The sequence below is a fragment of the Mycobacterium sp. genome (assembly GCF_035274705.1).
Classification (GTDB): Bacteria; Actinomycetota; Actinomycetes; order Mycobacteriales; family Mycobacteriaceae; genus Mycobacterium.
Genome location: NZ_DATENY010000018.1, coordinates 1 through 57,671, shown reverse-complemented (window position 1 = coordinate 57,671; position 57,671 = coordinate 1). Strand labels below are relative to the sequence as shown.

54 protein-coding genes and 2 pseudogenes (1 of these 56 running past the window's edge) are annotated in these 57,671 nt (G+C 66.2%); 40 read left to right on the top strand and 16 right to left on the bottom strand.

The window, feature by feature from the left end:
- On the bottom strand, window positions 1-150 hold the 5' end (the start) of the coding sequence (locus VJV41_RS04710; protein ID WP_325331601.1) for an alkaline phosphatase family protein. It extends 1,620 nt beyond the left edge of the window; 150 of the gene's 1,770 nt are visible here — the first part of the coding sequence; its start codon is at window positions 148-150; its stop codon lies off the left edge, out of view.
- Here VJV41_RS04710 and VJV41_RS04705 point away from each other — a divergent pair.
- Window positions 95-772, top strand: a complete 678-nt coding sequence (locus VJV41_RS04705) for a hypothetical protein (protein ID WP_325331599.1) — start codon at window positions 95-97, stop codon at window positions 770-772. The genes VJV41_RS04710 and VJV41_RS04705 overlap by 56 nt on opposite strands.
- A 106-nt stretch (window positions 773-878) precedes the next feature.
- Here the strand turns inward: VJV41_RS04705 and VJV41_RS04700 are convergent, their stop codons facing one another.
- Window positions 879-2,597 (bottom strand): cytochrome c biogenesis protein DipZ, encoded by a 1,719-nt coding sequence (locus VJV41_RS04700; protein WP_325331597.1) that lies wholly within the window; start codon window positions 2,595-2,597, stop codon window positions 879-881.
- A gap of 33 nt (window positions 2,598-2,630) precedes the next feature.
- The gene (locus tag VJV41_RS04695) at window positions 2,631-3,299 is read right to left on the bottom strand and encodes a fasciclin domain-containing protein (RefSeq protein WP_325331595.1); all 669 of its coding nucleotides are present in this window, start codon (window positions 3,297-3,299) and stop codon (window positions 2,631-2,633) included.
- An 83-nt stretch (window positions 3,300-3,382) separates the two neighbouring features.
- Between VJV41_RS04695 and dxr the strand changes: the two genes are divergently transcribed.
- The 7 genes from dxr to VJV41_RS04660 all read left to right on the top strand — a co-directional run bounded on the left by dxr (window position 3,383) and on the right by VJV41_RS04660 (window position 11,158).
- Window positions 3,383-4,648 (top strand): 1-deoxy-D-xylulose-5-phosphate reductoisomerase, encoded by a 1,266-nt coding sequence (gene dxr / locus VJV41_RS04690; protein WP_414684881.1) that lies wholly within the window; start codon window positions 3,383-3,385, stop codon window positions 4,646-4,648.
- Window positions 4,645-5,862, top strand: coding sequence for a M50 family metallopeptidase (locus VJV41_RS04685; RefSeq protein WP_325331592.1), 1,218 nt, complete (start codon window positions 4,645-4,647; stop codon window positions 5,860-5,862). The genes dxr and VJV41_RS04685 overlap by 4 nt, the downstream gene beginning before the upstream one ends.
- An 8-nt stretch (window positions 5,863-5,870) precedes the next feature.
- Window positions 5,871-7,019 (top strand): flavodoxin-dependent (E)-4-hydroxy-3-methylbut-2-enyl-diphosphate synthase, encoded by a 1,149-nt coding sequence (gene ispG, locus VJV41_RS04680; RefSeq protein WP_325331590.1) that lies wholly within the window; start codon window positions 5,871-5,873, stop codon window positions 7,017-7,019.
- A 54-nt stretch (window positions 7,020-7,073) separates the two neighbouring features.
- Window positions 7,074-7,928: a GNAT family N-acetyltransferase gene (locus VJV41_RS04675; protein WP_325331588.1), complete on the top strand. Its 855-nt coding sequence runs from the start codon at window positions 7,074-7,076 to the stop codon at window positions 7,926-7,928.
- A gap of 36 nt (window positions 7,929-7,964) precedes the next feature.
- The gene (locus tag VJV41_RS04670) at window positions 7,965-8,627 is read left to right on the top strand and encodes a GNAT family N-acetyltransferase (protein ID WP_325331586.1); all 663 of its coding nucleotides are present in this window, start codon (window positions 7,965-7,967) and stop codon (window positions 8,625-8,627) included.
- Between the two features lie 107 nt (window positions 8,628-8,734).
- Window positions 8,735-10,552: a penicillin-binding transpeptidase domain-containing protein gene (locus VJV41_RS04665; protein ID WP_325331584.1), complete on the top strand. Its 1,818-nt coding sequence runs from the start codon at window positions 8,735-8,737 to the stop codon at window positions 10,550-10,552.
- 21 nt (window positions 10,553-10,573) lie between these two features.
- Window positions 10,574-11,158, top strand: coding sequence for a DUF1707 domain-containing protein (locus tag VJV41_RS04660; RefSeq protein WP_325331582.1), 585 nt, complete (start codon window positions 10,574-10,576; stop codon window positions 11,156-11,158).
- Here VJV41_RS04660 and VJV41_RS04655 read toward each other — a convergent pair.
- Entirely contained in the window at window positions 11,151-12,314 is a 1,164-nt protein-coding gene (locus VJV41_RS04655; RefSeq protein ID WP_325331580.1) for a sulfotransferase, read from the bottom strand. The two genes, VJV41_RS04660 and VJV41_RS04655, sit on opposite strands and share 8 nt — an antisense overlap.
- On the bottom strand, window positions 12,311-13,426 hold the full coding sequence (locus tag VJV41_RS04650) for a hypothetical protein (protein ID WP_414684880.1): 1,116 nt from the start codon (window positions 13,424-13,426) through the stop codon (window positions 12,311-12,313). Before VJV41_RS04650 ends, VJV41_RS04655 begins: the two co-directional genes overlap by 4 nt.
- On the opposite strand from VJV41_RS04650, the gene VJV41_RS04645 reads away from it, so the two are divergent.
- On the top strand, window positions 13,425-14,027 hold the full coding sequence (locus VJV41_RS04645; RefSeq protein WP_325331578.1) for a TetR family transcriptional regulator: 603 nt from the start codon (window positions 13,425-13,427) through the stop codon (window positions 14,025-14,027). The two genes, VJV41_RS04650 and VJV41_RS04645, sit on opposite strands and share 2 nt — an antisense overlap.
- Here VJV41_RS04645 and VJV41_RS04640 read toward each other — a convergent pair whose 3' ends face one another.
- Both VJV41_RS04640 and VJV41_RS04635 read right to left on the bottom strand, forming a co-directional pair.
- Window positions 14,028-14,474, bottom strand: coding sequence for a nuclear transport factor 2 family protein (locus VJV41_RS04640; RefSeq protein ID WP_325331576.1), 447 nt, complete (start codon window positions 14,472-14,474; stop codon window positions 14,028-14,030).
- 171 nt (window positions 14,475-14,645) lie between these two features.
- A pseudogene (locus VJV41_RS04635) lies at window positions 14,646-14,833 on the bottom strand (phenylacetic acid degradation protein); the annotation flags it as partial.
- An 85-nt stretch (window positions 14,834-14,918) separates the two neighbouring features.
- On the opposite strand from VJV41_RS04635, the gene map reads away from it, so the two are divergent.
- The 5 genes from map to VJV41_RS04610 all read left to right on the top strand — a co-directional run bounded on the left by map (window position 14,919) and on the right by VJV41_RS04610 (window position 20,034).
- Window positions 14,919-15,776 (top strand): type I methionyl aminopeptidase, encoded by an 858-nt coding sequence (map, locus tag VJV41_RS04630; RefSeq protein WP_325331574.1) that lies wholly within the window; start codon window positions 14,919-14,921, stop codon window positions 15,774-15,776.
- A 46-nt stretch (window positions 15,777-15,822) separates the two neighbouring features.
- The gene (locus tag VJV41_RS04625) at window positions 15,823-17,337 is read left to right on the top strand and encodes a cobyric acid synthase (protein ID WP_325331572.1); all 1,515 of its coding nucleotides are present in this window, start codon (window positions 15,823-15,825) and stop codon (window positions 17,335-17,337) included.
- A 371-nt stretch (window positions 17,338-17,708) separates the two neighbouring features.
- Window positions 17,709-18,701, top strand: a complete 993-nt coding sequence (locus tag VJV41_RS04620) for a class I mannose-6-phosphate isomerase (protein ID WP_325331570.1) — start codon at window positions 17,709-17,711, stop codon at window positions 18,699-18,701.
- Between the two features lie 32 nt (window positions 18,702-18,733).
- Window positions 18,734-19,405 (top strand): hypothetical protein, encoded by a 672-nt coding sequence (locus tag VJV41_RS04615; RefSeq protein WP_325331568.1) that lies wholly within the window; start codon window positions 18,734-18,736, stop codon window positions 19,403-19,405.
- Window positions 19,406-19,470: 65 nt separating this feature from the next.
- Window positions 19,471-20,034, top strand: coding sequence for an alpha/beta hydrolase (locus tag VJV41_RS04610; RefSeq protein WP_325331566.1), 564 nt, complete (start codon window positions 19,471-19,473; stop codon window positions 20,032-20,034).
- 3 nt (window positions 20,035-20,037) lie between these two features.
- On the opposite strand, the gene ngg is transcribed toward VJV41_RS04610, so the two are convergent.
- From ngg to VJV41_RS04595, 3 genes are read right to left on the bottom strand one after another with little or no spacing between them, the layout of a single operon-like run.
- Entirely contained in the window at window positions 20,038-21,807 is a 1,770-nt protein-coding gene (ngg, locus tag VJV41_RS04605) for an N-acetylglutaminylglutamine synthetase (RefSeq protein ID WP_325331564.1), read from the bottom strand.
- Entirely contained in the window at window positions 21,804-23,609 is a 1,806-nt protein-coding gene (locus tag VJV41_RS04600; protein WP_325331562.1) for an N-acetylglutaminylglutamine amidotransferase, read from the bottom strand. The genes ngg and VJV41_RS04600 overlap by 4 nt, the downstream gene beginning before the upstream one ends.
- A 44-nt stretch (window positions 23,610-23,653) precedes the next feature.
- Window positions 23,654-25,243 carry an amino acid permease gene (locus VJV41_RS04595; RefSeq protein WP_325331559.1) on the bottom strand — a complete coding sequence of 530 codons (1,590 nt, stop codon included), beginning with the start codon at window positions 25,241-25,243 and terminating at the stop codon, window positions 23,654-23,656.
- Between the two features lie 188 nt (window positions 25,244-25,431).
- On the opposite strand from VJV41_RS04595, the gene VJV41_RS04590 reads away from it, so the two are divergent.
- From VJV41_RS04590 to VJV41_RS04565, 6 genes are all read left to right on the top strand, one after another.
- Window positions 25,432-26,799, top strand: a complete 1,368-nt coding sequence (locus VJV41_RS04590; protein ID WP_325331557.1) for a glutamine synthetase family protein — start codon at window positions 25,432-25,434, stop codon at window positions 26,797-26,799.
- A gap of 85 nt (window positions 26,800-26,884) precedes the next feature.
- Window positions 26,885-27,613 (top strand): gamma-glutamyl-gamma-aminobutyrate hydrolase family protein, encoded by a 729-nt coding sequence (locus tag VJV41_RS04585; RefSeq protein WP_325331792.1) that lies wholly within the window; start codon window positions 26,885-26,887, stop codon window positions 27,611-27,613.
- Window positions 27,610-28,974, top strand: a complete 1,365-nt coding sequence (locus VJV41_RS04580) for an aldehyde dehydrogenase family protein (RefSeq protein WP_325331555.1) — start codon at window positions 27,610-27,612, stop codon at window positions 28,972-28,974. The genes VJV41_RS04585 and VJV41_RS04580 overlap by 4 nt, the downstream gene beginning before the upstream one ends.
- Complete coding sequence (locus tag VJV41_RS04575) at window positions 28,971-29,747, top strand: 3-oxoacyl-ACP reductase (RefSeq protein ID WP_325331790.1); 777 nt, start codon at window positions 28,971-28,973, stop codon at window positions 29,745-29,747. Before VJV41_RS04580 ends, VJV41_RS04575 begins: the two co-directional genes overlap by 4 nt.
- 3 nt (window positions 29,748-29,750) lie before the next feature.
- Entirely contained in the window at window positions 29,751-30,500 is a 750-nt protein-coding gene (locus tag VJV41_RS04570) for a FadR/GntR family transcriptional regulator (RefSeq protein WP_325331553.1), read from the top strand.
- 53 nt (window positions 30,501-30,553) lie between these two features.
- On the top strand, window positions 30,554-30,922 hold the full coding sequence (locus tag VJV41_RS04565) for an STAS/SEC14 domain-containing protein (protein WP_325331551.1): 369 nt from the start codon (window positions 30,554-30,556) through the stop codon (window positions 30,920-30,922).
- A 2-nt stretch (window positions 30,923-30,924) separates the two neighbouring features.
- On the opposite strand, the pseudogene VJV41_RS04560 reads toward VJV41_RS04565, so the two are convergent.
- Window positions 30,925-31,079: pseudogene (locus tag VJV41_RS04560) on the bottom strand (glucosamine-6-phosphate deaminase); the annotation flags it as partial.
- Between the two features lie 67 nt (window positions 31,080-31,146).
- Here VJV41_RS04560 and VJV41_RS04555 point away from each other — a divergent pair.
- Both VJV41_RS04555 and VJV41_RS04550 read left to right on the top strand, forming a co-directional pair.
- Window positions 31,147-31,476: a metalloregulator ArsR/SmtB family transcription factor gene (locus tag VJV41_RS04555; protein WP_325331549.1), complete on the top strand. Its 330-nt coding sequence runs from the start codon at window positions 31,147-31,149 to the stop codon at window positions 31,474-31,476.
- 23 nt (window positions 31,477-31,499) lie between these two features.
- Entirely contained in the window at window positions 31,500-32,288 is a 789-nt protein-coding gene (locus VJV41_RS04550; RefSeq protein ID WP_325331547.1) for a GntR family transcriptional regulator, read from the top strand.
- On the opposite strand, the gene VJV41_RS04545 is transcribed toward VJV41_RS04550, so the two are convergent.
- Entirely contained in the window at window positions 32,239-32,976 is a 738-nt protein-coding gene (locus VJV41_RS04545; RefSeq protein WP_325331545.1) for an HAD family phosphatase, read from the bottom strand. The two genes, VJV41_RS04550 and VJV41_RS04545, sit on opposite strands and share 50 nt — an antisense overlap.
- 46 nt (window positions 32,977-33,022) lie before the next feature.
- Between VJV41_RS04545 and VJV41_RS04540 the strand changes: the two genes are divergently transcribed.
- The 3 genes from VJV41_RS04540 to VJV41_RS04530 all read left to right on the top strand — a co-directional run bounded on the left by VJV41_RS04540 (window position 33,023) and on the right by VJV41_RS04530 (window position 37,592).
- The gene (locus VJV41_RS04540) at window positions 33,023-33,946 is read left to right on the top strand and encodes a choline/ethanolamine kinase family protein (protein WP_325331542.1); all 924 of its coding nucleotides are present in this window, start codon (window positions 33,023-33,025) and stop codon (window positions 33,944-33,946) included.
- Between the two features lie 13 nt (window positions 33,947-33,959).
- Complete coding sequence (locus VJV41_RS04535; protein ID WP_325331540.1) at window positions 33,960-36,419, top strand: FAD-dependent oxidoreductase; 2,460 nt, start codon at window positions 33,960-33,962, stop codon at window positions 36,417-36,419.
- A 72-nt stretch (window positions 36,420-36,491) separates the two neighbouring features.
- Window positions 36,492-37,592, top strand: coding sequence for a HoxN/HupN/NixA family nickel/cobalt transporter (locus tag VJV41_RS04530; protein WP_325331538.1), 1,101 nt, complete (start codon window positions 36,492-36,494; stop codon window positions 37,590-37,592).
- Window positions 37,593-37,684: 92 nt separating this feature from the next.
- On the opposite strand, the gene mtr is transcribed toward VJV41_RS04530, so the two are convergent.
- Complete coding sequence (gene mtr / locus VJV41_RS04525) at window positions 37,685-39,100, bottom strand: mycothione reductase (RefSeq protein ID WP_325331536.1); 1,416 nt, start codon at window positions 39,098-39,100, stop codon at window positions 37,685-37,687.
- A 3-nt stretch (window positions 39,101-39,103) separates the two neighbouring features.
- Window positions 39,104-40,150: an alpha/beta hydrolase gene (locus tag VJV41_RS04520; protein ID WP_325331534.1), complete on the bottom strand. Its 1,047-nt coding sequence runs from the start codon at window positions 40,148-40,150 to the stop codon at window positions 39,104-39,106.
- Window positions 40,151-40,270: 120 nt separating this feature from the next.
- On the opposite strand from VJV41_RS04520, the gene mqo reads away from it, so the two are divergent.
- From mqo to VJV41_RS04465, 11 genes are all read left to right on the top strand, one after another.
- Window positions 40,271-41,845 carry a malate dehydrogenase (quinone) gene (mqo, locus tag VJV41_RS04515; protein WP_325331532.1) on the top strand — a complete coding sequence of 525 codons (1,575 nt, stop codon included), beginning with the start codon at window positions 40,271-40,273 and terminating at the stop codon, window positions 41,843-41,845.
- On the top strand, window positions 41,842-42,315 hold the full coding sequence (locus tag VJV41_RS04510; RefSeq protein WP_325331530.1) for a GNAT family N-acetyltransferase: 474 nt from the start codon (window positions 41,842-41,844) through the stop codon (window positions 42,313-42,315). The genes mqo and VJV41_RS04510 overlap by 4 nt, the downstream gene beginning before the upstream one ends.
- 5 nt (window positions 42,316-42,320) lie before the next feature.
- Window positions 42,321-44,150: a magnesium chelatase subunit D family protein gene (locus tag VJV41_RS04505; protein ID WP_414684883.1), complete on the top strand. Its 1,830-nt coding sequence runs from the start codon at window positions 42,321-42,323 to the stop codon at window positions 44,148-44,150.
- Between the two features lie 11 nt (window positions 44,151-44,161).
- Window positions 44,162-44,776, top strand: a complete 615-nt coding sequence (gene cobO / locus VJV41_RS04500; RefSeq protein WP_325331526.1) for a cob(I)yrinic acid a,c-diamide adenosyltransferase — start codon at window positions 44,162-44,164, stop codon at window positions 44,774-44,776.
- Window positions 44,777-44,860: 84 nt separating this feature from the next.
- Entirely contained in the window at window positions 44,861-46,228 is a 1,368-nt protein-coding gene (locus tag VJV41_RS04495; protein ID WP_325331524.1) for a cobyrinate a,c-diamide synthase, read from the top strand.
- Window positions 46,225-47,424 carry a uroporphyrinogen-III C-methyltransferase gene (gene cobA, locus VJV41_RS04490; protein WP_325331522.1) on the top strand — a complete coding sequence of 400 codons (1,200 nt, stop codon included), beginning with the start codon at window positions 46,225-46,227 and terminating at the stop codon, window positions 47,422-47,424. Before VJV41_RS04495 ends, cobA begins: the two co-directional genes overlap by 4 nt.
- A gap of 33 nt (window positions 47,425-47,457) precedes the next feature.
- On the top strand, window positions 47,458-49,050 hold the full coding sequence (locus tag VJV41_RS04485) for an MFS transporter (RefSeq protein ID WP_325331520.1): 1,593 nt from the start codon (window positions 47,458-47,460) through the stop codon (window positions 49,048-49,050).
- 86 nt (window positions 49,051-49,136) lie between these two features.
- Window positions 49,137-50,642, top strand: coding sequence for an MFS transporter (locus VJV41_RS04480; protein WP_325331518.1), 1,506 nt, complete (start codon window positions 49,137-49,139; stop codon window positions 50,640-50,642).
- On the top strand, window positions 50,643-51,683 hold the full coding sequence (locus tag VJV41_RS04475) for an ABC transporter permease (protein ID WP_325331516.1): 1,041 nt from the start codon (window positions 50,643-50,645) through the stop codon (window positions 51,681-51,683).
- 5 nt (window positions 51,684-51,688) lie between these two features.
- Window positions 51,689-52,357 (top strand): VOC family protein, encoded by a 669-nt coding sequence (locus tag VJV41_RS04470; RefSeq protein WP_325331788.1) that lies wholly within the window; start codon window positions 51,689-51,691, stop codon window positions 52,355-52,357.
- Window positions 52,358-52,381: 24 nt separating this feature from the next.
- Window positions 52,382-54,124 (top strand): proline--tRNA ligase, encoded by a 1,743-nt coding sequence (locus tag VJV41_RS04465; RefSeq protein ID WP_325331514.1) that lies wholly within the window; start codon window positions 52,382-52,384, stop codon window positions 54,122-54,124.
- A 7-nt stretch (window positions 54,125-54,131) separates the two neighbouring features.
- Here the strand turns inward: VJV41_RS04465 and VJV41_RS04460 are convergent, their stop codons facing one another.
- Complete coding sequence (locus tag VJV41_RS04460) at window positions 54,132-54,683, bottom strand: ferritin-like domain-containing protein (protein WP_325331512.1); 552 nt, start codon at window positions 54,681-54,683, stop codon at window positions 54,132-54,134.
- Entirely contained in the window at window positions 54,680-55,189 is a 510-nt protein-coding gene (locus VJV41_RS04455; protein WP_325331510.1) for a hypothetical protein, read from the bottom strand. The genes VJV41_RS04460 and VJV41_RS04455 overlap by 4 nt, the downstream gene beginning before the upstream one ends.
- Window positions 55,190-55,322: 133 nt before the next feature.
- Here VJV41_RS04455 and rimP point away from each other — a divergent pair, with 133 nt between their 5' ends.
- From rimP to VJV41_RS04435, 4 genes are all read left to right on the top strand, one after another.
- Window positions 55,323-55,856 carry a ribosome maturation factor RimP gene (gene rimP, locus VJV41_RS04450; RefSeq protein WP_325331509.1) on the top strand — a complete coding sequence of 178 codons (534 nt, stop codon included), beginning with the start codon at window positions 55,323-55,325 and terminating at the stop codon, window positions 55,854-55,856.
- Window positions 55,853-56,896, top strand: coding sequence for a transcription termination factor NusA (gene nusA, locus VJV41_RS04445; RefSeq protein ID WP_325331508.1), 1,044 nt, complete (start codon window positions 55,853-55,855; stop codon window positions 56,894-56,896). The genes rimP and nusA overlap by 4 nt, the downstream gene beginning before the upstream one ends.
- Window positions 56,897-56,943: 47 nt before the next feature.
- A complete protein-coding gene (locus tag VJV41_RS04440; protein ID WP_325331506.1) occupies window positions 56,944-57,324 on the top strand; it encodes a YlxR family protein in 381 nt (126 codons plus the stop codon).
- A gap of 67 nt (window positions 57,325-57,391) precedes the next feature.
- Window positions 57,392-57,671 (top strand): translation initiation factor IF-2 N-terminal domain-containing protein (locus VJV41_RS04435; RefSeq protein ID WP_325331504.1); only part of this gene is annotated, 280 nt, incomplete at its 3' end.

Below are 57,671 nucleotides of genomic sequence, written 5' to 3'. Positions count from 1 at the left end.
CCACAGCGTGGGCGCCTCGGGCGGAGTCACCGGTCCGGTGCCGGCCTGCGGGTTGAGGCCGATCGCGGACAGCAGCCCGGAAACGAGGTTGACAATGAGGTTGCCCGGGGCCGCGGGGGCACTGACCGTGGACGGCGCGGTTGGGGTCACGATCGCTGAGGTCACCGTTGGAGATGCGGTCGTGGTGGCGATGCGCGCAGCGGCGAGCTGCGGCGCGGACACAGCCGGCGCGGTCGTGCCGGCCGCACTTACCGAAACCGTCGACGCAGTGACTGCGCTTGTCGGCCACTCCGTGGCCGACGGCTCGGCCTGCGTGGATTTCGAGCTGCTGGAGCTTGTGGCAGTGGGAGTCGCTTCCGCGGGCTTCGCTGCTGATTCCGGCGTCGGCTTCTTCGTCGGGGGTGTGGACTCCGTCGTGGTGCTACCGCTTGAGGTGCTTGTGGTGCCGGTGCTGGTCACGGAGGTGTTGGCACCGCCGGATGCCTGCACCAGGCCGGCCTGCGGGTCGCTCGATGATCCTGGCTGCGTGGTGGAATCTGTCGATGTCTGTGTCGTCTGTGAGGACGACGACGTTGCCGTACCGGTGCTCGTGGTGTCGGTGCTCGGCGTGGACGACGCCGACGGCGAACCGCTCGACGCCGAACTGCTCTTGGTATCCGTCGACGACGCACCGGTCGTATCGGCCAGCGCAATCGCCGGGCTGTTGGCGATCGACACGCCCAACCCCAGCGTGACCGCCAACGCGCCGACGCGGCCGATATATCTGGCGTAACCCATCGTGACTCCTTGCGGGATGGGAATTCAGGCGCCAGCAAATTTACGCCGCCGACGATCATCGAGGGCGGAAACGACAGAATGCTTGCCCGGGCGCCGCGCGGCTAGCCGTAGGTGAACGAAAACGCTTGCAGTCCTTGGCTTAACCGCACCTCTACCAGCCCGCGCCGGACGTCGTTGTCGGCGACGATCTGCCGCAGCGTCGGCGGACCGCTGACCGCAATGTCCGTCGACTCGCCGTCTCGGACGACGGTCACCGTGCCCGTCCCGCCGACCACCAGATACACATTGCGGGCGCGGTAGTTCAGCTCGATGCTCGACGAGCGACTGCCCGAGGTTGCGCCTTGATAGTCGAGCGTCCACGGCCCCTTGAGGGCGAACGTGTCATCGGCGAGGCGTGCGGGGTACTCGAACGTCGCATCGCCCTGGTCGTACTGACCGTCACCGCCGTAGTTGACCACCTTTCCCACGCCCAGATAGGTCTCCGGGGTGAGGTCCGGCGGGGGAGTGGTGTCGAGCGATTCGGTCGGATTCGGCAGCGTGACACCTGGACGAGCAGATGAAAGCAGTTGGCGGATAAGGCGTTCCGTTGTCGGGTAGTCGCCTTCGCCGAACTTGACGTGCCGGATGGTGCCGTTGGCGTCGATCAGATACTTGGCAGGCCAATACCGGTTGCGGTAGTTGGTCCACGTCGAATAGTTGGGATCCAGTGCGACCGGGTATGTGATACCGAGATCTTTCGCCCCGCTCGCGACGTTGTCCGGTACTCGCTCGAACGCGTATTCCGGTGTGTGCACGCCGATCACCTCGAGGCCGGCGTCCTTGTAGGCCTTGTACCAGTCGACGATGTGGGGGATGGCCCGCTGGCAGTTGATGCACGAGTAAGCCCAGAAGTCGATCAGAACGACCTTCCCCCTCAATGATTGGAGGTCGACGGCCGATCCGCTCGGGGTGTTCAGCCAGCCGGCGATGCCAGTGATGTCAGGCGCCGTGCCGCAGCTTTCGAGCTGCGAGGCCCCGTTGGTACAGTTCGCCAGCTCCTTGTTCTGATCGTTGACCAGGCCGCCCAGGTTGAGCTTTTCGCGGATCTGCTCGTCGCCGCCGACGGTCTCCTGCAGCTTGCTGGTGTAGTCCGGGATGGCGCGCTGCAGCGCCGCGGGCAGGTTGAATACCAGTGCGACGGCAAGCAGTATCGTGACAAGGCCTGCGGCGATACGGATTTCCCGTTGACGGCGCCGGAATGCCGTGACGCGTTCGGCGACGCGACGACCGGCGAGCGCGAAGAACAGCAGCGGCAATGCCGCACCGACCGCGAACGACAGGGTGAGCGCGATCGTGTTGATCCCGATGGTGCCGGTGGCGCCGGCAATGACGATGGCCGCCAGCACTGGGCCTGCGCACGGCACATACAGCACACCCAGCGCGAGGCCGAGCCCGAAACCGCTGTTACCCGAACCGAATTGCTTCTGTGGAAGCCGGGAGAACGGCTTCTCGAGCAGCGCTTCGAATTTCGGGAAGATCAAGCCGAGGCCGATCGCCAGCAGCGCCGCCAGTGCGACCCATCGGATGGCGTCCTGCGGCAGGCGCAGCAACGACAGCAGTGCCGAACCAGCAAGCGTCACAACGGAAAAGCTCAGTACCAGCCCGGCGATCACGCGGTATGGCCGCAGCGTTTCGGACAGTATGCGCTTCGTCTTGACTGCGCCGTCGTCGCGGGCGCTTTGCGTGCCGGAGAAGAAGATCACCGGCAGGACCGGAAGGATGCACGGCGAGATGCCGGTGATCAAGCCACCGACAGAACCGATCAGGACAAGCGTGAACATGTCCGCCTTTTCTTGCTCGCGGGGGTTGGTGACCTAGGTGGTCGGTGGCATCAGGACCGTGTCGATCAGATACACCGTGGCGTTGGCGGTGCGAACCCCGCCGCACACCACATTGGCGTTGTTGGCCTTGAGCGTGTTGCCACTGCCGGTCACCGTCACCTCATCGCCCTGCACCGTCTTGTGCATGCCGGTCACCTGCGCCGGGCTGGCCTGTCCCGGCACCACGTGGTAGGTCAGGATGCTGGTCAACAGATTCGAGTCCGTCTTGAGCTTGTCGATGGTGGCCGGGTCGATCTTGGCGAACGCCGCGTCGGTCGGTGCGAACACCGTGAACTCGCTGCCGTTGAGGGTGTCGACCAGGTTCACATTCGGGTTGAGCTTGCCCGACACTGCCGCGGTCAGCGTGGTCAGCAGCGGATTGTTCGACGCCGCGACCGCGACTGGATCTTGCGCCATACCGGTCACCGAGCCAGGGCCGGTCGGGTTCTGTGCGGCGTAGTCGGCGCATCCCGGCCCAACCAGTCCGGCGCCGGGATCCATAGGCCGGTCCATGGGTGCCGGCGCGGCGGGGCTGGCGGCGACGGAAGAACTCGTGCTCTTCGCAGTCGACGAGGTGGACCCGTCGGAACACGCGGATACGGTGAGAATGGCTGCCGCTGCCAGGCTCGCGGCCGTAAATGCCTTGCGGTAAACGGTTTTCATGACGCTATTGCTCCCTTGTCGTGACGGGCTCTCTGCCCGCCCTCTGCACTGACACCGGGGATTCGGCGCGAGGCACGTCATGGATGGACGCGAATCGCCGGCGTCACTCTTGCGTCACTTTTTCCACAGGCACCAGGGCGCGGCACAATAGGTTGGTGAGCACCGGCGGGCAGGAGCGAAGCGACCCGGGGATCAGTCGTGTCCGAGTCCTGATACTCGGCAGCACCGGCTCGATCGGCACCCAGGCGCTGGAGGTCATCGCCGCGAATCCGGACCGCTTCGAAGTCGTCGGATTGGCGGCCGGCGGGGGTAATCCGGAGCTGCTGGCCCGCCAGCGTGCCGATACAGGTGTGACGAATATCGCGGTCGCCGACGACGCTGCCGCGTCCCAGGTGGGCGATGTGACGTACGCGGGCCCGGAGGCCGTAACCCGGCTGGTCGGGGACACCGAGGCCGACGTGGTGCTCAACGCCCTCGTCGGCGCGCTTGGCCTCGAGCCGACGCTGGCAGCACTCGCCACGGGTGCGCGGCTCGCGCTGGCGAACAAGGAATCCCTGGTGGCCGGCGGGCCACTGGTGCTCAAGGCCGCAAGACCTGGGCAGATCGTGCCCGTCGACTCTGAACACTCCGCAATGGCGCAATGTCTGCGCGGCGGGACGCCCGACGAGGTGGAAAAGATCGTGCTGACCGCGTCGGGAGGACCGTTCCGCGGTTGGACCGCCAAGCAACTCGAGCGCGTCACACCACAGCAGGCCGGGGCGCATCCCACCTGGTCGATGGGTCCGATGAACACCCTGAACTCGGCGTCGCTGGTCAACAAGGGCCTGGAGTTGATCGAAACCCACCTGCTGTTCGGCATTCCCTTTGACCGCATCGACGTGGTCGTCCACCCGCAGTCGATCGTGCACTCAATGGTCACGTTCACCGACGGCTCGACCCTGGCCCAGGCAAGCCCGCCGGACATGAAGCTGCCGATCGCCCTGGCGCTGGGCTGGCCGGCCAGGGTGCCTGGAGCCGCCCTCGCCTGTGACTTCTCCACCGCGTCGACCTGGGAGTTCGAGCCGCTGGACGCCGACGTGTTCCCTGCCGTCGAGCTCGCACGTGAGGCGGGAACGAAAGGTGGCTGCCTGACCGCCGTCTACAACGCGGCCAACGAAGAAGCGGCCGAGGCCTTCCTCAGCGGCCGCATCCCGTTCCCTGGCATCGTGCGAACGATCGCCGACGTCCTGCGCGCTGCCGACCAGTGGGCTGCCGAACCCGCTACCGTGGATGACGTACTCGACGCGCAACGCTGGGCCCGCGACCGGGCAAAGGGCGCAGTATCCCGGGAGGTCGTCACCACCAAATGATGTGGGTCATTGGCATCGTGCTCTTCGCCCTCTGCATCCTCCTGTCGGTGGCGCTGCACGAATGCGGGCACATGTGGGCGGCGCGGGCGACCGGAATGAAGGTGCGCCGCTACTTCGTCGGCTTCGGGCCCACGCTGTGGTCCACGCGCCGGCCCAACGAACTCGGCTACACCGAATACGGCGTCAAGGCGATCCCGCTCGGCGGGTTCTGCGATATCGCCGGCATGACCTCGATCGAGGAACTGGCGCCCGACGAGCACGAGCGCGCGATGTTCCGGCAGAAGACGTGGAAGCGCGCAGCGGTGCTGGCCGCGGGCCCGGGCATGAACTTCGTCATCGGCCTGGTCCTGATCTACGCCATCGCCGTGATCTGGGGGCTGCCGAACCTGCATCCGCCGACCTCTGCCATCATCGGCGAAACCACGTGTGTCGCATCCGAAGTCGCCAAGGGACAACGCGGCGACTGCACCGGCCCCGGACCGGCCGCGCTCGCCGGCATCAAGCCCGGCGACACGGTGGTGAAGGTGGGCGACACCCCGGTGGCCAACTTCGACGAAATGGCCGCTGCCGTGCGCAAGCTCAACGGCCCGACGACCCTGACTGTGCAGCGTGACGGCAAGGAGTTCACGACTGTCGTCGACGTCACCCGCACGTCGAAGTGGCTCAAGGACAGTGACACCACTCCGACCAACGTCGGCGCGATCGGCGTCGCTCCCGCGCAATTCGGGCCGACGCAGTACAACCCGCTGTCGGCGGTACCCGCCACGTTCGCGTTCACCGGAGATCTGGCCGTCGAACTCGGCAAGTCGCTGGTCAAGATCCCGACCAAGGTCGGTGCGCTGGTGCACTCCATTGGCGGCGGCGAACGGGATCCCGAAACGCCGATCAGCGTGGTCGGCGCCAGCATCATCGGTGGTGACACCGCCGAACACGGCCTGTGGGTGGCGTTCTGGTTCTTCCTGGCCCAGCTGAACTTCGTCCTCGGCGCGATCAATCTCGTTCCGCTGCTGCCATTCGACGGTGGCCACATCGCGATTGCGGTGTTCGAGAAGATTCGCAATATGATTCGGTCGGCGCGCGGCAAGGTCGCCGCTGCGCCGGTGAACTATCTCAAGCTCATGCCCGCTACCTACGTAATCTTGGTAGTGGTGGTCGGCTACATGGCGCTGACCGTAACCGCTGACCTGGTCAACCCGATCAGGTTGTTCCAGTAGGAGACATCATGTCCGTCGGTTTAGGCATGCCGGCACCGCCCGTACCGACATTGGCTCCCCGGCGCAAGACTCGCCAGCTGATGGTCGGCAACGTCGGCATCGGCAGCGATCATCCGATCGCGGTGCAGTCGATGACCACGACCAAGACCCACGACGTGAACGCAACACTGCAGCAGATCGCTGAGCTCACCGCGACCGGCTGTGACATCGTCCGTGTGGCGTGCCCGCGGCAGGAAGACGCCGACGCGTTGCCGGAGATCGCCAGGCACAGCCAGATCCCGGTCATCGCCGATATCCATTTCCAGCCGAAGTACATCTTCGCCGCGATCGACGCCGGATGTGCCGCGGTGCGCGTAAACCCCGGCAACATCAAGGAATTCGACGGCAGGGTCGCCGAAGTCGCGAAGGCTGCCGGTGCAGCCGGCATCCCGATCCGCATCGGCGTCAACGCCGGCTCGCTCGACAAGCGATTCATGGAAAAGTACGGAAAGGCCACCCCGGAGGCGCTCGTCGAGTCCGCTCTGTGGGAGGCGTCGCTGTTCGAGGAGCACGGCTTCGGCGACATCAAGATCAGTGTCAAGCACAACGACCCCGTGATCATGGTCGCCGCCTACGAGCAACTGGCCGCGCAGTGCGATTACCCGTTGCACCTCGGCGTCACCGAGGCCGGACCGGCGTTCCAGGGCACCATCAAATCCGCGGTCGCATTCGGTGCTCTGCTGTCGCGGGGGATCGGTGACACCATCCGCGTTTCGCTGTCGGCGCCACCGGCCGAAGAGGTCAAGGTGGGCAACCAGATCCTGGAGTCGTTGAACCTGAGGCCGCGTGGACTCGAGATCGTGTCGTGCCCCTCGTGCGGCCGCGCTCAGGTGGACGTGTACACACTGGCCAATGCAGTCACCGCCGGGCTGGACGGGCTCGACTTTCCGCTGCGCGTGGCGGTGATGGGCTGTGTGGTCAACGGTCCCGGTGAGGCGCGTGAGGCCGACCTCGGTGTGGCGTCCGGCAACGGCAAGGGCCAGATCTTCGTCAAGGGCGAGGTGATCAAAACCGTGCCCGAGGCGCAGATCGTCGAGACGCTGATCGAAGAGGCCCTGCGACTCGCCGAAGAGGGTGGTACAGACGCGAGCGGTTCGCCGGTTGTAACCGTAAGCTAGGCATGACCCTGTGAGCGGGGTCACCGCCCCCGGGATCGGTTAGAAAGAGTCAGCATGTCGGCTCCGCCGCTTTTTCGCCTCGTCGACGAGCGACGGGTGTCAGTGGTGCGGGATGCCGCAGCGGTGCGCAGGGTGCTTGATGACGATCCGGTCGGCTCCTGCATGGTGGCATCGCGGGTCGCCGAGCATGGCATCGAGCCCTCCGCGATCGGCGGCGAGCTGTGGACGAGGCGCAGCGCATGCGAATCCCTGTGCTACGCCGGGCCCAATCTGATCCCGCTGCGTGGCGAAGTCAGCGATATGCACGCGTTCGCGGACAAGGCGATGAGCACGGCACGGCGGTGTTCGTCACTTGTCGGCCGCGCAGAGTACGTACTGCCGATGTGGGAGCGGCTCGAGCATGCATGGGGCCCGGCCCGGGATGTGCGCGAGCACCAGCCGTTGATGGCGTTGAGCACCGCACCTCAATGTGCGACGGACCCGGCCGTGCGGCCCGTTCGTATCGATGAACTCGACGCGTATCTGGTGGCGGCCATCGACATGTTCATCGGCGAGGTCGGCATCGATCCGCGGATCGGCGACGGCGGCCGCGGGTACCGCCGCCGGGTCGCCGGGCTGATTGCCGCCGGCCGAGCGTGGGCCCGCTTCGAGCGCGGCCAGGTCGTATTCAAGGCCGAAGTCGGATCGCAATCGCCCGCGGTCGGCCAAATACAGGGCGTGTGGGTTCATCCCGACTGCCGCGGCCACGGGTTGGGCACGGCGGGGACCGCCACGCTGGCGTCGGCGGTCATCCGCAGCGGCCGCGTCGCCAGCCTCTACGTCAACGATTTCAATACCGTCGCTCGCGCTACGTACGCGCGGATCGGCTTCACTCAGGTCGGCAGGTTCGCGACGGTTCTGCTTGACTGACAGCTTCACGCGACGCCGCTCGTTAGTCTTCTCATCATGACCGAACATGACGGGACAGTCGCCCGCCGCGAGATCGCCGACACTCTGGTCCGTGCGCTGGAGCGACGACACGAATTGCTCGACGTCGTCGTGGAATCCGAGGATTTCGACGCCGCGGTCGACGCGATCGCGACCATGCTCAACACCTCACACGCGGCGGCTGAAGCGGTGCTTCGGCTTTCGTTCGACCGGCTCACCAAGGTGTCTCGGCGCAGAATCGCCGCCGAACTGGAGGACCTGAACAACCAGCTCAGCTTCACCATGGGCGAGCGGCCCGCGAGTACGGCCGAATCGATGATGCTGCGACCGTTCTCAGCGGATTCCGATCGTGACATCTTTGCCGCACGCACCGCGGACGTGGGTGCGGCGGGGGACGGCTCGGGCGCACCCGCCGGTGAACTCGACGACGAAATTCGCGGAGCGGTGAACCGAGTGGACGCCGAAGAGGCCGCGTGGCTGGTGGCTCTCGTCGGGTCCGAGAAGGTCGGCATGGTGTTCGGCGAGCTGGCCGGTGGTGAGGTCAACGTGCGGATCTGGATTCACCCGGCGCACCGCAAGCACGGCTACGGCACGGCCGCGCTGCGCAAGTCGCGTTCGGAGATGGCCGCGTACTTCCCGGCGGTGCCATTGGTGGTGCGCGCACCCGCCGCGGGGGCCTAGCGCATCGATTTCTGCGTGAGGGCTGCGCTTTCGCGGGCGAAGCATGTTGCGTCGAAAGCGGTGCGCCTCCACGACCTCCATGTCTCGACTCCGTAACATCTGCCCCAATGGCAACTTCAGCATCACGGGTGGCAGGTCTGCTGACGATCGCAATGGTGGTCGCGACGCTCTTAAACGTCACAGCGTGCACGCCGAAACCCGACGGCCCCGAACCCACCGCCAAGGAATTCTTCACCGCGCTGGCTACCGGTGACACCGCCGCCGCAGCCGAGCTCAGCGATCGACCCGCCGATGCCCGCGCGGCGCTGAACGAAGCGTGGGCCGGCCTGCAGGCGGTCCGACTGGACGCGCAGGTCCTCGGCTCGCGCTATGCCGAGGACACCGGCAGCGTCATCTATCGCTATACGTGGCATCTCCCGAAGAACCGCACCTGGACCTACGACGGTCAGCTCAACATGATCCGCGATGAGGGCCGCTGGGAAGTGCGCTGGAGCGCAACCGGATTGCATCCACGCCTCGGTGAGCACCAGACCTTCGCGTTACGCGGCGACCCTCCGCGTCGGGCCTCGGTCAACGAACGCGGTGGCACGGACGTATTGGTGCCCGGCAATCTCTACCACTACGCGCTGGACGCCAAGGCGGCCGGTGGTGCGCTGATGCCGACCGCCAGAGCGGTCGCCGACGCGCTGAGGCCCTTCGACAACACCATGGACGCGCAGCGACTTGCCGAACAGGCCAGCTCGTCGAAGGAGCCGCTGGATCTGATCACCCTGCGCCAGTCCGACCACGACCGGGTGGCCGGAGCCGTCGCCGCCCTGCCGGGCGTAATGGTCACACCGCAGGCCGAGCTGCTGCCGACCGACGACTCATTCGCACCCGGCATCGTCAATCAGGTCAAGAACGCGGTGGTCGACGAACTCGACGGCCAGGCCGGCTGGCGTGTGGTCAGCGTCAATCAGAACGGCGTGGACGTCGATGTGCTCAACGAAGTGTCTGGCGCGCCGGCGCCGTCGGTCACGATCAGCCTGGACCGGTCCGTGCAGAACGCGGCGCAAAACGCCGTCAACTCCATCGGCGGCAAGAAGGCGATGATCGTGGTGATCAAGCCGTCGACGGGCGAAATCCTGGCCGTGGCACAGAATCCCGCCGCGGACACCGAAGGGCCGATCGCTACCACGGGCCTGTACCCGCCAGGTTCGACGTTCAAGATCATCACCGCGGGCGCGGCCATCGACCGCGACATGGCCACCCCGAACACACTGCTGGGGTGTCCCGGACACATGGACATCGGGCAGCGCACGATCCCCAACTACGGCGGATTCGACCTCGGGACGGTACCGATGTCGCGCGCATTCGCCAGTTCGTGCAACACCACCTTCGCCGAATTGGCCAGCAGGATGCCGCCGCGGGGGTTGACGATGGCCGCCGCTCAGTACGGCATCGGGCCGGACTACCAGGTCGAAGGCATCAACACCGTGTCCGGCTCGGTACCGCCGACCGTCAACCTGGCCGAGCGGACCGAGGACGGTTTCGGGCAGGGCAAGGTGTTGGTCAGCCCGTTCGGAATGGCGATGGCGGCAGCGACGGTCGCTGCCGGCAAAGCCCCTGTGCCGCAACTGATTGAGGGCCGGCAGACGGCCGTCAGCGGCGACCGCACACCGATCACGCCCAAGATGCTCGACGGCCTGCGGCCGATGATGCGGCTCGTCGTCACCAACGGCACGGCTAAGGACCTACAGTCAGCCGGCGATGTGCTCGGCAAGACCGGTGAGGCCGAATTCGAGGGCGGCTCGCATTCATGGTTCGCGGGATATCGCGGCGACATGGCATTCGCGGCGCTGATCGTCGGGGGTGGCAGCTCGGAGTACGCGGTGCGCATGCTCAAGGGCATGCTCGATCAGCTGCCACCGGCCTACTCGGCCTGAGTAGCCTGTCCGCAGAGGGCTATGACGGACATCAACCACGAATCTGCGGCGATGCGCATCTCCGACGCGGACCGCAACGGAACGCTGCGCCGGCTGCACAACGCCGTCGCGCTGGGGCTGATCGACATCGACGAGTTCGAGGAACGCTCGGCGCTGGTGTCCCGTGCCCGGCTGCATGCCGACCTGGACGCGCTCGTAGGCGATTTACCGGGTCCCGGCGCGATCGTCACCACGGCCGCCGACCGGGTGGAGCTGCGCGGCGTGCTCGGCTCGCTGAAGCGCCACGGCGAATGGATCGTTCCGACCCGGTTGGCTCTGCACCGGCGATTGGGTTCTGTCGACCTGGATTTGACGCGCGCCCGGTTCGCCGGGCCGATGGTGGTCGTCGAGCTCGACCTGAAGTTCGGTGGGCTGGATCTGAGGCTGCCAGACGGGGCCAGCGCCTCGATCGACGACGTGGAGGTCATCGTCGGCAGTGCGCACGACCACCGCAAGGACGCGCCGGCCGAGGGCACGCCGCATGTGATCCTGACGGGCAAGGTGGTGTGTGGATCGGTCGACATTCGCGGGCCTCGCAAGTCGTTCCGGTTCGGCCGCGCTACTTGAGCGGCTCGTCGGGCACCCCGTATCGCTCCTGATAAGCCCTGACCTGCTCCCGCACCAGCCGGGCGTCGAGGCCGGTGTCCGCCCACGTATAGCGGCTGCCGCCGCCGTCGCCGGGATGGGCTGCCAAAAATGCATGCATGTTCTGCTCGGCGACGGGGTCGAGCTCGCGGCCGAGTTCGGCGTATAACGCCCGGATCGTCGCGAACGGATCGCGAATGAAGTCGGCGAACTGCACGTCAACCACCCGCTGTGCCAGCGAGTCTCGCAACTTCATACCGCGATCCAGGCCGACGACGATCTCCTCACATGACTGCGCCGCGCATTCGATGCTCGAGCTTTCGTCGGACGCCAGGTGGCGCAGGTGGTGGGTGAGTGCGCTGATCGACGAAATGACGTTGAGCGGATCCCGGTGCGTCTGGACGATCAGTGCGTCGGGGTACTCGGCCACCAGCGCGTCGAGCTGCCACAGGTGTGCCGGCGATTTCAGTAGCCATTGGCCGGGCACGCCAGACTGCAAGTGCTGCAAGAACATTCGGTGATAGCGATAGGCTGGATGATGGTCGGCCTCGTGCAGCAGCCATCGGTAGTAGCTCGGCAGCCGGTACTGCACCGAGAAGATCATGCTGCAGAACTGACCCGCGGTGATGCGAACGCACTCCTGGCCGACCATTGCTCCCATCGGATGCCACGTCAGCAGGCCCGGGGCGATCTGTTCCGACATCTCGATACCGGCCTGGGTTTGGGCGATCCGCGGGTCGGTCGCGTAGGTCTGGAGGCTTGGCAACGGGAAAGGGTTGTCGACTTCCCACGTCAGCGGTGGCCGAAGCGCGGGATCCTGCGCGAGTAGGTCGAACAGGATCGTCGTCCCTGTGCGTGGCTGGCCGACGATGAAGATCGGCCGGGCAATCGGCCGGGCCGCTACTGCGGGATTCTCCTTGCGCCACTTGACGATCTGCAGCCGATTCGTCAGCGGACGGATGATGTCCAGAACGGCGATCTCGACGCCCAGGTCGTTGAGTCGGGCCTCGGCGACCAGGCCCTCGCATAGCCGCGCGAGCCCGTCGTGCCAGGTGTCGTCGTCACCAAAATCATCGGTTCCGGCCAGCTCGCATGCCTGCTCGACGAGCCGATCCGGTTCGAAGCGCTGAGCGGTCATGATTTCGGGCCGCCGCGGCGGACTGAGCTGCGCACGACGGGTGCTTGGGGGTTGTCGAGCCATCGCAGCACGACGAATCCGCGGCGCCTGCCGCCGGTATCGAGCCAATGGCCGTGCCCGAAGTCCTTGGCGCCGATAGCGATTCGCGCAAGACCGTCGCCGTCGGGGCGCACCGCCTTGTTGGTGACAGAGCTGTGCCGATGCCGTGGCTCGAGGCATTCGTGCCAGATGCTCTCCAGCGTGACGTTCCAGTAACGCGTGTCGGGCGGGCTGAACTCGAGCACCAGCGACTCGTCGGGGTCCAGTGCGAACGTGCCGATCATGTACAGGTTGTCGGGCGTGGTGTCAGCACTGCCCAATTCGGCCGCCTCGGCGGTCAGCAGCATATTGGGCCGAGTCATTAGTTCGGGCTTGATGGTGCGGTGCAGGGTGGCGAGCTTGACGATCGTCCACGCCATCGCGGTGAATTGTTCGGCCGCTTCGGCATCTGTTATCGGCGTCAGCGGCTCGGCATCGACGCATTCGATATTCATGGTCGCAGGTTCCTCGGTGTCCGGGGCGCCGATGTACTCGCGCACCACGATCGACGCGGCATCCTGGGGGATCGGGATCCATTGCGCCGAGCCAAGAATGTCTGCCGGCGGTTCAGCCGTTGAGAGCACCAGCGAAAACAACCCTGAGACCAGCTTCAGATCGGTATCGCTGAGGTAGCCCGCCATCCGTCGTGGCGTCAGGCCCGTTCCTGCGAGGACTTGAAAGCCGAGATAGGCCGTGCCGCCACGGATTCCGGTGACCCGATACGTCCGGTCGCCGCGGATCATCGCCAGCAGGTATCTGCCGTCCGGGTTGGGACCACCGATCAGGCGGGTGGGGGAGCACATGTCGAAGAAGCGGGGACGTTCCGCGTCGGCCTGGACGGAGAGTTCCGAGCACAGGCCGGTCACCTTGGCGACGGCACGAAGGCCCTCCAGCAGTTCGCGCTCGTCGACGGCGTCGTCGATCACGGTCTGGGTGAGATCGGCCAGCATCAGCTGGACGAATCGCCAGGCTTCGAGCGTCTTCGGCGCCCAAGCGTTGCCAATCTTCTCCACGGTGAGACATAGTCTCACCATGGACGTCGTCTCACGGCAGAATGCGCGCGAAAGCCTGACGGCGCGCAAACAGAAGGCCACCCGTGCCCGTATCGCCGCGGCTGCGGCCCAAGCGGTCGCCGAGAATGGCCTGGCCAGCGCCACTGTCGAGCAGATCGCGGCCGCGGCCGTGATCGGTCGCGCGACCTTCTTCCGGTACTTCAGTTCGAAGGAAGACGCCGTCGCCGAGGGGATGACGACGCATTGGCTGGACCTGATCACCGCCGCGATCGCCCGGCAGCCGGATCACCTGTCGGCCGCCGAGGCGGTGATCGCGGCGTTCGGCAACCTCGGCGATGGCTTCGAGGGGATCAGCCACCAGGTGCATGAGCTCGCGACGCTGACGCGGTCCTCACCTGTGTTCAGTGCCTGGACGCTACAGATCTACCTGCGGTATGAGGCCGCAATTGCCGACCTGGTGGCGCCGCGACTCGGCAATCCCGGACCCGAGGATCCGCGGCCACGGCTCATCGGGGCGCTCGCGATGGCCGCGATTCGGATCGCGCTGGACGACTGGCTGTTCCACGGCGGTTCACTGCCGGCTCGTGTGCGGGCGGCGTTGGCGTCCATGCAGATCGCGTGATCAGCGCCGGAACAGCTGAGAACCTATGCGAACGAGCCGATCCCACCCGGCCGGGCGGGCGGCCAGCTTGCCAATCAGAGGTATGGAGTCGAAATACGAAACCCGTTCGGCGATGAGGCCATTGGTGAAGGTGAAGCGGTCGAGGGCATCCCAGGAGATCGGCTTTCCGCCGTACGTTCCGCTCAGCGTGAATTCAAGGAACACCTCGTGCTTGCCATGTCCGACGCGGTGCACGTCGGCGCGCAGATCGGGCACCAGAGCGAAGAGCCGCTGGAACGACTCCCGGCACGCTTGTCTGCCGCGCAGTGTGCCCATCATCGGTTGGATCAGCACGATGTCGTCGCTCCACATCGCTTCGTGCTTGGCCAGGTCCGGGGTGCTCCAGGTCTCGGCGAATTGTTCGGCGAACCGGGCGGCGAACTGCTCGTCAACCTCGTCGATGGTCATGGTTCAGAATCTATCGGCGAGGTTGAATGCTGCCGTCCCGTGAGTGCGTATGGAACTGCGAAGCGTCCTAATCTGTGGTCTGGCCGTCCGTATTTTCTTCCGCGAACGTTCCGTACCGCTCGAAAATTCGACAAATTTTCGAGCGGTACGGAACGTTCGTCGGTGATCCGATCCGACATGGCGGCCCGCCAGCGGTCCGGCGGCGATATCGATCAGCGTCGCGACCAAGCCGCCCTACAAGGCCCCGCGATATTCGTCAGATCGGGCCGATTGTCCATCTCGATGATCAGGCGTTCGTCGGTCTCCACCACGTCCCGCATACCCAGCTGACCGAGCAGATGGCCCGGGGGGGTCGCCATGGGAGTGGACTCGCTAAGCATAGCTAATAAGATAGCATCATTCTCGAAATCAGAGACTGCCATTCTCATAGCTATCCTGGGCGTCATGCCTGTTCGCACCGCCCTTCGTCCCGGCGTAGTCTCGCCTACCTTGCCGGTGCCCAAGTCGATCGCCCGACCTGAGTACGTGGGCAAAGCGACGGCCCGTGAGGGCAGCGAGCCATGGGTGCAGACGCCCGAGGTGATCGAGAAGATGCGCGTCGCGGGCCGGATCGCCGCAGGCGCACTGGCCGAAGCGGGCAAAGCCGTCGCGCCGGGCGTGACCACCGACGAGCTGGACCGGATCGCCCACGACTACATGGTCGACCACGGTGCCTACCCGTCGACGCTGGGCTACAAGGGCTACCCGAAGTCCTGCTGCACCTCGCTGAACGAAATCATCTGCCACGGCATCCCCGACTCGACCGTGATCGAGGACGGTGACATCGTCAACATCGACGTCACCGCCTACATCGACGGTGTGCACGGCGACACCAACGCCACCTTCCTGGCCGGCGACGTGTCCGACGAGCACCGCCTGCTCGTCGAGCGCACCCACGAGGCGACGATGCGCGCGATCAAGGCCGTCAAGCCGGGTCGCGCGCTCTCGATCGTCGGCCGCGTCATCGAATCGTATGCAAACCGATTCGGCTACAACGTCGTTCGCGACTTCACGGGCCACGGCATCGGCACCACGTTCCACAATGGCCTGGTGGTGCTGCACTACGACCAGCCCGCCGTGGAAACCATTCTCGAACAAGGCATGACGTTCACGATCGAGCCGATGATCAACCTCGGCTCGCTGGATTACGAGATCTGGGACGACGACTGGACCGTCGCCACCAAGGACAAGAGGTGGACCGCCCAGTTCGAGCACACGCTCGTGGTCACCGACGACGGCGCCGAAATCCTCACACAGCTGTGAGACCTTCAGCGCGAGCAGACGCAAAAGCACCCGACACGCCGTGAAAATGGGGACTTTTGCGTCTGCTCGGCAGGGAAGTGGCGCGTTGCTGGTCGCCGGGACCACGTCGGACGCCGGGAAGTCGATGGTCGTCGCGGGGGTGTGCCGGCTGCTGTCCCGCAAGGGCATTCGGGTCGCGCCGTTCAAGGCGCAGAACATGTCCAACAACTCGGCGGTCACTGTAGAAGGCGGTGAGATCGGCCGGGCGCAGGCCATGCAGGCGCGGGCGGCGGGCCTTGCGCCCAGCATCCGGTTCAACCCGATCCTGCTCAAACCCGGTAGCGATCGCACCTCACAGCTGGTGCTGCGCGGCCAGGTCGTGGACACTGTGAGCGCCAAGGACTACATCACGCACCGTGACAGGCTGGCCACCGTCGTCGCCCACGAATTATCCCAACTACGAAGCGAATTCGACGCCGTCATCTGCGAAGGTGCCGGGTCGCCCGCCGAGATCAACCTGCGCGCAACCGATTTGGCCAACATGGGTTTGGCTCGTGCCGCGAACCTGCCGGTCCTTCTCGTCGGCGACATCGATCGTGGCGGGCTACTTGCCCATCTGTACGGGACCGTCGCCGTGCTTGGCCCCGACGACCAGAAGCTCATCTCAGGCTTCATCGTGAACAAGTTCCGCGGCGACCCCACCCTTTTGGCGCCCGGCCTGAAACAGCTGCAAGAGCTGACCGGTAGGCCCACCTACGGCGTCATTCCCTACGCCGACGGCCTGTGGCTGGACACCGAGGATTCCGTATCAGTGCTGGCGCACCATGTCGTCGGCGAGCCGCAGCCGCCGCGCGGCCGGGAGTCGTTGCGGGTGGCCGCTTGCCGATTGCCGCGGATCTCCAACTCCACCGACATCGAGGCACTGGCTTGTGAGCCCGGCGTGATCGTGCGCTGGGTCGTCGACCCGGCCGAACTCGCCGACAGCGACGTCGTCGTGCTGCCCGGCAGCAAGGCGACCGTCGCCGATCTGGCGTGGCTGCGCGAGCGCGGGCTGGCCGACGCGATCACCGCGCATGCCGGTCAGCACAAGCCGGTGCTCGGAGTATGCGGTGGATTTCAGATGCTGTGCCGCCACATCGACGACGCCGTGGAGTCAAAGGCGGGCGCGGTCGACGGGCTGAACCTTCTCGACGCGGAAATCGTCTTCGCGCCCGATAAGACGCTGCGGCACCACGACGAGCCACTGCACGGCTACGAGATCCACCATGGCCAGGTCGCCCGCAGCACCGAAGACGACTGGCTGGGCGTCGGCATTCGGCGCGGCGTTGTCTACGGCACACATTGGCACGGACTTCTCGACAACGATGCGGTGCGTCGTCAATGGCTGACCGAAGCGGCGGCCGCCTCAGGGCGGCACGGTTTCGTCGTCGCCGACGATGTTGACGTGGCGGCCCGGCGCGATGCGCAACTGGACGCGATGGCCGACCTGTTGACCGCCCATCTCGACGTCGACGCCATCCTCGCGCTGCTGGAACAGGGGCCACCACAGCGGCCGACGATCGTCACGACGCCGCAGGGTTGACGCCGTCGCGGTGACCGGCACGCACCTTCTGGCGACGGCATGCTTCAATGCCGCGGCCGTCGGGGAGTCGCCGAAGCACGGCAATCCAATGTCCTTGCGGCGCAACGTCTGCAGCGACACCACGACGGCGATGGTGCGGCGCGCGTTGTCGGAGAACACTGCGCGCGGCGGCTTGCCCGTCGCCAGCGTGCGGCTTAGCTCCGCAGTCGGTCGTCGCCCATGCACGCGATGCGGCGGTGCCGGTGCGAAATCAGGTGCCGGACGTAGCCACGAATGTGGCGTACTGTCCGGCACAAGCGTCGAGGTGAGATAACAGGTGCGGAACAGGAGGGGCCACGACGACCGCGCAACCACAGCTTCTGCCTCCCAATGTGGTACGGCACTGGTACGCGGGCGGGCCTGCGCTAGCCGCCTGGCGCGGTCTGCCACCGGTTGGTGACCGCTCGCCGGAAGAGTGGGTGGGCGCGACGGTCTCACGCTTCGGAGCGCCGAGCCTCGGGCCGGCCAAACTGGCCGACGGAACCCTGCTGCGGGACGCGGTTCGCGCCGACCCCCACAGCTGGGTCGGCCGTGACGACGGAGAATCAGGCGACACCGGTGTGCTCGTGAAACTCCTGGACGCCGGTCAGCGCCTGCCCGTACACGTGCATCCCACTCGGGAATTCGCCTCGCAGCATCTGGGCTGCGCGTACGGAAAGACCGAGGCGTGGTATGTGCTGGAAGCCGACGATGACGCCGCGGTGTGGGTCGGGTGGCGCGAGGACGTCAGCCAGGACCGGCTCACGCAGCTGGTGGAGGCGCAGGATGCCGAGGCGATGCTTGCGCTGATGCACCGGCTGCCAGTGCGACCGGGGGACGGTGTGTTGGTGCCAGGCGGTACCCCGCACGCGATCGGAGCTGGCATCCTCCTCGTCGAGGCGCAGGAGCCGACCGACCAGTCAATTCTGTTGGAGCGCACCAACACTACGGCGTCCGACGACGAAGTCTTTCTCGGGCTCACCCGCGAAGTGGCGCTGTCGGTCGTCGAGACGACAGCGCGAACCGATATCGCTGCGCTCACACGGCGCACCGGCGCCCACGTCGCCGGCCTCGTGGAGGTGCTGCCTGAGGAGGCGGCGCCCTTTTTCCGCATGGAATTGTTGACACCGGGTGTCGATGTGCCCAGTGGATTCGCGGTCGCCGTGGCTTTGTCCGGAGCCGGGGCGCTCACGTCCGTGCACAGCGAGCCCGTCGATGTGAAACGCGGCCAGACGCTCGTCGTCCCAGCCGCCTCCGGGGATTGGCGCGTCGACGGGGACGTGCGCTTACTCGTCTGTAGGCCGGGCACCACATGGCCGCCAAATCTCAAGCGAGGCGCAGCATGACCGGACTGGAGACGCGTCGGTAGCCTGACGGCATGACCAGGCCGCGCTCGGGGGTGTCACTGCTGGCGCTGCTCGTCGCTGCCGTGCTCACCGGTTGCGCACACCCGATCGCCGGCACCGCGAGCTGGCCGGGCGCCCGCCTGGACAAGGCGGTGTTGGCCGCAAATGACTTCCCGCCCGGTGTGCAGTACGACCGCATCATCCGCTCACCTGCTCAGCCCGACGGCACGGGCGGCCCGCCGGCCATGCTCTCGACACCGGAGGGCTGCTCGGATGGACTGACCCGCGCGATTGCCGACTCGGCTGAGCGAGGTCCTGGCAGCGCCGCCGAGTACGTAGTCGCGTATGACGGCGCGCGCATCGTGATGACGGTGTTGACGTCGCGGCTGGAGCTGGCACGGCTGGCCGCAATCGGGGAGCGTTGTGCACAGTTTCAGACGTACTTCGACCCGTCGTCGCCGGGCATTCCGATGACCACAACCAGGCTGCAAACGCCGCGTGCGGACGCGTTGGTGTACCAGCAGACAATGCGCCTCGCCAACGTCGACAGCAGCGCATACTTCTCGTTCGAGAATGTGGGCGAGATGGCGGTATTCGGAGTCGCGTTCCCCACAGCGAATCCCAGCATTACCGTCAAAGCCTCGCTGCCGCAGACGTTTCTGGACATCGCCGCTCGGCAAGCCGACCGGGCGCAACAGTCCTGAGTTGCGCGTCAACTACACCGCGAAAATGGGCCCGCGGGTGGGCCATTTCACTGTAGGTTGACCAAATGCCTTCCACCATGGTCACCGTCGACGGCTTTCCGGTGCCGGTCGACGTGGCCGGCCCCGACAAGGGTTCCGTCGTGGTGGTGCTTGGCGCGGCGCACCACGCGCCGTCGGCCTATGACGCCGTCTGTCAACGACTGCACACCGCGTCGCTACGGACCGTCGTCATCGGCCCCGACGCCCGCCTGACGGCGAAGTCGGTTGTCGGGATCCTCGATGCGCTCGACGTGCGATGGGCGCTTCTGGTCGGCGACCGCAACGGCGGCGAACTGGCGTGGGAACTCGCCGCCACCCGGCTGGACCGGTTCATCGGCTTGGTGGTGATCGACCGCGGCCATCCGTGCGTCGCCGACCTCACCGGCGTGATCCGCGATGAGCACTGCCCGCCTGTGGAGATGAACACCACCGCGCTTGTCAGCACACCCGCCGCCCGGGCAGTCGCCAAGGCCAGCCAGCGCTACGTGTATGGCGACTTCCGGATGGTCGACCTGCTGGGACGCCGCAACGCCGCGGACTCCACCGCACAGCTGGCAGCCGAAATCGTGCTGCGCACCAGCAGCTGGTAGTCGCTAATGCGGCGGCTCCTCGGGTGTCCAGGCCTGGGGCAGCGCCGGACTACCGGGAAAGAGGAAGTCGACGAAAGCCTTTGCGGTGGGCTGTGGCTCGTGGTTGGCCAGCCCCGGTCTCTCGTTGGCCTCGATGAACACATAGTCGGATCCGGTGACATCCGGCACCAGCAGGTCGATCCCGGTGACCGGGATTCCGATGGCTTCTGCGGCCGCCACGGCCACCTCACACAGATGCGGGTTGACCTCGGCGGTGACGTCGTGGATCGTGCCGCCCTGATGCAGATTGGCAGTGCGTCGAACTCGCACACGATGCCCTTCGGTCAGCACATCGTCGAACGACCAGCCCGCTTCGGCGACCGTCGCTTCGGTGACTTCGTCGAGCGGAATTCGCGATTCGCCGCCGGTCGCAGCCGCGCGTCGCCGGCTCTGCGCCTCGATCAGCTCGCGAAGGGTGTGATGCCCGGTGCCGATCACTTCGGCGGGCTTGCGCAGCGCGGCGGCGACGACTTTGCCGTCGATCACCACCAACCGCAGGTCATCGCCGGTCATTCGCTGCTCGATCAGCACCTCGGGGTGCTGCTCGCGGGCCCGCGCCAGCGCGGTTTTCAACTCTTCGGGGCCGTCGACGCCGACCGTGATGCCCTTGCCCTGCTCCCCGCGAGTGGGTTTGACCACGACGTCACCCACCTCGCCGAGGAAGGCGTGGTCTGCTTCGTCGAAGGTGGCCAGCCGTCCCTTGGCGACCACGATTCCGGCCTCCGACACGATGCGGCGGGTCAACCGTTTGTCGTCGCATCGGCTCATGGCCACCGCGGAGGTGTACTCCGACAACGACTCTCGGGTCACGACGCTGCGCCCCCCGTGTGAGAGCCGTATCTCACCGGCTTCGGCGTCCAGTACCTCTACCCAGATCCCGCGGCGCATCGCTTCGTCGGCGATGATTCGTGCATACGGGTTGAGGTCGTCGACCGTCTCCGGCGGGTGGGTGAACAGCGGTTCGTTGATTGCGTTCTTGCGCTTGACCGCCATCACCGGCACGCGATGGAACCCCAGTTTCTCGTACAGCGCGATCGCGGCGGCGTTGTCGTGTGCGACGGACAAGTCCATGTAGGCCCTGCCACGATTGCGATAGATGTCGGCAAGCGCGCGGGTCAAAGCGGCGCCGACACCGGGAAGGCTGGTGGTGGGATCGACGGCCAGCGTCCACAGGCTCGATCCGTCTTCGGGGTCGGAGAACAACCGCTTGTGGTCCACGCCGGTGACGGTGCCCACCACGGAGCCGTCATCGTCGCGAACCGCGACCAGATAGTCGACCGGTTCGCGGTGTTGGTGGTTGTCCCACAGGACGTCGACGGGCCCGGGCACCATCCCGCAGCGGACGTAGACGCGGTTCATCGCGTCCGCATCCGTGGCGCTTTCCAGGGTGCGGATGGTGAACCCGCTCGGCGACACGACGGGCTCGTCGTCGTCGGCGAACCGCAACCGATAGGTGTGGCTGGGGTCGATGAACAATTCGGCCGGTGCCTTGGCTACCAGTACCTGGGGTTCGCGGGCGTACATGCATATGTCGCGCCGGCCTGGCCCCTCGTGCCGAAGCACCTCGGCGAGTTTCTCCGGATCGGCAAATGTCTGGCCGAATATCAGCCTGCCCCAACCCATTTCGAGTACCACGTCGTCAGCCATGGCGTCAACCATGTCTGGCGGCGACGCGTCATGCAGGCCGAGCGTGATGGCCTCGGAATGTCCTTGGTTGGGCTCGAGAGCGGTCATGCGGCCGCCCCGTTGATTCCGTGGCGCTGCAGCCACAGCTCCAATAGCGCGATCTGCCAGAGCTCGTTGCCGCGCAGTGGGGTGAGCCTGCCGTTCGGGTCGGCGAGCAGCCGGTCGACGGCCTCGGGACGGAACAGCCCGCGTTCCTTGGCGGCCGGCGCGTACAGCGCGTCTCGAACCAGGTCGAGGTAGGGCCCTTCGAGATGGGTGAGCGCGGGCACCGGGAAGTAACCCTTGGGACGGTCGATCACGTCGGCCGGTATCACCCTGCGCGCCGCCTGCTTGAGCACGCCCTTGCCCTGGTGTGCGGTCTTGAGCTCGGGTGGACAGGTGGCGGCCAGCTCGACGAGCTCGTGGTCGAGGAACGGCACCCGGCCCTCGAGGCCCCACGCCATGGTCATGTTGTCGACCCGCTTGACGGGGTCGTCCACCAGCATCACCGTGGTGTCGAGCCGCAACGCGCGGTCGACGCCGGTTTCGGCCTCGGCATGGGCGAAATGGTCGGATACGAACCGCTCGCTGGGATCGTCGCTGGTGGCCAGATGTGGTGACACGAGCGCTGAATACCCGGATTGGTCGCGATCGAAGAACGCCTTGCGGTAACTGGCCACCGAGCCCTCCACCGAGGCGGCGTCCGGATGGCCCATCGGTGGATACCAGTGGTATCCGGCGAAGACCTCGTCGGCGCCCTGCCCCGACTGCACGACTTTGACGTGCTTGGCCACTTCTTGGGACAGCAAGTAGAAGGCGACGCAGTCGTGGCTGACCATCGGCTCGCTCATCGCGGCGATCGCGCCGTCGAGCGCGGGCAGCATCCGGTCGGTGCCGATGCGGATCTGGTGATGGTCGGTGTCGAAGCGTTGGGCGATGATGTCGGAATACCGGAACTCGTCGCCCTCGACGCCGCCGACGGACTCGAAGCCGATCGAGAAGGTGGCCAAGCCGTGCTGGCCGGCTTCGGCCAGTAGGCCGACGATGAGGCTGGAGTCGACGCCGCCCGACAGCAGGCAACCGACAGGCACGTCGGCCACCAGCCGACGTTCCACGGCCGTCCGCAGCGAAGCGAGAACGGCTTCCTCCCAATCCTTTTCGGACCAGTCGGCGCGATCATTGCGGCGGGTGAAGTCCGGTTCCCAGTAGGTCGTCGTGGTGCGGCGGCCGTCGGGCTCGATCGCGACGAGCGAGGCGGGCGGCACCTTCGTCACGCCGCGCAGGATGGTTCGCGCCGGCGGGACGACGGAGTGGAAGGTGAGGTAATGGTGCAGCGCGACGGGGTCGATGCGGGTGTCGACTCCGCCGCCAGCCAGCAGCGCCGGTAGCGACGAAGCGAACCGGATGCGCTTTGGGTCTTCGGTCAGGTAGAGGGGTTTGATGCCGAGCCGGTCGCGGCCAAGGAGCACGCGCCCGCTGTCGCGCTCGACGATTGCGAACGCGAACATGCCGTAGAGGCGGTCGACGAACTGGTCACCCCAGCGGTGGTACGCCTTCAGCAGGACCTCGGTGTCGCTGTGGGAGAAGAATCGATAACCGAACTCGCTCAGTTCCCGCCGCAGCTGCTTGTAGTTGTAGATGCAGCCGTTCCAGCAGACCGCCAGGCCGAGCTCGGAATCGATCATCGGCTGAGCACCCGCCTCGGAGAGGTCGATGATCTTCAGGCGGCGATGCCCCAGCGCGACGCGGCCGCTCGACCACACGCCAGCTCCGTCCGGACCCCTGCGCGCCATCGCCCCGGCCATGGCCGCGACCGCCGTCACATCCGGTGTCTGGCCGTCGAGCCGCACCTCCCCGGTGGCTCCGCACACCCATTCGACCCTACCGGGCCGGGGCGGCGAAGTGAGAGTCGCTCCTAGGAGACACCCTCCAACTCATGACCCGTTTCGTCGATCTGCCTGATCGGGCCCGTGAACCACTTCTTCACCGAGGCGTGCCAGTAGATCCACAGCAGAAGGAGCACACCGCCGACGAGCAGCGGTGTGTAGTTGACGAACTTCCACTCAAAGCTCGGGTCCCACGGCATTCCACCCAACGACGTCGGGAACATCGCCACCACTGAGGTGATGAGAATCTCGATGATCGCCACGGGCGCCATCCACTTGTGGTGGCCCTTCAGGTTCCAGTTGCCCGGCTGAAACGAGTCGCCGGCCTTCCAGCGGTAGTAGATCGGGACCGCGAAGCACAGGTACAGGCCGACGACGCCGATCGACACCACGGCGAAGAACGCGACAGGAACCGGTGCGCCGTTGATGTCGACCTCGACCAGCGCTGGCAGTGTGATGATCGCCGCGATCACCGCCGTCACGATGACCCCGTTGGCGGGCACCCTCTTCGAGCTCACCTTCGACCACAGCTGATGGCCCGGTACGGCGCGGTCCCGGCTGAACGCGAACAGCATGCGCGAGGCGCTGGTCTGGCAGGCCGTCGTGCAGAAGAACTGACCCGCGGTCGAGATGAACAGCACCAGCGCGACCCATTTAGAGCCCATGGCCTCGTTGAAGATCGTCACCACGGCGCCACCGCCGGCGGATACGTCGTCGGAGTTCTGAATGGCGAACAGGAAGGTCAGCAGCAGGACCCAGCCGCCGATGGCGGAGTAGAAGATCGACTGCCAGATACCCCTGGCTGCCGCGTTCGCCGCGCTCTTCGTCTCCTCTGACAAATGCGCCGACGCGTCGTATCCGGTGATCGTGTACTGGGTCAGGATCGCCGAGATCGGCAGCACGACCAGCAGGAATCCGAATCCAGAGGTGGAGCCGCCGAACATGCCGCTGTTGTTGACGGTCTTCGCGAACACATCGCTGAAGCTTGCGTGCTGCTCAGGAACCAGCCACAGGATCACGATCACCGCGGCCGCGCCCGCGACATGCCACCACACCGAGATGTTGTTGATGATGGCCAGCAGATGGGACGAGAAGATATTGACAAGTGCTGAAATCGCCAAGATGACGATGAACAGCACGAAGGTCCTCGTCAGGCTGTAGCCGTTGAGCCACGTCTCGCTGAACGTGCCCAGTGTCAGGTCCAGGAACGTCGCGCAGCCGTACGCAACCGATGCCAGGATGGCGATGAGCCCGATCAGGTTCAGCCAGCCGGTGTAATAGCCGGCCTTCGGGCCGCCGAGTTTGCTTGCCCACCAATAGATCCCGCCTGAGGTCGGGAAGGCCGAAACCAGCTCCGACATACACAGGCCAATGATCAGGATGAAGATCGACACGACCGGCCAGCCCCACGCGATCGCCGCTGGGCCGCCGTTGTTCCAGCCGAGGCCGAACGAGGTGAAGCAGCCCGCGAGGATCGAGATGATCGAGAAGGAGATCGCAAAGTTGGAGAAGCCTGACCAGGACCGCTGCAACTCCTGTACATAGCCCAGACGGGCGAGGTGCTTCTCGTCCTCGTTGTGAAGTTCGTGGTCCTCGAGTTGTTCGTGGCCCTCTGGCATGGCGGCTCTCCTAACTGGGCTCTCAGCGCTGTGTGGACGGGCGGTGGCTGCATAGGGACAATAGATCGCTATTGGTCTGGTGTCCTACCTTTGAACGTGACAGTTTGGTCAAATATCTAGGTGAACGCCTCGCCGGCAAATTTCAATGGTTGACTGCACGTCATCTGTCCCTGCAGAGGAAGGTCCGCATGACCCCCACATCAGGCATGCTGCCGCAGGCCGACCTCGAACGACTGGTGGGCGCCGGTGACATCGACACCGTGATCGTCGCGTTCTGCGACATGCAGGGGCGGCTGACCGGCAAGCGGGTGTCGGCGCGCTTGTTCGTCGAGGACGTCGCGGCGCACGGCGCCGAGTGTTGTAACTACCTGCTCGCCGTCGACGTGGACATGAACACCGTCGACGGCTACGCGATATCCAGCTGGGAGACCGGCTACGGCGACATGGTGATGACGCCCGACTTCTCGACGCTGCGCCTGGCGCCGTGGCTGCCCGGCACCGCGATGGTGATGGCCGACCTGTCCTGGACCGACGGCAACCCGGTAACCCAGGCGCCGCGCAGCATCCTGAACCGCCAGATCGATCGCCTCGCGGAGCGGGGCTTGGTGCCCTACGTCGGCACCGAGCTGGAGTTCATGGTGTTCGACGACAGCTTCCGTGACGCATGGGCGGCGGGCTACCGGGGGCTCAAGGCTGCAACGGACTACAACGTCGACTACGCGATGCACGCCTCGACGCGGATGGAGCCGCTGCTGCGCGATATCCGGCTGGGCATGGATGGCGCGGGCATGTACTGCGAGGGCGTCAAGGGCGAGTGCAACTTCGGGCAGCAGGAGATCGCGTTCCGCTACGACCACGCGCGGGTCACCTGCGACAACCACACGATCTACAAGAACGGTGCCAAGGAGATCGCCGACCAGCACGCCAAGAGCCTGACGTTCATGGCGAAATTCGATGAACGCGAAGGCAATAGCTGCCATATTCACATTTCATTGCGGGGCGACGACGGCAGCGCGGTGTTCGCCGATTCCGACGACGAGCTGGGCATGTCGCCGATGTTCCGCAGCTTCATCGCCGGTCAGCTGGCGACGCTGCGCGAGCTGACGCTGTTCTATGCGCCGAACATCAACTCTTACAAGCGCTTTGTCGAGGGCAGCTTCGCGCCGACGGCGATCGCATGGGGAATGGACAACCGGACCTGCGCGCTGCGGGTGGTCGGGCACGGGCACGGCATGCGGATGGAATGCCGCGCACCCGGCGGCGACGTCAACCAGTACCTCGCCGTTTCGGCGCTGATCGCGGGTGGGCTGTACGGCATCGAACGCGAGCTCGAGCTGCCGGAAGCCTTGGAGGGCAACGCCTATACCAGTGGCGCGGAACGCCTGCCCACCACGCTGGCCGACGCGGCGGCGCTGTTCGGCAAGTCCGAAGTGGCGCGGGAGGCGTTCGGCGACGACGTCGTCGAGCACTATCTGAACAACGCGCGGGTGGAGCTGGCCGCGTTCAACTCTGCTGTGACGGATTGGGAAAGGGTGCGTGGCTTTGAGCGGCTCTGATTTCAGCGCGAGCAGACGCAAAACTGCCCAATATCCCACCAAAATAGGCAGTTTTGCGTCTGCTCGTGTGGAGAAGACACGCCCGATGATCGGCCTGACCACGTATCTGCAGCAGGCGCAGACCGGGGTGTGGGATGTGCGCGCCAGCTTCTTGCCGGCCATCTACATCGAAGGGGTCAACCTGGCCGGGGGGATCGCGTCGCTGCTTCCGCCCCAACCCGTCGACGACGACATCGCCTCTCGAGTGCTTGACGGACTGGACGGTCTGATCATCACCGGCGGGCGCGATGTCGACCCGGCAAGCTATGGGCAACATCCGCATCCGGCGACCGACGAAGCCATCGCGGACAACCGTCAGCGTGACGCCTTCGAGTTCGCGTTGGTCAACGGTGCTATCCGGCGCGGCATGCCGGTGCTTGGGATCTGCCGCGGCGCCCAGGTGATCAACGTCGCCCTCGGGGGCACACTGCACCAGCATCTACCGGACGTGATCGGCCACACCCATCACCAGCAAGGCAACGCCGTGTTCGCGACGTCCGCCGTGCGTACCGTGCCCGGCACGAGGCTCGCGGCGTTGATCGGCGAATCCTCTGATGCGCAGTGTTATCACCACCAGGCGATCGACCGCCTCGGTGACGGCCTGATCGTGAGCGCCTCGGATTCCGACGGCGTGATCGAGGCGGTCGAAATCCCCGGGGAGCACTTCGTATTGGCGGTGCAGTGGCATCCCGAGGAGCGGCTGGATGATTTGAGGCTATTCGCCGCCGTCGTGGAGGCCGCGGCCGCGTATGCGAAAGAAAGGATAGACGCTTGACCACCAGTGACGTCATCAATCCCGCCACCGAGGAAGTGCTGCGCACGGTCGAGCACACCGATGAGGCGGGAGTCGACGACGCGGTAGCGCGCGCCAAGGTGGCGCAACGTGAGTGGGCTGGATTGGCGCCGGCCGAGCGGGCGGCCGCGTTGCGGTCTTTCGCCGCAGTCGTCGACGCACATGTCGACGAATTGGCGCAGCTGGAGGTCGCCAACTCCGGGCACCCGATCGGCAACGCGACGTGGGAGGCCGGACACGTCCGCGACGTCCTTCAGTTCTACTCCGCCACTCCGGAACGCTTGTCGGGCAAGCAGATTCCGGTGGCAGGTGGACTGGACGTCACGTTCAACGAGCCGCTCGGCGTAGTCGGCGTGATCACCCCGTGGAACTTCCCGATGACGATCGCCGCGTGGGGATTCGCGCCCGCGTTGGCCGCCGGAAACGCCGTGCTGGTCAAGCCGGCGGAGTGGACGCCGATGACCACGATCCGGCTCGGCGAGCTCGCCGTCGAGGCCGGCATCCCCGCTGACCTCTTCAGTGTGCTGCCGGGCAAAGGTTCGGTGGTGGGGGAGCGCTTCGTCAGCCACCCTGATGTCCGCAAGATCGTGTTCACCGGATCGACGGAAGTCGGAACAAGGGTGATGGCCGGAGCGGCCGCACAGGTCAAACGGGTCACCCTCGAACTCGGCGGCAAGAGCGCCAACATCGTGTTCGATGACTGCGACCTGGAAAAGGCTGCGGCGACCGCACCCTACGGGGTCTTTGACAACGCCGGTCAGGACTGCTGCGCCCGCAGCCGAATCCTGGTGCAGCGCAGCGTCTATGACAGGTTCATGGAATTGCTGGAGCCCGCCGTCAAGGGTGTGGTCGTCGGTGATCCCCGCTCCAAGGACACCGAGATGGGACCGCTGGTGAGCAAGACACACTGGAACACCGTCGCGTCCTATGTGCCTGACGATGCGCCCGTCGCGTTCCGCGGAGATGCGCCATCGGGGCCCGGCTACTGGTTCCCGCCGACCGTGCTGACCCCGCAGCGCAGCGATCGCACCGTCGCCGAGGAGATCTTCGGGCCAGTGGTCACGGTGCTGCCGTTCGACGACGAGGCCGATGCCATCGCGGTCGCCAACGACACGCCATACGGCCTATCCGGATCGATCTGGACCGACAACCTGTCGCGGGCGTTACGCGTTTCGCGTGCCGTGGAATCCGGCAACCTCTCGGTGAACTCGCACTCGTCGGTGCGTTACAACACACCGTTCGGCGGGTTCAAACAGTCGGGGCTGGGCCGCGAGCTCGGTCCCGACGCGCCGCTGTCCTTCACAGAAACCAAGAACGTCTTTTTCGCGATCGGAGAAGCCTGATGGATTTGACGCAACGACTCGCCGGCAAGGTCGCGGTGATCACCGGCGGCGCCGGAGGAATCGGACTGGCCACCGGACGGCGCATGCACGCCGAGGGCGCGACGATCGTCGTCGGCGACATCGATCCGACGGCGGGCAAGGCCGCCGCCGATGAACTCGACGGACTGTTTGTGCCCGTGGACGTTTCAGACGAAGCCGCCGTCGACAACCTCTTCGACACCGCGGCCGACACCTACGGGACGGTCGACATCGCGTTCAACAACGCCGGTATCTCCCCACCCGACGACGACGTCATCGAGACCACCGAACTGCCCGCGTGGCAGAAGGTCCAGGACATCAACCTCAAATCGGTATACCTGTCATGCCGGGCAGCGCTGCGGCACATGGTGCCGGCGAAGAAAGGCTCGATCGTCAACACCGCCTCGTTCGTCGCGGTGATGGGCTCGGCGACGTCGCAGATCTCCTACACCGCGTCGAAGGGCGGCGTGCTGGCGATGTCGCGAGAGCTCGGAATCCAGTACGCGCGCAGCGGGATCCGCGTCAACGCGCTGTGCCCAGGGCCGGTGAACACGCCGCTGTTGCAAGAGCTTTTCGCCAAGGATCCGGAGCGCGCGGCTCGGCGACTGGTGCACGTGCCAATGGGCAGGTTCGCCGAGCCCGAGGAACTGGCGGCCGCGGTGGCGTTCTTGGCCAGCGACGACGCGTCGTTCATCACCGGCTCGACCTTCCTCGTCGACGGCGGCATCAGCGGCCACTACGTAACCCCGATGTAGACCATGTCTGCCGACCCGGACGTCCCACTGGCTCAGGCAGGATTCGGCGCAAAGGCGGCGGCCGAAGCACTGCTGCGCCCGGTGCGCCCCGGGAATGCGTTCGAGGACACCGTCGAGCGGCTGCTGCAGACAATCCGGCTCGGTGTGCTGCAGCCGGGCGAGTCCCTCCCGCCCGAACGTGAACTCGCCTCAAGGCTCGGCGTCAGCCGCGACACCGTGCGGGAGGCGATCAAATCACTTGCCGACGCCGGATATCTGGTGTCGCGACGGGGCCGGTACGGCGGCACGTTCCTGGCCGACGAACTGCCGCGGCACACCGGCGACAGCTCGGGTGTGACGCGTGCAGAGATCGACGACGGGCTGCGGCTGCGGGAGATTCTCGAGGTCGGTGCGGCGCGGATGGCCGCAAACCGCACGCTGACCGCAGCGGAGCGCGAGATGCTGTGGTCGCGGCTGGCGGACGTCCGCGGTGCGGTACCCGACGACTACCGGCGGCTGGACTCGCGGCTGCACCTGGCGATCGCGGAGGCTGCAGGATCACCGTCGCTGGTGCCGTTGGTGGCGGAGAACCGGATGCGACTCAACGGCCTGCTGGATCAGATTCCGTTGCTGCCGCGCAACATCGCGCATTCCGATGAGCAACACGAGGCGATCGTCTTGGCGATCCTTGCCGGCGACGGTGAGGGCGCCGCGACGGCGATGCTGGCGCATGTCGCGGGATCGGCCGCGCTGCTGCACGGCTTCCTGGACTGAAGGACAGATCGGCGTCGTTGGATACGTCGTTGGATACGAGGAAGGAGGATCAGATGATCGAAGTATTGCCAGACATGCCGGAGGGAGTGACCGGCATCCGGGTGTCGGGCCGGCTGCTTGGTGACGACCTGCGCGAGTTCAAGCCCGCGATGGACGAGCTGCTCAAAACAGGCGAGATCAGGATCGTGGAAGTCATCGCGTCCGATTACGAAGGCTTCGGCCCCGGCGGCTTGGTCGAGGACCTGAAGCTGGGCCTCGGTGCTCTCGTCCAGCATCATTCGGCCTTCAAGCGAATCGCGGTGGTGTCCGACAAGGAATGGGTCGCCCGAACGCTACATGCGCTGGGGTGGATGGTGCCCGGCGAGCTCGCCCTGTTCGGCCTTGACGAACTCGAGCGCGCCAAAGAGTGGGCTGCCGGCTGAGGTCAGTACTTCTGTTGAGGCGGTTTGTATTTCAGCGCATACCGATAGAAGTCGGCATTCTTGAGCTGAGCGGCCGCCGCTTCGTCGACGACGACCGTGGCATGCGGATGGAGTTGGAGGACCGAGGCGGGCAGCTTGCGGTGAGCGGACCTTCATCGAAAGGCCGTAGCGACCAAGCGCGGCGCTTCGGCCCTGTTCACGGCTTCCTGGACTAAATTCGAGGTGTGGCGCAGCCCGGCAACCAGACGCAGGTCAAGCGCGCGACGTCGGCGTTGGCCGATGTCGACACGACTGGCTGGACTCAGCGCTTCGATTTGCTCTCCGATCCCAACCGGCTGGAGATACTGCTGGTCCTGCACCGCGCGCCTGGGATCTGCGTCGGCGACCTGGCGACGGCGCTCGGCCGATCAGAGAACGCGGTCTCGCAGGCGCTGCGCGTGTTGAGGCAGCAGGGCTGGGTCAGTTCGACGCGGGTGGGCAGGCTCGTCAGCTATCGCCTCGAAGATGAAATCGTGCATGACCTACTGCACTGGATCGGTGCGCGGCACGGCTGATGAACGCGCCTCGCGTGTTGACTATGGATGATCCGCTACTCGCGGATCGTCCTGACCTGGCTGCCGCAGGAGATCTGCCCGCCCACACGCGCATCGGCAGTTGGATCGAGCGGCTCATCGTGTCCCGCACATTGGCGCCCGGCGACAAACTGCCGTCCGAGGTCGAGATCGCCAACGCGCTAGGTGTGAGCCGGATGACGTTGCGCCAAGCCCTGAGCTCGATCGAAGCCAAGGGCCTCATCGACCGCCGGCGGGGGCGTTTCGGCGGGAACTTCGTGGCGGCGCCTCGGTTCGACTTCGACCACGCCAGCTTGCCGGGTTTCACCGAGCAGATGCGCAGGATCCATGTCGAGGCCGGCGCCGAGGTCCTGAGAGCGACGACGCATCGCCCCGCTCCCGACGTTCGCGACGCGCTCGGCCTCAAACGCGGCGATCAGGTCCACGAGATCCTCCGCGCCCGGTCCGCCAACGGTGAGCCGATCGTGCTGGAAGAGGCATATCTGCCGGCGGCGATCTTCCCGGGACTGCGCAGCGCGAACCTGACCGGCTCGCTGTACGCGCTCATGGGGGAGTACGACGCATCGCCCTTTTTCGCCGACGAAGAGATCGAGGCGACCGTCGCCACCACGGAGGTGGCCGAGACCCTCGGCGTGGAGCCGGGCAGTCCGTTGCTTCTGATCACGCGGACGTCCTACACCGAAAGCGGCCTGGCCGTGGAATTCTCGCGTGACTACCACCGCTCCGATCGCGCACGGATCCGCATCAAGTCGAGGGCGGACGGTCCGGCGCCCGCGCGCGACGCCAGCCCCTGAGCTCGTCCTGCACAAGTCGGGTCGAGAGTTCGGGCACGATCGCCGACGCGGTGGTGCCGAGCTCCCCGCCGGGCTCCGGAGCGCCGACGGCGATACAGCGCATGCCGGCGGTCAGTGCGGCGCGCACGCCCGGCACAGAGTCCTCAAAGACGAGCACATCGTCGGGCCGGCGCCGTAACAACCGCGCCGCGGTGAGAAAGCCCTCTGGGTGCGGCTTGCCGTTGCTGACATCCTCTTCGGTGATCACGATGCCGAACAGCTCGCCGATCGGGCTGGCCTCCAATACCGCCAGGACGTCGTCGCGCTGGGCTCCGGTGACAATGGCGACGGGAATATCGTTGTCCGCCAGTAGCTTCACCAATTCGACGGTGGCGTCGGTGATCGGCGACTTGTCGGCTACGCGTTGCTTGTACACGCCTTGGCGCAGCCGGAGCAGCTCGGTGACCTCCTTCTCGGTCCCGCGTCCATGCCGTGAGATTGCGCGCTCGATGATCTCGCGATCACTATGGCCCAGCAGCTCCTCGCAGTAGTCCTCGCGCGTCATGTTCCAGCCGAGGTGTGTCAGGAAGAGCTCCCGGAAGATCTCGAAAAGAATGGGCTCGTCGTCGGACAGGGTGCCGTTGAAATCGAAGATGACGGCAGGCTGATCACTGCGTAACCATGCCTCGATCACATCGCGGGCGAGCACGGCAATAGTCTAGACCTTTAGCGGTTACCCGTTTACAGTGAACTCGATGTCGAATCTTCCGACCGACGCCGAGCTCAATGCGCTGCTGGACGAAGTCCCGCTGCTAGCCGGTCGGCCGCGGCAGCTGGAGGAACTGTCCGGCGGCTTGACCAATCGCAATGTCAAGGTCACCACACCCGGCGCGGTCTACGTCGCCCGCTGCATCGACACCAGCCGCAACTTCCTGGGCATCGACCGCGACGCGGAGTTCTACAACACCAAAGCCGCCGAACAGGCAGGCGTCGGCGCGCCGGTGATCGACTACCGCCCCGACCTCGGCCTCTTGTTGCTGGGCTACCTCAACGGAAAGACGTTGTGCAACGACGACTTTCAGCGGCCTGGGCTCATCGCCAAGGTGGCCGCAGGATGCCGGGCGTTGCACTCCGGACCGCGTTTCCGTGGGCGCTTCGACATGTTCGAACGCCAGCCCGCATACCTCAAGACGGCTCAGGGCAACGGCTTCACGATTCCGCGCGACTACCTCGACTACGCCGACATATTCGCCCAGATCGGAAAGGCGCTGACCGCCACCGACCAGACCACGGTGCCGTGCAACAACGACCTGCTGGCAAATAACTTCATCGAAGACGGTGAGCGGGTCTGGATCATCGACTACGAGTACTCCGGCAACAACGATCCATGCTTTGAACTCGGCAACATATGGAGTGAATGCGGTCTGTCCACTGAGCAACTGAAAGAACTGGTGACTAGCTACTACGGTCGCCCGCTGCGCCACAAGATCGCCAGAGCCCACCTTCAAGGCATCGTCGCCAAGTACGGGTGGACCCTGTGGGGTTGCATCCAGAGTGCTTCCAGCCCACTGGAGTTCGATTTCTGGGCGTGGGCGATGGAACGGTATGAGGCCGCCATCGCCGAATTCAAGAGCCCGCACGTCGCCCGGCTGCTCGACGACGTATATGCCACCGACTAGACAAGGACATTCAGTGGCCACCAAACCGCTTCCGGACCGCGCCCACGTCGTGATCATCGGCGGCGGTGTCATAGGCACGAGCGTCGCCTACCACCTGACCAAGTTCGGCTTCACCGACGTCGTACTGCTCGAACAGGGCCAGTTGTCCTGCGGGACAACGTGGCACGCGGCTGGGCTCGTCGGGCAATTACGGGCCTCAGAAAGTGCGACCCGCCTTGTGCAGTACTCGACGCAACTGTATGCCGAACTTGAAGGCGAGGTCGGGCTGTCCGCCGGATATAAGCAGTGTGGGGGAGTGACGGTCGCGCGGACCGAGGACCGAATGATCCAGCTGCGCCGCACGGCCGCCAATGCCGCCGCGTTCAACATGGAATGTGAGCTGCTGACACCGGAGCAGGCGTTCGAGCACTACCCCGTGATGCGCGTCGACGATCTGGTCGGCGCGATCTGGCTGCCGGGTGACGGCAAGGCAAACCCGACCGATCTGACGCTTGCGCTCGCCAAGGGCGCGCGGATGCGCGGCGCCAAGATCATCGAAAAGGTTCACGTGCTTGGTATTTCGGCCAATGCCGGTCGGGTTAGCGGTGTACGAACAGATGCCGGCGACATCGAAGCCGAGATTGTCGTCAACTGTGCTGGGCAGTGGGCCAAACACGTGGGCGCGATGGCGGGGGTCAACGTCCCGCTGCACTCGGCCGAGCACTTCTACGTCGTCAGCGAAGCCATCGACGGTGTGCACCCCGACCTTCCGATTCTGCGGGACCCCGACGGCTACACGTACTTCAAGGAGGAGGTCGGCGGCCTGGTAATCGGCGGGTTCGAGCCGGAAGCCAAACCGTGGGTGGCGCCGGACAAGATTCCCTACCCGTTCGAATTCCAGCTTCTCGAGGAGGACTGGGAACACTTCGAGATCCTGATGAACAATGCCCTCCTCCGAATTCCCGCGCTCGAGGTGACCGGCATCAAGAAGTTCTACAACGGGCCGGAAAGCTTCACGCCCGACAATCAATTCATCCTCGGCGAGGCGCCCGAACTCGCGAACTTCTTCGTCGGCGCCGGATTCAACTCCGTCGGCATCGCCACCGCTGGGGGAGCCGGACGCGCACTGGCCGAATGGATCGTCAACGGAGCGGCGACCAGCGACCTGACCGGAGTCGACATCCGCCGCTTCGCGCCATTCAACGGCAACAACCGTTGGCTGCGAGACCGGGTAGCCGAAGTACTCGGCATTCACTACGAAATCCCTTGGCCCAATCGGGAAATGACGACCGCGCGGCCATTCCGCCGTTCGCCGGTGCACCACCTGCTGGAGGCGGCGGGTGCCAACTTCGGCAGCAAGATGGGCTGGGAGCGCGCGAACTTCTTCGCACCCGACGGTGCAGATCCGACGATCGAATACACCTGGGGTAAGCCGAACTGGCTTGAGTGGTCGGCCGCCGAGCAGATCAACGCGCGAACAAACGTCACTCTGTTCGACCAAACCTCGTTCTCGAAGTACCTGCTCGTCGGTCGCGACGCCGAGGCGGCGCTGCAGTGGCTGTGCACCGCCGACGTCGGCGTCGAGGTCGGGAAGTCGGTCTACACCGGAATGCTCAACGAGCGCGGCACTTACGAGTCCGATGTGACGGTAACCCGCACCGGCCCCGAGGAGTTCCTGATCGTCAGCAGTGCGGCCACCGCGGAACGCGACAAGGACCACATCGGCAAGAACCTTCCCGCCGGTGCACACGCCACGCTGGTCGACGTGACATCGGCCTACGCGGTATTCGGCGTGATGGGGCCCAAGTCGCGGGAGCTGCTGGGCATGTTGACCTCGGCGGATCTCTCCGACGCAGCGTTCCCGTTCTCGACGAGCCAGCAGATCTCGCTCGGTTACGCGACCGTGCGCGCGACGCGGATCACGTACGTGGGCGAATTAGGCTGGGAACTCTACGTTCCCGCTGAGTTCGCCGTCGGCGTCTACGAGGACCTGATGAACGCCGGCGTGCAGTTCGGTGTCGGTCGCGGCGGCTACTACGCGATCGAGTCGCTGCGACTTGAGAAGGGCTACCGCGCCTTCGGCCGGGAGCTGACGCCGAGCGAGAACCCAGTCGAAGCCGGATTGCTGTTCGCGTGCAAGCTGAAAACCGATATCGGCTTCCTCGGCCGTGAGGCGGTCGAAAAGGCCAAGGCGGAAGGACCACGCAAGAAGCTCGTCGGATTCACGGTCGGTTCACATGAGGCGATGCTGTGGGGAGGCGAGCTGATCCTGCGCGACGGCGCCGTCGCGGGTCAGGTGACCTCGGCGGCCTGGGGCGAGACGACCGGCTCCTGCGTCGGGCTGGCCTACGTGCGGGCCACCGACAACGCGGTGATTGGCGCCGATTGGGTGAATACCGGCAGCTACGAGGTGAACGTGGGCGGGCAGCTATACCCGGTCTCGGTGGCCCTTAAGCCGCTCTACGACCCGACAAACGAGAGAATCCGCCCGTAGCGGTAGGACGAACGACACACATGAACATCTGTTCATCTAGACAGATGAAACGGTCCGCTTTAGGCTCGACCCATGATTGTCGTCGAGCAGCCCGAAGCGACCGTTTCCAAGCGACTCGACCGGACGGACTGGACGACAATCGCCGCAATGGGCGGTATCGTCCTGGCGCTCCACCTATTTGGCTGGGGAGTGCTGGTTCTCGGGGTGGCGCCGCAGCACATCACGCTCGGGTCGGCAGGCGTCTTCGGCGTCGGACTGGGCGTCACCGCCTACCTGCTCGGAGTGCGGCACGCCTTCGACGCCGACCATATCGCCGTGATCGACAACACCACCCGCAAGCTGGTCGGGGAGGGCACACGCTCGCTGTCCGCCGGTTTCTGGTTCTCACTTGGCCATTCCAGCGTCGTGTTCGGGCTGGCGTTTCTGCTGGCGATCGGCGTGCGCGCGATCGTCGGGCCCGTGCAGGACGAGGGTTCGCCGCTGTTACAGACGCTCGGACTGGTGGGCTCCCTCGTCGCGGGAACCTTCCTCATCCTGATCGGGTTGTCGAACCTGTTCGCCGCGGTGGGCATCGCCAAGGTGTTCCGCCGGATGCGCAGCGGTGATTTCGATGAGGCAGAACTGGAACGGCAACTCGAGCAGCGCGGCTTCCTGGCGCGGCTACTGGCGAGGTTCATGCGCCGGGTGAGCAAGCCCTGGCACCTTTACCCGGTCGGCCTGCTCATGGGTTTAGGCTTCGATACGGCCACTCAGGTGGCGCTGCTGGTGCTGGCCGCGGGAACGGCGGCGTTCACGCTGCCCTGGTACGCCATCCTGGTACTGCCCGTGCTGTTTGCGGCCGGCATGAGCCTGTTCGATGCGCTCGACGGCATCTTCATGTCCAGGGCTTACGGCTGGGCGTTCCTCAAGCCCGTCCGCAAGGTGTACTACAACCTGACAGTGACGTTGTTGTCGGTCGTCGTCGCGCTGGTCATCGGCGTCATCATGCTCGCAGGCCTTGTCGCCGACCGGCTCGGGATCGAATCGGGTCCGCTGGCCGCGATCGGATCGGTGAATTTGGAATTCGTCGGGTTCATGATCGTCGGGCTGTTCGTCGCAGCCTGGGTGATCGCATTGGCGGTGTGGCACCTCGGACAAGTCGAGAAGCGCTGGGCGCCGGAGGTTTCCGGCTAGCGCGAGCTGGGCCCACACCGCAGGTGGGGGAACGCAAAATCACCCGACACGCCGGGAAATTCGGACACTTTACGTCTGCTCGCGCAAGAACGTCAGTGCCGTTTGGACGGCGGCCATGGCGGCTCGTCGCACAGCGCCAGCAACGCGTTCTCGACCACCTCGGGTAGTGCGGGGTGGATCCAGTACTGGCCGCGGGCCATCTCCTGTGCGGGCAGATCGAAGGCCATCGCCTGGATGAGCGGCTGAATCAGCGACGAGGCCTGATGACCCATGATGTGCGCGCCGAGGATCAACCCGGTGTCGTCGTCGAGGACGATCTTCGCGATGCCGGTGGTGTCTTCCATCGCCCATCCGTAGGCGACGTCGGCGAAGTCCTGGATCTTGACCTTGATGTTGAAACCCTTTGCCCGGGCCTCGTTTTCGGTTAATCCGACGCTGGCGATCTGCGGGTCGGTGAACACGGCGGACGGCACGTATCGGTGGTTGGACGGCATCAATGCGTCGGTGTCGTCCCAGTCCTGCAACAGGTTGTGCTTCACAACGCGGGCCTCGTGGTTGGCCACATGCTTGAGCTGATAGTCCGACGACACGTCGCCCAACGCGAAAATGCCTCGCGCCGAGGTGCGTTGGTATTCATCGACCACCACCTGGCCGTGCGCGTTGACCTTCACGCCTGCTTGTTCGGCGTCGAGAAGGTCACCGTTGGGCACCCGTCCCGTCGCAACCAACAACGTGTCTCCCCGCAACAACGAGCCGTCTTTGCAACGTATCTCGACGCCGTCGCCCACGGCACGCGCATCGGCCAGCTCATGGTGGCTGCGAATCTCCCACTTCTTCCCCGCGATGTCCGTGAAGCGCATGGTGATGTCGTCGTCGTGGCCGCGCAACAGCGTGCTGCCCCGGATCATCAGCGTCACCCGGCTGCCAAGTGACGAAAAGATATGGGCGAACTCGCATGCCACGAACCCGCCGCCGATGATGATCAAGTGGTCCGGCACGTCGTCGATGCGCATGATGGTGTCGCTGGTGTGATAGGGCACGCCGCATTCGGAGACCGCGTCCGGGACGAGGGCCCTGGAACCTGCCGCGATCACCACCTGATCGGCCGTGAACTCGTCGCCGTCATCGGTGCGCAACCGGTGCCGGCCGTCGGACAGCGGCGGCCTGAACCGGGTGTGGCTGGCGAACACCTCCACGTTCGGGGAGGCGCGCCGGTAGTTCTCGCCGCCCACTGCGATCGGATCGATGCGACCGAACACCCGGGAGACGATGTCGTTCCACCGCACCCCGTCGACATGCGCGTCGACCCCGTATTGCGCTGAGTCCCTGGCACTTTGGGCGACTTCGGCTGCGTAGACGAACATCTTCGTCGGTATACAGCCGACGTTCAGGCAGGTGCCGCCGAACACGCCTTGCTCGCAGATCGCGACGTGCTTGCCGACGTAGCGTTCGTCCAGGATCGAGTTGCCCGAACCGGTGCCGATGATCGCGATGTCGAAGTGCGCCATGTTCTAACCTCGTTCGGATTGGGTTGTCGCGCCTGATGTTTCGGTCATATACCAGTCGAGCCAGCGGTCCAGTTCCCGGTAGGCGGCCTGCCGGGATTCGGCCACCGACAAGAAAACGTCGTGTTTGGCGTCGACGATCGGCACGATAGTGGTGCGGTTGCCGATGCACCCCGCCCAGCGGGCGATCTGTTTGACGTCGAGCACCGCGTCGCCGCGCTGAATGGCTTCGACCTCCCTGGGGTCATTGACCTCCCGCACACTGCGGTCCGAGCGCAGGATGAGGTTCGGCACGCCGACGTCGAGCCCGCGGTGCAGCCTGGTCTGGGCCCGGCGCACGGCATGCAGCCAGCCGAACGTGACCGGAAACCCGCCGATCGGCTTCCACTGCAGGTTGTAGTCGAACTCGCCGCCGTACTCCTTGTGCAAGGTGGCGCCGTATCCGCCCTCAGTGGGTGGGCGCAGAACCCGTTTCTTCCGGACGCGCGATATCGCGCCGATGGCCGCGCGAGTCGGGGCCGCGCGCAGGATCGCCGGACCCTGCAGGTCCAGCCACGGGCTGTTGAGCACCAGTCCCGTGATGCGACGCCTCGCGGTCTGGCCGCGCCGCCGCACTCGGTCCAGCCACAGCGGGACGATCAGTCCGCCGGTGGAGTGCCCGTAGATCAGCACGCTGGGCGTCTGAGCCGCTTGGCCGGCATCAGTTCCAAAGTCAGCCGCGATGACGTCCAGCGCCCGTTCGAGTTCGGTGTCGTAGCGGGCGAAGTCCGTGGTGAAGTGCGGAGTCTGGCCCTCGCGCCAGGAGCGTCCGCATTTGTGCTTGTCGAGTGCGTAGAAGGCGAACCCGCGACCGGCGAAGTGGTCGGCCAGTTCGGTGTTGAAGAAGTAGTCGGTGAACCCGTGCACGACCAGCACGGCGTGGGTGGCCGAGGGGTCCGGCTTGCCGCGCCGCACCAGGGTGGCGGCAAGGTCACCTTCCCCGTCGGGATCCGGACCGAGGTCAAACGTGTGCTGCCAGTAACCAGGCAGCACATCGGGCTCCCATGCAGGCACGACAGCTACCTTAACCGCGCTTTGCGGCCGACCTGGACCCGCAGACGTAGACCACGGCGGATAGCCTGAACAGCGGTAAGCCGTGACAGCGGACCGCGACCGCGAAGGATCAACGATTCGGTGTCTGACCCGAAGGCCGAGAAGGTAGACGTCGTGCTGGTCGGCGCGGGCATCATGAGCGCCACCCTGGGCGCGTTGCTGCGGCTGCTGGAGCCGGACTGGTCGATCACGCTGGTGGAGCGCCTCGACGGCGCGGCCGCCGAGAGCAGCGATCCGTGGAACAACGCCGGTACCGGTCATTCGGCGCTGTGCGAACTGAACTACACGCCGGAGCGGCCCGACGGTTCGATCGACATCAGCAAAGCGGTGCTCGTCAACGAGCAGTTCCAGGTGACGCGGCAGTTCTGGGCGTATGCGGTCGAGAACGGGATGCTGCCCGACGTGCGCAGCTTCCTCAACCCCATCCCGCACGTCAGCTTCGTGCACGGCGCAGCCAACGTTGACTATCTTCGGCGCCGACACGACGCGCTGGTCGACAATCCGTTGTTCGCGTCTTTGGAGTTTGTCGACGACAAGGACGAATTCACCCGCCGGCTGCCGCTGATGGCCGCCGGGCGTGACTTCACCGAGCCGGTTGCATTGGGCTGGGCGCAGGATGGCACCGACGTCGACTTCGGGGCGCTGTCGCGACAGCTCATCGGCTATGCGGCACAGCGCGGCACGGCCACGCTATTCGGTCACGAGGTGCGCGATCTCAGCCGGCAATCCGACGGCAGCTGGACATTGAGCGTCGCCAACCGGCGCACAGGAGAGAAGCGCCGGCTGAACACGAGGTTCGTATTCGTGGGCGCGGGCGGTGGCACACTGCCACTGCTGCAGCAGGCCGGCATCCCGGAGGCCAGGGGGTTCGGCGGGTTCCCGATCGGCGGCCGATTTCTGCGAACCGCGAACCCGGTGTTGGCCGCCGCGCACCGGGCCAAGGTCTACGGAATCCTGCCGCTCGGTGCTCCGCATCCGGGCGCGTCGCATCTCGACGCGCGCATCATCAACGGCAAGTCGTGGCTGTTGTTCGGGCCGTTCGCGGGTTGGTCGCCGAAGTTCTTGAAACAGGGCAACATCACCGATCTGCCGCTTTCGGTGAGGCCGAACAACCTGGCGCCGATGCTCAAGGTCGGGGCTACGCAGATCGGTCTGGTGAAGTACCTGATCGGCCAGGTGCTGCAGTCCGAATCCGAGCGAGTGCAGGCACTGCGTGAATTCGCTCCCTGTGCAGTCGATTCCGATTGGGAGCCCGTCGTCGCCGGGCAGCGGGTACAGGTGATTCGGCGGGTCACGGGCAAAGGCGGCGTGCTCGAATTCGGCACCGCGGTGCTGTCGACCGCCGACGGAAGCATCGCTGGGCTGCTCGGTGCCTCGCCGGGCGCCTCCACTGCCGTACCTGCGATGCTCGACGTGATGCAGCGCTGCTTCGTCGATCGCTATCCGGCATGGTTGCCCAAGGTCAAAGAGATGGTGCCGTCTCTGGGCACCGAACTGTCGAACGAACCGGCGCTGTTCGAGGAGGTGTGGTCGTGGGGCACGGAGGTGCTGAAGTTGGATAAGCCCGCCAACGGTGTGCCGCCCGCACGGCTACCCGTGCAGTCCGGCGCCGAGATCGCTCGCAGCGGTGAGCGCGTGACGGTGACTGCCGAATGACGGTCGCGCTACGCCGAAGCTGGGCCAAGGATCTGGACGCCAGGACGCTCTACGAGCTGCTCAAGCTGCGGGTCGAGGTGTTCGTCGTCGAACAGGCCACCCCGTATCCCGAGCTGGACGGCCGTGACCTCCTGGCCGAAACCCGGCACTTCTGGCTGGAGGAATCCGGCCGGGAAGTCATCTCCACGCTGCGGCTGATGGAGGAACATCCGGGCGGGCATAAGGGTTTTCGCATCGGCCGGGTCTGCACCAAGCGCACCGCCCGTGGTCATGGCCACGCAACCCGGCTCCTGCAGGCCGCACTCGCCGAGGTGGGTGACTATCCATGCCGCATCAATGCGCAGACCTACCTCGAGGACATGTACCGCCATCACGGCTTCGTCCGCGACGGTGAGGAATTCCTTGACGACGGCATCCCGCACGTGCCGATGCTCAAGGCTGGGATTCGCAACGAAACCGAGCAGTCGTGACACCTATCTATCCATTCAGCGCCATCGTCGGACACGACCGTCTTCGGCTGGCGCTCCTGTTGTGCGCGGTACGACCGGAGATCGGTGGTGTGCTGATTCGCGGCGAGAAGGGCACCGCGAAGTCGACGGCGGTACGCGGTCTGGCGCGGGTGCTGGCCAAGATTCCGGATGGCGGCGGCGGCCATCTGGTCGAGCTGCCGATCGGCGCCACCGAGGACCGGGTCGTCGGGTCGCTGGATCTGCAGAAGGTGCTGCGCGACGGCGAGCACGCGTTCTCGCCCGGTCTGATGGCGCGCGCCCACGGCGGCGTGCTGTACGTCGACGAGGTCAACCTGCTGCACGACCACCTGGTGGACGTGCTGCTGGACGCCGCGGCGATGGGTCGGGTGCACGTCGAACGCGACGGCGTTTCGCACAACCACGAGGCCCGATTTGTGTTGATCGGCACGATGAATCCCGAAGAGGGGGAGCTGCGGCCGCAGCTGCTGGACCGGTTCGGGCTCACGGTGGATGTGCACGCTTCGCGTGACGTTGACGTCCGCGCCGACGTGATCCGCCAACGCATGGCGTTCGAGGCCGATCCCGGCGCCTTCGCCGCCCGCTATGCCGAGGCGGACGCCGAGCTTGCGCACCGGATCGCGGCGGCACGGACATCGGTATCCGCAGTGACGTTGCCCGACATCGAATTACGGCGAATTGCGGCGCTGTGCGCGGCCTTCGACGTCGACGGCATGCGCGCCGACCTGGTGGTCGCGCGCACCGCTGTTGCGCACGCCGCATGGCGCGGGGCTGATGTGGTGGGCGAAGAGGACATCCGGGTGGCCGCCGAGCTCGCGCTGCCGCACCGCCGTCGCCGCGACCCGTTCGACGACCCCGGCCTGGACCCCGATCGGCTCGACGAAGCGATGGCGCAGGCGAGCGAATCGGCGACCGACCCCGACCCCGACCCGGAGCCCGACCCGCCCGGCGGCGGTGAATCGGCGCCCGCGTCCGACTGCTCTGTCCCACAACATAATTCGGGCGCTTCTACGCGGCCAAGCGCCGCACCGTCGACGGTGTTTCGCACCAAGGCTCTGGTGGTGCCGGGCGTGGGGGAGGGCGCGCCGGGACGGCGGTCGCGCGCACGCAATCGCACCGGGAAGGTGGTCTCGGCCACCGAGGATATGCAGGGCGGCCACGGCGTGCACCTGTTCGGGACACTGCTGGCGGCCGCCGGGCGCCAGCGTGGACCGGGCCGCCCGCGCCCGCAGCCGGATGACGTGCGCGGCGCGATTCGGGAAGGCCGCGAAGGCAATTTGGTGATCTTCGTCGTCGACGCCTCGGGGTCGATGGCCGCACGCGACCGGATGGCCGCGGTCAGTGGGGCGACGATGTCTCTGCTGCGCGACGCATACGAGCGACGCGACAAGGTCGCCGTCATCACGTTCCGGCAGCAGGACGCTCAGCTGCTCCTGCCGCCGACGTCGTCGGTACACATCGCAAGCCGACGCCTGGCGCGCTTCGATACCGGTGGCAAAACCCCACTGGCGCAGGGATTGCTGGCCGCACGCGACGTGGTGGTGCGCGAGAAGGTGCGCGACCGTGCCCGTCGCACGCTGGTCGTGGTGCTGACCGACGGACGGGCGACCGGCGGCCCCGATCCGCTTGGCCGCACACGGCTGGCCGCCGCCCGGCTGGTCGCCGAAGGGGCGGCTGCCGTCGTGGTGGACTGCGAAACATCGCATGTGCGATTGGGTTTGGCCGAACAACTCGCCGGTCAGCTCGGCGCGCCGTCTGTGCGGCTGGCGCAGCTGCGGGCCGACAGTCTCGCCGACGTCGTACGCAGCGCTGCATAGGGGAGGGATCGATGCCACAGGGCCAGCCGCTCACCGTCCCCGACGACGGGCTCAGCACCCGCGCCCGCCGAAACGCCCCGCTGCTGGCGGTGCACACCGGCGCTGGAAAGGGTAAGTCGACAGCGGCGTTCGGCATGGCGCTTCGGGCGTGGAATCAGGGTTTCAGGGTTGCGGTCTTTCAGTTTGTGAAGAGTGCCAAGTGGAAAGTGGGCGAGGAGGCCGCATTCCGCGAACTCGGTCGGCTGCACGACGAACACGGCGTCGGCGGGCCGGTGGAGTGGCACAAGATGGGCGCGGGCTGGTCGTGGTCGCGCAAGCACGGCAGCGACGTCGACCATGCGGCAGCCGCCGCCGACGGGTGGGCGGAGATCAAGCGGCGCTTGGCTGACGAGCAGCACGATTTTTATGTGCTCGACGAGTTCACTTATCCACTGAAGTGGGGATGGGTCGATGTCGACGAGGTGATCGCGACTCTGGCGTCGCGACCCGGCACGCAGCATGTCGTCATCACCGGCCGCGACGCACCACAGCCGTTGCTCGACGCCGCCGATCTGGTGACTGAGATGACGAAGGTCAAGCACCCGATGGATGTCGGCCGCAAGGGCCAGAAGGGCATCGAGTGGTGATTTCCAGCGTGAGCAGACGCAAAAGCCCCCGACACGCCGTTATTTTGGGGCACTTTGCGTCTGCTCGCGAAAAGAGGGGTTGAGGTGAGCGTCCCGGCCGTCGTCATAGCCGCTCCCGCGTCGGGCAGCGGAAAGACCACTGTGGCAACGGGTTTGATCGGCGCGCTGCGACGAGCGGGCCGCGCGGTGGCGCCGTTCAAGGTGGGGCCCGACTTCATCGACCCCGGCTACCACGCGCTCGCCGCGCGCAGACCCGGTCGCAATCTCGACCCGGTACTGGTAGGCGATCAGCAGATCGGCCCCCTCTACCGGCACGGCAGCTCGGGCGCCGACATCGCTGTCGTCGAGGGTGTGATGGGCCTGTTCGACGGGCGCATCGAGGCGAACACGGCCGGCCTCGCCCAAGGGTCGACCGCCCACGTCGCAGCGCTGCTCGGTGCGCCGGTCGTCCTCGTCGTCGACGCCCGCGGTCAGAGCCACAGCATCGCCGCACTCCTGCACGGCTTTTCGACGTTCGACTCCTCGGTGCGCCTCGCCGGAGTGATCCTCAACCGCGTCGGCTCACCGCGGCACGAGGACGTGCTGCGGCAGGCGTGCGAGCATGCCGGGGTTGCGGTGTTCGGCGCTATTCCGCGATCCGACGAATTATCCGTTCCCTCACGCCATCTCGGCCTGGTCACCGCTGTAGAACATGGAAAGCAGGCGACAGCTGCCGTCGAGGCGATGACCGCCCTGATCGGCCGTCACGTCGACCTCGTCGGATTGGCCGCCGTCGCCTCCAGCCATGTGACGGACGCCCCATGGGATCCTGCCGTCACCGCACCCGTCGGCGCACAGGTCACCGTCGCCCTGGCGGCGGGAAAGGCGTTCAGTTTCGGCTACACCGAACACGGCGAGATGTTGCGGGCGGCAGGAGCCGACGTCGTCGAGTTCGACCCGTTGACCGATCCGCTGCCAGCACACACCGGCGCCCTGGTGCTGCCTGGCGGGTTTCCCGAGCAGTTCGGCGGCGAGCTGTCCGCCAACGATCTTGTGCGCCAGCAGATCCGCGAGCTGGCTGGCGCCGGTGCGCCCGTGCACGCCGAATGCGCGGGGTTGACGTATCTCGTGGACGAGCTCGACGGCAACCCGATGTGCGGCGTGCTGGCCGGCTCGGCGCGATTCACCGACCGGCTCACACTGGGCTACCGAGAGGCCGTCGCGGTGGCTGACTCCTCGCTGTACAGCATCGGCGACCGCACCATGGGCCATGAATTCCACCGCACCACAGTCTCGTTCAGCGACAGCTACCCGCCCGCTTGGGTCTACCGGGGACGCGATGTCGACAGCGTCAGGGACGGTGCCGTACACGGCGGCATGCATGCGTCGTATCTACACACCCACCCGGCCGCACACCCGCAAGCGATGACCCGCTTCGTGGCCGCGGCGGCAACCTCTAAGCTCGCCGGGTGAGTTCCGAGAACGCCTACCTCGTCGGCCTGCGCCTGGCCGGCAAGAAGGTCGTCGTCGTCGGCGGCGGCACCGTGGCTCAGCGCCGACTGCCGCTGTTGATCGCCAACGGAGCCGATGTGCACGTCATCACGCGGTCCGCGACACCGGCAGTGGAAGGCATGACCGGAATCACCTTGACACTCAGGGAGTTCCGGAGCGGTGATCTCGACGGCGCCTGGTATGCGATCGCGGCCACCGACGATCCGGACGTCAACGCCGCCGTCGTTGCGGAAGCCGACCGCCGGCACATCTTCTGCGTGCGCGCAGACGTCGCCCGTGAGGGCACCGCCGTCACACCCGCCTCGTTCGAATACGAGGGCCTGTCCGTCGGTGTCCTTGCCGGTGGTGACCATCGGCGGTCGGCAGCAATCCGGTCGGCCATCCACGAGGCCTTGCAACAGGGGCTGATCACCGCAGAGGCCCCCGGTGTTCTTCACGGCGGGGTAGCGCTGGTGGGCGGAGGCCCCGGTGACCCTGAGCTGATCACCGTGCGGGGCAGGCGGCTGCTGGCACACGCCGATGTCGTCGTCGCCGACCGGCTGGCGCCGCCGGAACTTCTTGCCGAGCTGCCGCCCCAGGTCGAGGTCATCGACGCCGCGAAGATCCCCTACGGCCGGGCCATGGCCCAGGACGCGATCAACGAGGTCCTCATCGAGCGCGCCAAGGAAGGCAAGTTCGTCGTGCGGCTCAAGGGCGGCGATCCGTTCGTCTTCGCGCGCGGCTACGAAGAGGTGCTGGCGTGTACCGACGCTGGGATTCCCGTGACAGTCGTGCCGGGTGTGACGAGTGCCATAGCCGTGCCCGCATTGGCCGGTGTTCCGGTCACCCATCGGGCCGTCACGCATGAGTTCGTGGTGGTCAGCGGCCATGTTGCGCCCGATCACCCCGAATCGTTAGTCAATTGGAATGCGCTGGCCGCGATGTCGGGCACGATCGTGTTGCTGATGGCCGTCGAGCGCATCGAGCTGTTCACCAAGGTCTTGCTTGAAGGCGGCCGACCTGCGGATACGCCGGTTCTGGTGGTCCAGCACGGCACCACGACGGCTCAACGGACGTTGCGCGCAACGCTGTCCGACGCGCCGGAACGGATCCGCGAAGACGGTATTCGACCTCCGGCGATCATCGTGGTCGGGGCCGTCGCGGCTTTCGGCGGTTAAAGGATTCTTAAGATTACTGTAAGGTAACCCGCTATGACGGCTCTCAATGATGCAGAGCGCGCAGCGATGCATCGCGATGCCGAGGGCGGGGCAAACCGGGCGCTACCCGCGCACTTCCCGGCAGGTAGGGAACACACTGCACCGGAGCGAACTGGCAGGTCCCCGGCCTGGTTGCCGTCGTGGCGCTTCTTTGCCGCGGTCGTCGCGATCGGCGGTATGCAGCTGCTCGCCACCATGGACAGCACCGTCGCGATCGTTGCGCTTCCTAAGATTCAGGACGAGCTGAGCCTGTCCGATGCTGGGCGTAGCTGGGTCATCACCGCCTACGTTCTGACGTTCGGCGGGCTGATGCTGCTCGGTGGGCGTCTAGGCGACACCATCGGCCGCAAGCGCACCTTCATCGTCGGCGTCGCGCTGTTCACCATCGCTTCGATCCTGTGTGGCATCGCGTGGGACGAGACCACGCTGGTCACCGCCCGGCTGCTGCAGGGCGTGGGATCCGCGATCGCGTCGCCGACGGGTCTGGCGCTGATTGCGACGACGTTCCCCAAGGGCCCGGCACGAAACGCCGCGACGGCCGTGTTCGCCGCCATGACCGGCATCGGCTCAGTGATGGGCCTGGTCGTCGGCGGCGCGCTGACCGAGGTGTCGTGGCGGTGGGCGTTCCTGGTGAACGTGCCGATCGGCCTGCTGATGATCTACCTCGCGCGCACGACGCTGCGGGAAACCCACCGCGAGCGACTGAAGCTGGACGCCACGGGCGCCATCCTGGCCACCCTCGGCTGCACCGCGGCCGTTTTCGGCTTCTCCATGGGCCCGGAGCAGGGCTGGCTCTCGCCGATCACGATCGCGTCGGGCATCGCCGCCGTGGTGTTCCTGTTCGCGTTCCTCTTCGTCGAGCGCACTGCCGACAATCCCGTCATGCCATTCGACTTGTTCAAGGATCGCAACCGGGTGGCCACATTCGCGGCGGTCTTCCTGGCCGGCGGCGTGATGTTCACGTTGACGGTGCTGATCGGCCTGTACGTCCAGGACATCATGGGCTACACGGCATTACGCGCAGGGATCGGCTTCATCCCGTTCGTCATCGCGCTCGGCATCGGCCTCGGGTTGTCCTCGCATCTGGTGTCGCTGTTCCCGCCGCGGATCCTGGTGATCGCCGGCGGTGTACTGGTGCTCGCCGCGATGATCTACGGCTCGACGCTGGACGCCAACATCCCGTACTTCCCGAACCTGGTCATCCCGATCACCGTCGGCGGCTTCGGTATCGGCATGATCGTCGTTCCGTTGACCGTGTCGGCGATCGCCGGCGTCGGCTTCGACCAGATCGGCCCTGTATCGGCGATCGCGTTGATGCTGCAGAACCTCGGCGGCCCCGTCGTGCTGGCCATCATTCAGGCAGTCATCACGTCGCGCACGCTGTACCTGGGCGGTACCACCGGCCCGGTGAAGAACATGGACAGCGCACAGTTGCACGCCCTCGATCAGGGCTATACGTACGGCCTGTTGTGGGTCGCCGCGGTCGCCGTCATCGTCGGCGGGGCGGCACTGTTCATCGGCTACACCTCGGAGCAGGTCGCACATGCGCAGGAAGTCAAAGACGCGATCGATGCCGGAGAGCTTTAGCTCGACATCGAGCCGGAGCGAGCTTTAGCTCGACATCGAGCCGGAGCGAGCTCTAGCGTCCTGACGCCTCGGTAGGCTGGCAAGCCATGGCTGCCGCGCGAGGTTCGGGAGGGTCGGCCGACCGCGTCGCCACGTCGCTGTCGTCCTCCGTGCTGGGCATCGCGATCGTCGCGATCACCGGCATGCAGCTGATGTCGACGCTCGACGGCACCATCGTCATCGTCGCGCTGCCGCGGATACAGGCCGAGCTGGACCTCTCCGACGCGGCCAAGAGCTGGGTCATCACCGCATACGTGCTGACGTTCGGCGGATTGTTGCTGTTGGGGGGCCGCATCGGCGATGCGATCGGGCATAAGCGGGCGTTTCTGTCCGGCGTCGGGGTGTTCACGATCGCCTCACTGGTGTGTGGATTGGCCACCGACGGCATCACGCTGATCGTCGCTCGCGCGGTGCAGGGCACCGGCGCCGCGGTGGCCGCGCCCACCGGCCTGGCGCTCATCGCGACGACGTACGCCGTCGGGCACGCCCGAAACCGCGCGATGGCGGTCTCGGTCGCCATGCAGGGCATCGGCTCGGTGATGGGGCTCGTCCTCGGCGGCGCACTGACCGTCATCTCGTGGCGGCTGGCGTTTCTGATCAACGTCCCGATCGGCATCGTGATCATCGTGATCGCGGTCTATCGGGTCCGCGAAACCCATCACGAGCGGCTGAAGCTCGACATCACCGGGGCGCTTCTGGCGACGCTGGGCTGCACGGCGGCGGTGTTGGTGTTCACCCAGGGCCCGCCGCGCGGCTGGGTCGACCCGTGGGTGTTCGGCGCCGGCGCTGCTGCGGTCGTGTTCTTCGTCGCCTTCCTGTTCGTCGAGCGCACCGCTGCCAACCCGCTGGTGCCGTTTTCGGTGTTCGACAACCGCAACCGGGTGATGACGTTCGTATCGCTTTTCCTGGCCGGTGGTGTGATGTTGACCCTGAGTGTGATGATCGGGCTGCTTGTGCAGGACGTTCTCGGTTATTCCGCACTACGGGCCGGCATCAGCTTCATTCCGTTCGCGGTCGCGTTTGCGCTCGGCAGCGCGTTGGCAGCGCGGCTGGCGCCGCACGTTGCGCCGCGTTGGCTGATCATCGGCGGCGGCGTGCTGGTATGGGGTGCCATGCTGTACGGCTCGACGCTGACTCGCAGCATCCCCTACTTCCCGGACCTGTTTATGCCGATCGTCGTGGGCGGCTTCGGGATTGGCATGATCGCGGTGATCCTGCCGCTGTGCGCGGTGGCGGAGGTCGGCCCGAAAGAGATCGGCCCGGTGTCGGCGATCACGCTGATGGTGTACAACCTCGGCGGCCCGGTTGTGCTCGTCGTCGTCCAGGCAGTGCAGACGTCCCGCACCCTGTATCTGCGCGGCACCACCGGACCGGTGAAGGACATGACGCCGGCTCAGCTGGATGCGTTGGGGCACGGATACACGTACTCACTGCTGTGGGTCGCGGGCATCGCGGTGATCGTCGGCGTTGCCGCGTTCTGGATCGGCTTCTCGGCTCGCCAGATCGCCACGGCGCAGCACACCCGCGAGGCGGTCGAGGCCGGCGAGCTGTAGATGAACAGGCACGAGGCGCCCGAAGCGCCGGAAACGCTGCAGGACCGGTTCCGCGATGCGATCGCGCCGCGAACGCTGCTCCTCGGCGTGGGCGTGCTGCTTCTGCAGTTCGGTTTCATCCTGTCCTACATCGGCGCCTTCCACGCCCCTGCGCCACACCGCATCCCGGTCACGGTGGTTGCGCCCCCGCAGATCGCCCAGCAGGTCGTGGACAACCTCAACGCGGTCGCGGGCCAACCGGTGGCGGCCGAAACCTCTACCGACGAGAACGCTGCCCGCAACGCGGTACGCACCGGCGAGAGGTCGGCGGCATACGTCGTGAATCCGTCGGGGACGCAGGACACGCTTGTCGTCGCTTCCGGTGGGGGGACAGCGGTGGCTACTGCGGTCGAGGAGCTTGCCACCAAGGCGGCGCAGAAGCAACACCGCACGGTGACGATCGACGACATCGTCCCGTTGCAGTCCGGCGACGCGCGCGGGTTGAGCGGCTTCTATCTCGTCGTCGGCTGGGCGGTCGGCGGCTATCTGTTCGCAGCCATGCTGGGGGTCGCGAAAGGCTCACGGCCATCGACCTTTCCGCGCGCGCTGTGGCGGCTCGGCGCCACAGTGCCGTACGCAGTGGCCTCCGGGTTCGGCGGTGCAGTCATCGCCGAGCCGGTGCTGCATGCGCTGGGTGGCCACTTCTGGCCAGTCGCCGCGGTGGGCGTGTTGGTGTCGCTTGCCGCGGCGACGGTGACGATCGCGTTGCAGACGCTGTTCGGGGTGATCGGCATCGGGTTGACGGTCATCATCTTCGTCATCCTCGGCAACCCGTCTGCGGGCGGCGCGTACCAGTCGCAGCTGTTGCCGACGTTCTGGCGGGCGATCGGAAGCTATCTGCCCACTGGCGCGGGCACCGAGGCGGTCCGACGCATCGTGTACTTCGACGGCCACGGCGTCACCCACTCGATCGTGGTGCTGGCGGCCTGGGTGATCGGCGGTCTGCTGTTGACGCTGGCGGCGTCTGCGATCATGCATCGCGAAAGGGCGCCTGCGGGGTGACGGCATTGGATGACGACGCGCGACCGTCGCGTCAGCAGATCTCCGACGCGATCGATCCGGTGGGCTGGCGGCTTGTACTGGGTGCGATCTACACCGAAGTAGCGGTCGCCTCGCTGGGCGAGGGCAGCGAGGCGGCGTCGGTGGCCGTTTCTGCGGTTGGTGCCGATGGACAGGGACATTTGACCGTCGACATCCGTGCCGACCGGGCCGTGCTGCGGCTGCAGTCAGACGTCGGCGGCGTGACGGGCCGCGATGTCCGGCTCGCGCACGAGGTGTCCGGCGCGCTGGTGGCGCGGGGCCTGCGGCCGGCGCCGGGCACGGTGCAGGCGCTGGAGATTGCGATCGATGCACTGGACATCAGCGCCGTGCGGCCGTTCTGGAAGGCGATCACCGGATACGTCGACGAGCCGGGGTCCGCGCTGGCGGCAGCTCTTGTCGACCCGGCCGGGCGCGGTCCTGCTATCTGGTTTCAGCAGATGGACGCCCCACGGCCGCAACGCAATCGCGTCCACCTCGACGTCGACGTGCCACACGACGCGGCCAGCGCCCGGGTCGACGCGGCGATCGCGGCGGGCGGCCGATTGCTCTCTGACGACGCGGCGCCGGCCTTCTGGGTGCTGGCCGATCCTGAAGGCAACGAGGCCTGCATATGTACCTGGCAAGGCCGCGACTGAGGGCACGCTTTAAGGTTGTCGGCTGTGATCACCCGCATGTCCGAGCTGTTTCTGCGCACACTGCGCGACGACCCGGCCGATGCGGAGGTGCCCAGCCACAAGCTGCTCATCCGGGCCGGCTACATCCGCCCGATCGGGCCCGGGCTCTATAGCTGGCTGCCGCTGGGGCTGCGGGTGCTGCGCAAGATCGAACGCGTGGTCCGCGACGAGATGAATGCCATTGGCGGGCAAGAGATTCTGTTTCCGGCGTTGCTGCCACGCGCTCCGTACGAGACGACGAACCGCTGGACCGAATATGGCGACGGAGTATTCCGCCTGCAGGATCGTCGCAAGAACGACTACTTGCTGGGGCCGACGCACGAAGAGCTGTTCGCGCTGACGGTCAAGGGGGAGTACAACTCGTACAAGGACTTCCCGGTGTTGCTGTACCAAATCCAGACCAAGTACCGCGACGAGGCCCGCCCGCGTGCGGGCATCCTGCGTGGCCGCGAGTTCATCATGAAGGACTCGTACTCGTTCGACGTCGACGACGAGGGGCTGAGTGCGCAGTATCAGGCGCATCGCGACGCCTACCAGCGGATCTTTTCCAGGCTGGGGGTCCGCTACGTCATCGTGTCGGCGGTGTCCGGGGCGATGGGCGGCAGCGCGTCGGAGGAGTTCCTGGCTGAAAGCGAGATCGGCGAGGACACGTTCGTGCGTTGTGTGGAATCCGGCTATGCGGCCAACGTCGAGGCCGTCGTCACCGCGGTGCCCCAGGCGCTACCGATTGAAGGCCAGCCCGAGGCCAAGGTGTACGACACTCCCGGAACGCCGACGATCGCGACGCTGGTCGAGTGGGCCAATAACGCGTTGGACCGCGAGGTCACCGCGGCCGACACGTTGAAGAACGTGGTACTCAAGGTGCGCCGGCCAGGCGGCGACTGGGAATTGCTGGCCGTCGGTGTGCCCGGCGACCGTGAGGTCGACGAGAAACGGCTCGGCGCGGCGTTGGATCCCGCCGAGTACGCCCTCCTCGACGAGTCGGACTTCGCCAAGCACAGGTTCTTGACCAAGGGCTACATCGGTCCGAAAGCGTTGCTGGCCAACGGTGTTCGCTACCTGGTCGATCCGCGGGTAGTGGACGGCACGTCGTGGATCACGGGTGCTGACGAGCCGGGCAAGCATGTGGTGGGCCTGGTCGCCGGTCGCGATTTCATGGCCGACGGGACCATCGAGGCGGCCGAAGTCCGCGACGGCGATCAGTCGCCGGACGGGGCGGGTCCGCTGGTCTCGGCGCGCGGCATCGAGGTGGGCCACATCTTCCAGCTCGGCCGCAAGTACACCGATGCGTTCGAGGTCGATGTACTCGGCGAGGACGGTAAGCCGGTGCGGCTGACGATGGGCTCCTACGGCATCGGGGTGTCGCGGCTGGTCGCCGTGATCGCCGAACAGCATCTCGACGAGCTGGGGTTGCGATGGCCCTCGTCGGTGTCGCCCTTCGACGCGCACATCGTGATCGCGAACAAGGACAGCGCGGCCCGCGCCGGCGCCTCGGAACTAGCCGCGGACCTGGACCGGCGCGGCATCGACGTGCTCCTCGACGACCGGCAGGCCTCGCCGGGCGTGAAGTTCAAGGATGCCGAGCTGCTGGGCGTGCCGTGGATCGTCGTGGTGGGCCGTGGCTGGGCCGACGGCATCGTCGAGCTGCGCAACCGGTTCACCGGCGATACACGCGAAATCGCCGTCGACAACGCGGCAGCAGACATCTCCGCGGCGGTCACCGCCTAGCTCGCGGTTATTCGCTTCCGCCCGGGAAGGCGACGGTGATCGGCGTGACGCCGAGCACGCGGCTCCATCGCGCCGCAGCGACCGCGCACTGCGTCAACGCCGTGACCGCGAATGCCCGGTCCTGCGCGTCGGTGGCCTGCTCGACGACCGCGCGCCACGCCACGGCGGCGTCCTCTTCCATCCGCACCGCCAGATTGGCAGCATCGGTCGGGTTGTCGACTTCGATGGGCGATTGATAACCGGCCGCAGGCAGCGGCGCATCGACGGACCGGGAGTCGAGCATCTCGATCGCTGCCTCACGACGTTCCCGGTGCTCGGCCATTGCCGCCGAAACCAAGTCGTTGACGTCGGGCGTTGAATGCGCCGACACCAGGCCGTAGCCGTAGATGGTCGCGTGCTCCGTCGCGATCGCGTCGAACAGGGCGCCGTTCGCACCGTCCTGCGGCCGTGACGGGCTGGTCGGCTCGGCGGCGCGTGACGACGCGGTCGTGGTCGTGGCGGTGGTCGTGGTCGTCGTGGTGGTGGTCGTGGTCGACGGCGTCGGCTGCGGGGAGGTCATTGCGCGGCTCCCGGCGGCACCAACGCGACGGTGTAGGCCGCGGTGCAGGAGGCCGCGATCGAGCCGAGCAGCCCAGCGCGATAGCCGGACTGTTTGGCCGCCAATTGTGCCGCGCTGTCCGCGGACTCGCGCAGCGCACCAATCACGTCCTGCACGGTAGGCGGCTTCACCGGCTGCGCCGTGGTGCTGGTCGGTGTCGCCGTCGGTGCGTCCTTGCCCACCATTCGCACCAGCTCGTCGGACAGCGCCTGCGCATGTTTGGACCGCTCCGATGAAACGGCGGTCAAAGCCTGTACGACGGGCGGCGGCGCGGCCGGCGCGGCGTCGGAAGCCAGTTGACTGTCGCTCCGTGCGCGGTCGAGCTGCGCGGCGAGCTCGTCGACGTCCGCCGGCTGTGGTGTGGACTTGCACGCAGTGGCGGTGCTGCCCAGCAGTGCCAGTGTTGCCGCCCCGAACAGCACGCGTCGTCGGCTGACAGTCGGTAGGGAGCTCGGCACGAGCAACATCTTGCCATCGCGCTCGCCGCTCGCCGCCGCGCATTTGCGGCTTGACGCGGCGGCCCTGGCGTATCGTTGATGGTCGGTTCCAAGTTGCGTAGCGGGGAATCGTGTCCGGACAATTCAAGATGAGGAGCTCGCCGTGACGGAGCGGTCTGCGGGATTACCGTCGCAGAAGCAGATGATCGAGCTACTCGACGGTGAGTTCGCGCGCGCGGGCTATGAAATCGACGACGTCGTGATCGACACCGCCGCGCGCCCACCCCGCATCACCGTGGTTGCCGACGGCGACGAAGGCCTGGACCTTGACTCGATCGCCGCGCTGTCGCGGTCGGCGTCCGAAGTGCTGGACCGCATCGACACCGCGCCCTTCGTCCTCGAGGTCACTTCTCCTGGCGTCGATCGGCCGCTGACCGCCGAAAAGCACTACCGGCGCGCTCGCGGCCGCAAAGTGGAACTCACGTTGTCCGACGGCTCTCAACTGACCGGTCGCCTGGGCGAAACACGTGACGGCACAGTGCGACTGGTCGTGCGTGAAGGCGGACGATCCAACTTCTCGGTTCGCGAACTACCGATGGAGGGCATTACCAAAGCTGTTGTCCAGGTTGAGTTTTCGCCTCCAAATCAGCGTGAGTTGGAGCTCGCCGGCCAATCTGGGAAGGAGGCTTCAGCGTGAACATCGACATGGCGGCGTTGCATGCCATCGAGGCTGACAAAGGCATCTCGGTCGACGTCGTGGTCGACACGATCAAATCGGCACTGCTTACCGCCTACCGCCACACCGAAGGGCACGAGGCCGACGCTCACATCGATATCGACCGCAAGACCGGCGTCGTCAAGGTGATTGCGCGTGAGACAGACGACGACGGCAATGTCATCCACGAATGGGACGACACCCCAGAGGGTTTCGGTCGCATCGCGGCGACGACGGCGCGACAGGTGATCCTGCAACGGCTGCGCGACGCCGAGAACGAGAAGAATTACGGCGAGTTCTCCGCGCGTGAGGGCGATATCGCCGCCGGTGTCATTCAACGCGACGCGCGCGCGAACGCCCGCGGCCTGGTTGTCGTCCGGATGGGCAGCGAGACCAAGGGATCCGAGGGCGTCATTCCCGCCGCGGAGCAGGTTCCGGGTGAGCGCTATGAACACGGCGACCGGTTGCGGTGCTACGTCGTCGGCGTTACCCGCGGCGCTCGCGAGCCGCTGATCACGCTGTCGCGTACCCATCCCAACCTTGTGCGCAAGCTGTTCTCATTGGAGGTCCCCGAAATCGCCGACGGTTCCGTAGAGATCGTCGCAGTCGCCCGGGAGGCGGGCCATCGCTCCAAGATCGCGGTCACTTCGCGGGTGCCCGGCCTCAACGCCAAGGGCGCCTGTATCGGCCCGATGGGACAGCGCGTGCGCAACGTGATGAGCGAGCTGTCGGGCGAGAAGATCGACATCATCGACTACGACGAGGACCCGGCCCGGTTCGTCGCCAACGCACTGTCGCCGGCCAAGGTGGTGTCGGTCAGCGTCATAGACGAGTCCGCCCGCGCAGCGCGCGTCGTCGTCCCCGATTTCCAGCTGTCGCTGGCGATCGGTAAGGAGGGCCAGAACGCCCGGCTGGCAGCCAGGCTCACCGGCTGGCGGATCGATATACGCAGCGATGCGGCGCCAGCAGCCGATTCCCCTCGGGACCCTGGAGCGGCCCACGGGGCGGTTCGCGACCGCTAGCAGCGCTGCCGTTTCTGTTCGCAAGCACGGGGACGGTAGACTCAGCTGTGATCCAGCGCGAGACTTCGGCTCGGACGCAACGAAGCGCCATCGCCCCCTCGGGTGAACCGGTGCGGACGTGCGTCGGCTGCCGGAAGCGAGAGCTGGCCGTCGAACTGCTTCGAGTAGTCGCCGTCGACGGGAATGGCGAACACGCCGTGACCGTTGACCCAGCGAGAAAACTGCCGGGGCGGGGTGCATGGCTGCATCCCGATCCGCAGTGCCTAGACGCAGCAATCCGACGGCGAGCGTTCGCACGAGCGCTGCGCATCACCGGTTCACCGGACACAACCGCGGTGATCGAGCACTTCAGCGCATTTGAAGTGTCTGACTCACCCGGCGAGAGAACAGGTAGCGAAGAACATGAGCACACCGTGAAGTCCCGATGACCATGCGTCATAGCTAACCCGAGGCGCGGCGCCTACCACCGCTGACGCCTCTAGAGATGGAGATGTAGTGGCAGGTAAGGCCCGCGTACACGAGTTGGCGAAGGAACTCGGTGTAACCAGCAAGGAAGTACTCGCCCGGCTTAGCGAACAGGGCGAATTCGTCAAATCAGCGTCCTCCACAGTGGAGGCCCCCGTCGCGCGCCGGCTGCGCGAGTCATTCGGCGGTGGAAAGTCCGCCGCGGCGAAGGTCAAGGCCGAGGGGAACGGCTCCCCAGCCAAGGTCGCCGCGACCAAGCCGGCGCCCGAGAAGGCGCCGGCCCCGAAGCCAGCAGCACCGGTGGAAGCAC

Coding starts and splice junctions, on each gene's coding strand:
- VJV41_RS04705 (WP_325331599.1), top strand. CDS start 95: ATGAGGTTGCCCGGGGCCGCGGGGGCACTGACCGTGGACGGCGCGGTT.
- VJV41_RS04700 (WP_325331597.1), bottom strand. CDS start 2,597: ATGTTCACGCTTGTCCTGATCGGTTCTGTCGGTGGCTTGATCACCGGC.
- VJV41_RS04695 (WP_325331595.1), bottom strand. CDS start 3,299: ATGAAAACCGTTTACCGCAAGGCATTTACGGCCGCGAGCCTGGCAGCG.
- dxr (WP_414684881.1), top strand. CDS start 3,383: ATGGACGCGAATCGCCGGCGTCACTCTTGCGTCACTTTTTCCACAGGC.
- VJV41_RS04685 (WP_325331592.1), top strand. CDS start 4,645: ATGATGTGGGTCATTGGCATCGTGCTCTTCGCCCTCTGCATCCTCCTG.
- ispG (WP_325331590.1), top strand. CDS start 5,871: ATGTCCGTCGGTTTAGGCATGCCGGCACCGCCCGTACCGACATTGGCT.
- VJV41_RS04675 (WP_325331588.1), top strand. CDS start 7,074: ATGTCGGCTCCGCCGCTTTTTCGCCTCGTCGACGAGCGACGGGTGTCA.
- VJV41_RS04670 (WP_325331586.1), top strand. CDS start 7,965: ATGACCGAACATGACGGGACAGTCGCCCGCCGCGAGATCGCCGACACT.
- VJV41_RS04665 (WP_325331584.1), top strand. CDS start 8,735: ATGGCAACTTCAGCATCACGGGTGGCAGGTCTGCTGACGATCGCAATG.
- VJV41_RS04660 (WP_325331582.1), top strand. CDS start 10,574: ATGACGGACATCAACCACGAATCTGCGGCGATGCGCATCTCCGACGCG.
- VJV41_RS04655 (WP_325331580.1), bottom strand. CDS start 12,314: ATGACCGCTCAGCGCTTCGAACCGGATCGGCTCGTCGAGCAGGCATGC.
- VJV41_RS04645 (WP_325331578.1), top strand. CDS start 13,425: ATGGACGTCGTCTCACGGCAGAATGCGCGCGAAAGCCTGACGGCGCGC.
- VJV41_RS04650 (WP_414684880.1), bottom strand. CDS start 13,426: ATGGTGAGACTATGTCTCACCGTGGAGAAGATTGGCAACGCTTGGGCG.
- VJV41_RS04640 (WP_325331576.1), bottom strand. CDS start 14,474: ATGACCATCGACGAGGTTGACGAGCAGTTCGCCGCCCGGTTCGCCGAA.
- map (WP_325331574.1), top strand. CDS start 14,919: ATGCCTGTTCGCACCGCCCTTCGTCCCGGCGTAGTCTCGCCTACCTTG.
- VJV41_RS04625 (WP_325331572.1), top strand. CDS start 15,823: ATGGGGACTTTTGCGTCTGCTCGGCAGGGAAGTGGCGCGTTGCTGGTC.
- VJV41_RS04615 (WP_325331568.1), top strand. CDS start 18,734: ATGACCAGGCCGCGCTCGGGGGTGTCACTGCTGGCGCTGCTCGTCGCT.
- VJV41_RS04610 (WP_325331566.1), top strand. CDS start 19,471: ATGCCTTCCACCATGGTCACCGTCGACGGCTTTCCGGTGCCGGTCGAC.
- ngg (WP_325331564.1), bottom strand. CDS start 21,807: ATGACCGCTCTCGAGCCCAACCAAGGACATTCCGAGGCCATCACGCTC.
- VJV41_RS04595 (WP_325331559.1), bottom strand. CDS start 25,243: ATGCCAGAGGGCCACGAACAACTCGAGGACCACGAACTTCACAACGAG.
- VJV41_RS04590 (WP_325331557.1), top strand. CDS start 25,432: ATGACCCCCACATCAGGCATGCTGCCGCAGGCCGACCTCGAACGACTG.
- VJV41_RS04585 (WP_325331792.1), top strand. CDS start 26,885: ATGATCGGCCTGACCACGTATCTGCAGCAGGCGCAGACCGGGGTGTGG.
- VJV41_RS04570 (WP_325331553.1), top strand. CDS start 29,751: ATGTCTGCCGACCCGGACGTCCCACTGGCTCAGGCAGGATTCGGCGCA.
- VJV41_RS04565 (WP_325331551.1), top strand. CDS start 30,554: ATGATCGAAGTATTGCCAGACATGCCGGAGGGAGTGACCGGCATCCGG.
- VJV41_RS04550 (WP_325331547.1), top strand. CDS start 31,500: ATGGATGATCCGCTACTCGCGGATCGTCCTGACCTGGCTGCCGCAGGA.
- VJV41_RS04540 (WP_325331542.1), top strand. CDS start 33,023: ATGTCGAATCTTCCGACCGACGCCGAGCTCAATGCGCTGCTGGACGAA.
- VJV41_RS04530 (WP_325331538.1), top strand. CDS start 36,492: ATGATTGTCGTCGAGCAGCCCGAAGCGACCGTTTCCAAGCGACTCGAC.
- mtr (WP_325331536.1), bottom strand. CDS start 39,100: ATGGCGCACTTCGACATCGCGATCATCGGCACCGGTTCGGGCAACTCG.
- VJV41_RS04510 (WP_325331530.1), top strand. CDS start 41,842: ATGACGGTCGCGCTACGCCGAAGCTGGGCCAAGGATCTGGACGCCAGG.
- cobO (WP_325331526.1), top strand. CDS start 44,162: ATGCCACAGGGCCAGCCGCTCACCGTCCCCGACGACGGGCTCAGCACC.
- VJV41_RS04485 (WP_325331520.1), top strand. CDS start 47,458: ATGACGGCTCTCAATGATGCAGAGCGCGCAGCGATGCATCGCGATGCC.
- VJV41_RS04480 (WP_325331518.1), top strand. CDS start 49,137: ATGGCTGCCGCGCGAGGTTCGGGAGGGTCGGCCGACCGCGTCGCCACG.
- VJV41_RS04475 (WP_325331516.1), top strand. CDS start 50,643: ATGAACAGGCACGAGGCGCCCGAAGCGCCGGAAACGCTGCAGGACCGG.
- VJV41_RS04460 (WP_325331512.1), bottom strand. CDS start 54,683: ATGACCTCCCCGCAGCCGACGCCGTCGACCACGACCACCACCACGACG.
- VJV41_RS04455 (WP_325331510.1), bottom strand. CDS start 55,189: ATGTTGCTCGTGCCGAGCTCCCTACCGACTGTCAGCCGACGACGCGTG.